We start from the raw sequence: 55,221 nt of genomic DNA, 5'->3' as shown, positions 1-55,221 counted from the left end.
TCGCGGTGCGGCGGCACGATCATCCGGCGCGCGATGGCGTTGGCCACCTCCGGGCCGTCCTCCGCGCGCACCAGGTGCAGCGCGGCGTCGATGCCCGCCGCGGTGCCCGCGGAGGTGATCACCGGATCCTCGTCGACGTACAGCACGTCCGGTTCGACGGCCGCGCGCGGGAAGCGGCGCCTCAGCTCGTCGGCGTGCCGCCAGTGCACCGCGCACCGCCGCCCGTCAAGGAGCCCGGCCGCGCCGAGCACGAAGACGCCGGTGCACACGCTCAGGACCCGGGCGCCGCGCTCGGTGGCGCGGCGCAGGGCGTCGAGCAGGGCGGGCGGGAAGTCCCGCGTCACGTAGGAGTTCCCGGCCGGGACGGTGATCAGGTCGGCCTCTTCGAGCCGGTCGAGGCCGTACGGCGTGGAGATGGTGAAGCCCGCGTGGGTGGAGAGCGTGGGGCCCTCGGCCGAGACGAGCGCGAAGTCGTACACCGGAAGCCCCTCGTCGCCGCGGTCGAGGCCGAACACCTCGCACACGACGCCGAGTTCGAAGGGATGCACGCCGTCGAGCGCGACGGCGGCCACATTGCGCAGCATGGACCCAGTGTGCCGCGCCCTTGGCAGGAAATCGAGGGGTCGCGTCAGTTCTGCCACTCACGCCGGAGGACGGCCGACGCGAGAGTGGACGTCATGAACACACACGACGCACTCAACACGCTGGCCGTCCTCGTAGTCTTCCTGCTCATGGCCCTGCCGTCACTGATCGGCCACGCCCACGACCGCCGGATCGACCGGCAGCTGCGGGACGCCGAGCACGGACCCGGGCCGCGGGATCAGAACTCGTCGTCGAAGGAGACCGAGCCCTCCACGGCGACCTGGTACGCCGACGGGCGCCGCTCGAAGAAGTTGGTCAGCTCCTGAACGCCCTGCAGCTCCATGAACGAGAAGGGGTTCTCGGAGCCGTACACCGGCGCGAAGCCGAGACGCTGAAGGCGCTGGTCGGCGACGCACTGGAGGTACTCGCGCATCGACTCGGTGTTCATGCCGGGCAGGCCGTCGCCGCACAGGTCGCGGGCGAACTGCAGCTCGGCCTCGACCGCTCCCTTGAGCATGTCCGTGACCTGCTCCTGGAGCGCCTCGTCGAACAGCTCCGGCTCCTCCTTGCGGACGGTGTCCACGACCTCGAAGGCGAAGGACATGTGCATCGTCTCGTCGCGGAACACCCAGTTGGTGCCGGTCGCCAGGCCGTGCAGCAGACCGCGGGACCGGAACCAGTAGACGTACGCGAAGGCCCCGTAGAAGAACAGGCCCTCGATGCAGGCCGCGAAGCAGATCAGGTTCAGCAGGAAGCGGCGGCGGTCCGCCTTGGACTCCAGGCGGTCCAGCTTCTCGACCGAGTCCATCCACTTGAAGCAGAACTCGGCCTTCTCCCGGATGGAGGGGATGTTCTCCACGGCCGCGAAGGCGGCGGCGCGGTCCTCCGGGTCGGGCAGGTAGGTGTCGAGCAGCGTCAGGTAGAACTGGACGTGCACGGCCTCCTCGAACAGCTGACGGCTCAGATAGAGCCGCGCCTCGGGGGAGTTGATGTGCTTGTACAGCGTAAGGACGAGGTTGTTCGCCACGATCGAGTCGCCGGTCGCGAAGAACGCGACCAGGCGGCCGATCAGGTGCTGCTCCTCGGCCGTCATCTTGGCGAGGTCGGCCACGTCCGAGTGGAGGTCGACCTCCTCCACGGTCCAGGTGTTCTTGATCGCGTCCCGGTAGCGCTCGTAGAAGTCCGGGTAGCGCATGGGGCGCAGCGTCAGCTCGAAGCCGGGGTCGAGCAGGTTCTTCTCACCGGCCGTCGTGACGGTGTGCTTGTCGGACTGGGACATTACTGGCAGGCCTCGCAGGACTCGGGGTTTTCCAGGGAGCAGGCGATCGCCTCGGGGTCGGTCACCTGCTGGGGTACGGGGGCGGCCGCGGCGGCGGTGCCACCGGCGGCGCGGGCGATGCGCGTCGCGGGGCGCGAGCGCAGGTAGTACGTGGTCTTGATGCCCTGCTGCCAGGCGTAGGCGTACATCGAGGAGAGTTTGCCGATGGTCGGCGTCTCCAGGAACAGGTTCAGGGACTGCGACTGGTCCAGGTACGGGGTGCGCGCGGCGGCCATGTCGATCAGGCCGCGCTGCGGGATCTCCCACGCCGTGCGGTACAGGTTCCGCACCTCCGCGGGCACCCAGCTGAAGCCCTGCACCGAGCCGTTGGACTCGCGAAGGGCCTCACGGGTCTGCGCGTCCCACACGCCGAGCTTCTTGAGGTCCTGCACCAGGTAGGAGTTGACCTGGAGGAACTCGCCGGACAGCGTCTCGCGCTTGAAGAGGTTGGAGACCTGCGGCTCGATGCACTCGTAGACGCCCGCGATGGAGGCGATGGTGGCGGTCGGGGCGATGGCGAGGAGCAGCGAGTTGCGCATGCCGACCTTGCCGATGCGCGTCCGCAGCGCCTCCCAGCGCTCGGGCCAGGCGCGCTCCGCCGCGGTGTGCTCGTAGTGGTCGGGATGCAGGACGCCGCGGGCGGTGCGGGTCTTCTCCCAGGCGGGCAGCGGGCCGTGGCGCTCGGCCAGGTCCGCGGACGCCTCGTACGCGGCGAGCATGATCCGCTCGGCGATCTTCGTGGAAAGCGCCTTCGCCTCGGGGGAGTCGAAGGGCAGCCGCAGCTGGAAGAAGACGTCCTGCAGACCCATGGCGCCCAGGCCCACGGGGCGCCACTTGGCGTTGGAGCGCCCGGCCTGCTCGGTCGGGTAGAAGTTGATGTCGACGACGCGGTCGAGGAACGTCACGGCGGTGCGGACGGTGGCGTCCAGGCGCTCCCAGTCGATGTCCCCCTCGGCCACGAAGGCGCCGAGGTTCACCGAGCCGAGGTTGCAGACGGCCGTCTCGCCGTCGTCGGTGACCTCGAGGATCTCCGTGCACAGGTTGGAGGAGTGCACGGTGTGGCCGGGCTCGGCGGTCTGGTTGGCGGTGCGGTTGGAGGTGTCCTTGAAGGTCATCCAGCCGTTGCCGGTCTGCGCGAGGGTGCGCATCATCCGGCCGTACAGATCACGGGCGGGCATGGTCTTCTGGGCGAGACCGGCCGCCTCCGCCTTCTGGTACGCCGCTTCGAACTCCTCGCCCCACAGGTCGACGAGCTCGGGCACGTCGGCGGGCGAGAACAGCGACCAGTCCTGGTCGGCGGCGACGCGGCGCATGAACTCGTCCGGGATCCAGTGCGCCAGGTTCAGGTTGTGGGTGCGCCGGGCGTCCTCGCCGGTGTTGTCCCGCAGCTCCAGGAACTCCTCGATGTCGGAGTGCCAGGTCTCCAGGTAGACCGCGGCGGCGCCCTTGCGGCGGCCGCCCTGGTTCACGGCGGCGACGGAGGCGTCCAGGGTCTTCAGGAACGGCACGATGCCGTTGGAGTGCCCGTTCGTGCCGCGGATCAGCGAACCGCGGGAGCGGATGCGGGAGTACGAGAGGCCGATGCCGCCGGCGTGCTTCGACAGGCGCGCCACCTGGTGGTACCGGTCGTAGATGGAGTCCAGCTCGTCCAGCGGCGAGTCGAGCAGGTAGCAGCTCGACATCTGCGGGTGGCGGGTGCCGGAGTTGAACAGCGTCGGCGACGACGGCAGGTAGTCCAGGCGGCTCATCAGGCCGTACAGCGCGGCGACCTCGTCCAGGGCGCGCGCCGAGTCGTCCTCGGCGAGGCCGACGGCCACGCGCAGCATGAAGTGCTGCGGGGTCTCGATGACCTTGCGGGTGATCGGGTGGCGCAGCAGATAGCGGCTGTGCAGGGTGCGCAGGCCGAAGTAGCCGAAGCGACGGTCGGCGCCGTCGGCGAGCGCGGCCTCCACGAGCGCGTCGAGACGGGCGCCGTGCAGGGTCGTGAACGCGGCGGTGCGGTCGGCGATCAGGCCCTCGCGGTGGCCGACCGCGACGGACTCGGAGAACGACGTGACGCCCTGCGACGCGGCCTCCTCGCGGATGCCGATGCTCAGGAGCCGGGCGCCGAGCCGGGAGTACGCGGGGTCCTCGGAGATGAGGCCGGCGGCCGCCTCGGTGGCGAGCTCCCGCAACTCGGCCTCGTCGGCCTTCGCCGAGCGGCCGCGCAGCGCGGCCGCGGCGACGCGTCCGGGGTCGGCGTCGGGGAGGTCGACGGTGAGGTCGGTCAGGGTGCGCAGCAGGGCGGTTCCGGGGCCGTCGGCGGACGGCGCGGACTGCTCGGTGGGCTGCTGACCGGCTTCGGCCTGCGCTGATGCGGGCTCGGCGGGCGCGATGGTCACGTGGTGCTCTCCCTCGCTCGGCTCTGGGCTCGCGGGGGAGGCGACGCGCGGGCGCACCCGGGCAGGGGCGGGCCGCGTCCGCCGGCCCACTCCGCGAGGCCCGGACGTCTTCGCACCCGGGCCGGATGGACCGGGCGCGCCGTCGGCAGGTCCTCGGACTCACGGGTACGCAAAAGCACACCAGTACACCGTTGCGGGACAGTTCCGGACTTGCACCGGATTCCCCTGCGGCGACAGCGAGGACGAGCATACATCTTGTGCTGGCTTTCGGTGGCACCCCTAGATGTTGTGTCGGAGGGTGACGCAGGCCTCACAAAAGAACGCCGCTGGAAGGTCAACTCATGGACGGGGAGTGGCATTCCACGGCCCGTCCGGGGCTCAGCCGCCCGTCCTCGGCGGGTCCTGCGGCGCCCCGTCCCCGTGCCGCGGCAGGTCGCCGCGCTCGACGGGCTGGGTGGGCTGGACGGGCTTGACGGGCTTGACGGGCTTGGTGGGATCGGTGGGTTCGACGGGCTTGCTGGGCTCGGTGGGCTCGCCCCGCGTGTCGCGCCCCGTGGACGCGGGCAGGATCGCGTCCAGCTCGCGGGCGTCGGCGCGGTGGACGTGCGCGGCGGCGGCGCGCAGCGTCGCGCGGTCCACGGCCGCGCGGTCGGCGGAGACCTGGACGCGCAGCCCGCGCTCGGTGAGGGCGTACTCGTGCCGGGAGCCGCTCACGCGGTACCAGCCCCTGCCGTCCTTCGCGCACGCGCTCGCGGCGGGCTGGACGGTGCGGCAGTTCCCGTCGCCGACGGTGCCCCGCTCGACGCGCAGGGCGATCTGGGCGGTGCCCTTCACATAGGTGACCTGGAAGCCGTCGTCGCCGAGGACGCCCGCGGACTGCTTCGCGGCCCGGTAGCCGGGGACCTTCGTCAGGTACACGTGCTCCACCCGGGTCTGCGCGGCGAGGGCGCGGGCGACGAGTTCGGAGCGCTTGGGGGGCGCGGCGGCCGGGGAGCGCCGCGGGGAAGCGGCGGCTTCGGAGCGCTGCGGGGAGGCGGACGCCCGGATGCCGTCCCCCTTCTTCTGTTGGGTCTTCTCCGTGGAGTTCTCTGCGGACTTCTCAGCGGACTTCTCTGCGGACTTCTCATCGGCTCCGCAGCCGGTGAGCGCGAGCGGTATGAGCAGCAGGGCCGGGAGCAGGAGGCGGCGGGGTCTCATGCGCTCATCCTCGCGCATGGGACCCCGCCGCCCGCTGTGCGGCTACGACCGCTCTGGCCGCACCGGCCGCCGCGTCCGCTTCGTCCGCGCCGTTCTCAGTGCCCCGCCCCCACCTTCGGCAGCTCCACGGCCACGCCCTTGTCACCGGCGTCCGCCGTGTAGTCCTCCGGCGAGGTCTCGTCGACGCCCTCGGGGGCCTTGAGCGCCTTCAGGACGAAGGTGAGGACCACCGTCACGACCACGTTCAGGACGAACGCCGTCAGGCCGATGTAGCCGATCTCGCCGATGCCGGGGATCTCCTTGGAGGACCCGCCGAAGTGCTTCTGCGTCGGCGAGGCGACGCCGTACGCGGCGACCGTCCCGTACACCATGCCGACCGCCCACCCGGCGAGCAGCGCCCAGCGGTGGAACCAGCGCGTGAACAGGCCGCCGACGAGGGCGGGCATGGTCTGCAGGATCCAGATGCCGCCGAGGAGCTGGAAGTTGATGGCGACCGTCTTGTCCATGGTGAGCACGAACGCGAGCGCGCCCACCTTCACCAGGAGCGACACCAGCTTGGAGACCTTGGTCTCCTGCGCGGGTGTCGCGTCGGGCCGGATGAAGTCCTTGTAGATGTTGCGGGTGAAGAGATTCGCGGCCGCGATGGACATGATGGCCGCCGGGACGAGCGCGCCGATGCCGATCGCCGCGAACGCGACGCCCGTGAACCAGTCCGGGAACATGTCCTCGAACAGCTGCGGGATCGCCAGCTGCCCGTTCTCGACCTTCACCCCGGCCGCGATCGCCATGAAGCCGAGCAGCGCGAGCAGGCCCAGCATCAGCGAGTACAGGGGCAGGATCGTGGTGTTGCGGCGGATCACGTCACGGCTGCGCGAGGACAGCGTCGCGGTGATCGAGTGCGGGTACATGAACAGGGCGAGCGCCGAGCCGAGGGCCAGGGTCGCGTACGTCCAGGTGCCGGCGTCGCCGGGCACGAGCGCGCCCACGGGCTTGCCCGTCGCCTCGTTCGTCGCCGAGAACTTCTCGTTCGCCGCCTGGAAGATCTCGTCGAAACCGCCCAGCTTGATGGGGATGTAGATGATGGCCACCGCGATCACGATGTAGATCAGGGTGTCCTTGACGAACGCGATCAGGGCGGGGGCCCGCAGTCCGGACGAGTACGTGTACGCGGCGAGCACGCCGAAGGCGATGAGCAGCGGCAGGTCCTTGATGAACCAGTTGGTGTCCTCGCCGCCGCCGACGCCCATCACGTCCAGGACGGCCTGGATGCCGACGAGTTGGAGCGCGATGTAGGGCATCGTGGCGAGGATGCCGGTGACGGCCACGGCGAGGGAGAGCCCCTTGGAGCCGAAGCGCCCCCGGACGAAGTCCGACGTCGTCACGTACCCGTGCTTGTGCGACACCGACCACAGGCGCGGCAGGAAGGTGAAGATCAGCGGGTAGACGAGGATGGTGTAGGGCACCGCGAAGAACCCGGCGGCCCCGGCGGCGTAGATCGCCGCGGGCACGGCCACGAAGGTGTAAGCGGTGTAGAGGTCGCCGCCGAGCAGGAACCAGGTCACCCAGGTGCCGAACGACCGGCCGCCGAGGCCCCATTCGTCGAGGCTCTGCTCGTTCTCGGCCCGGCGCCAGCGGGAGGCCAGGAAGCCCATGACCGTCACCGCGAGGAAGAAGAAGATGAAGACGGCGAGCGCGACGCCGTTCACGCCGTCGTTCATGCGCGCGCACCTTTCTGGGCCGAGGCGGCCTTGCGGGCGCGCTGGTCACGCTGCCACAGCTGGTAGGCGATCATCGTGAGCGCGGTGGAGATCAGCACCCACAGCATCTGGTACCAGTAGAAGAAGGGGATGCCGATGAACGCGGGGTCGACCTTCGCGTAGGAGCTGACCCAGAGCATCGATACGAACGGGGCCACGAGACAGAGGGCGATGACCACGCGGACCGGCGTGACCACCGGCCGCGTCGTCCCCTCGGGCGCAACCGGCACTTCAGGCGCATCAGGCATACCGCGGCTCCGTTCGCTCTCTTATCCCCTGCTTAACGTGCGGGAAATCTAAGCGACGGTCTCGATCATTGGAACCCCTGTCCGCATAACGGACGGGCCAAGAAACGTAACGAACAGGTGGAGAAAGGGGTTGCGCCGAGCAGGCTCAGCAGCAGCGGAAACCCTGTCGCGGGTCCGACTCCTGGCGGTCCGTCCGCATCCGCTCGAACGCCCTGCGGGAGGGCACGGCCGCCGCCGGATACTCCTTGCGCACGTGCGCCACATGCCGCTCGTACGCCGACTCGTCCGTCAACTCCCGTACGTACCACCGCACTCCGCGCCAGGCCCGGCGCAGCGCCCCGGTCATGGCGCGCCCGCCTTCGCGCGCTCGTGGGCGGCGAGTTCCGCCTTCTCCTCCGGCGTGGCGAACAGGCCCGCGGGCGCGACCGTCGTGGACTCCACGAACGGCGTCTCGCGCAGGCGCGAGGACAGCGGATCGCGGATGTGCCGCAGGCAGACGCGGCCCGCGTCCGCGATCACCACGACGACCAGGATGGCGAGGGCCGCCGAAAGGACGCCGTCCACGGTGGAGTTGGTGACGACGGTGTGCATGTCGTCCATCGACTTGGCGGGCGGCAGGACCCTTCCGTCGTCGATGGCGTCCTGGTAGACCGAGCGCTGCTTGAAGAAGCCCACGCGCGGGTCGCTGGAGAACACCTTCTGCCAGCTCGCGGTCAGCGTCACCGCCGCGTCCCAGGCGAGCGGAACGGCCGTGACCCAGGCCCACTTCAGGCGCCCCGACTTCACCAGGAGGGTGGTGCAGACGGCGAGGGCGACGGCGGCCAGGAGCTGGTTGGCGATGCCGAAGATCGGGAAGAGCTGGTTGATGCCGCCGAGCGGCTCGTGGACGCCGACCCACAGGAAGTAGCCCCACATGCCGGTCACCACGGCGCTGGTCACCACCAGGCCGGGCTTCCAGCTGACGTTCTTGAAGGGCTTGTAGACGTTGCCCAGCATGTCCTGGAGCATGAACCGGCCCACCCGCGTGCCCGCGTCCAGGGCGGTGAGGATGAACAGCGCCTCGAACATGATCGCGAAGTGATACCAGAACGCCCGCAGCGAGTCCCCGGTGACCTTGGAGAAGATCTCGGAGACGCCGACCGCGAGCGTGGGCGCGCCGCCCGTGCGCGAGAGCAGCGAGCTCTCCTCCACGTTCTTGGCGGCCTGCGCCAGGTCCTCGGGGGAGATGGAGTAGCCGAAGCCCGCGACCGCGCGCGAGGCCTCCTGGACGGTGTCGCCGACGACGCCCGCGGGCGCGTTCATCGCGAAGTACAGTCCGGGGTCGATGATGCTCGCCGCGACCAGGGCCATGATCGCCACGGATGACTCCATCAGCATGGAGCCGTAGCCGATCATCCGGATCTGCGTCTCCTTCTGGATCATCTTCGGCGTCGTACCGGAGGAGATCAGGGAGTGGAAGCCGGAGAGCGCCCCGCACGCGATGGTGATGAACACGAACGGGAACAGCGAGCCCGCGAAGACCGGCCCGTCGCCGCGCGAGGCGAAGTCGGTCACCGGGTCCATCTTGAGCGTCGGCAGGGAGACGATGACGCCGAGCGCGAGCAGCGCGATCGTGCCGATCTTCATGAACGTGGACAGGTAGTCGCGCGGGGCGAGCAGCATCCACACCGGCAGGATCGAGGCGATGAAGCCGTACGCCACCAGCCAGACGACGAGCGTGGAGGGCGCGAGCGTGAACGCCTCCGCCCAGGAGGACTCCGCGACCCAGCGCCCGGCGACGAGTGCGAGCAGCAGCAGCGCGATGCCGATCAGCGAGACCTCGCTGACCCGGCCGGGGCGCAGGACGCGCAGGTAGAAGCCCATGAGCAGGGCGATCGGGATCGTCATCGCGATGGAGAAGGTGCCCCAGGGCGACTCGGCGAGGGCGTTCACGATGACGAGCGCGAGCACGCCAAGGAGAATGATCATGATGGCGAAGGTGGCGAGCAGCGCGGCGGCCCCGCCGAAGGGCCCGATCTCGTCCCGCGCCATCTGCCCGAGCGACCTGCCGTCGCGGCGCGTGGAGAAGAACAGGACCACCATGTCCTGCACGGCGCCCGCGAAGATCACCCCCGCGATGATCCAGATCGTGCCCGGCAGATAGCCCATCTGGGCGGCGAGCACCGGTCCTACCAGGGGCCCGGCGCCCGCGATCGCCGCGAAGTGGTGGCCGAGCAGCACCCGCCGGTCGGTCGGGTGGTAGTCCACGCCGTTGTCGAGCCGCTCGGCGGGCGTGGCCCTGCGCTTGTCGACGCGCAGGACCTTGTGCGCGATGAACTTCGCGTAGAAGCGGTAGGCGATGGCGTACGAGCCGAGGGCGGCGGCCACCATCCAGGCGGCCGACACCTCCTCGTCCCGGGAGAGCGCGAGCACGGTCCAGCCCGCGGCGCCCACCAGCGCGACGAGCGTCCAGAGGGCGAGGGTCTTGGGGGTCGCTGTGCGCACGGGCCGTCCTCCCGTTCACGTTCTGCGGTGACGGGAGGACGGTAGGGCAGTTACGTGATCCGCGCTACGGTGCGAACGCCGGTATCCGCGCGGGGCGGGGGAGTTTCGCGGCGGCGCGGGGGCCCGGGCGGCGCTGGGGGTTCCCGGCGCGCCGTCAGTCCTGCGGCCGCTTCAGGCGCGCCACGAACTTGTAGCGGTCGCCCCGGTAGACCGAGCGCACCCACTCCACCGGCTGGCCCCCGCCGTCCAGGGAGTGCCGCGACAGCATCAGCATCGGCAGGCCCACGTCGGTGCCGAGCAGGCCCGCCTCGCGCGGGGTCGCGAGGGACGTCTCGATGGTCTCCTCGGCCTCGGCGAGGTGGACGTCGTAGACCTCGGCGAGCGCCGTGTACAGGGACGTGTACTTCACCAGGGAGCGTCGGAGCGCGGGGAAGCGCTTGGCCGACAGGTGCGTGGTCTCGATGGCCATCGGCTCGCCGCTGGCCAGGCGCAGGCGCTCGATGCGCAGCACGCGCCCCCCGGCGACGATGTCGAGCAGCCCGGCCAGGGTGTCGTCGGCGGTGATGTACCCGATGTCCAGGAGCTGGGACGTCGGCTCCAGGCCCTGGGCCTTCATGTCCTCGGTGTACGAGGTGAGTTGGAGCGCCTGGGACACCTTCGGCTTGGCCACGAAGGTGCCCTTGCCCTGGATCCGCTCCAGGCGGCCCTCGACGACCAGTTCCTGCAGGGCCTGGCGCACCGTCGTGCGCGAGGTGTCGAACTCGGCGGCCAGCGTGCGCTCGGGCGGGACCGGGGTGCCGGGCGGCAGGGTCTCGGTCATGTCGAGCAAGTGCCGCTTCAGGCGGTAGTACTTGGGCACGCGGGCGGGGCGGACGGACTTGCCGGGGCCGGTGCCGGCCACGGTACCGTCGGCTGTCGTGAGGGCGGGGGCGGTCGTACTCGCGGATGCCGTCGCCGGGGTGCCCACCCCGGCCTTGGTGCTGTCCGCCTCTGTGCCCATGCTCCGCCTTCCCGGCTCCTGTGCTGCTGTCACCGGCTCCTGTGCTGCTGCCGTCACCGGCTCCTCCGTCTGTCGCGGCTCACATCGTGGCACGGCCCGGTCCGAGGTAGCTGTGCTCGCTCAGGTGTCGGTCCGGTAACGGACGCGACTGCCCTTCTTATACACCCTTGACACCCCAAAAGGTCTAGGCCAAGCTCCCCCGTACTGGTCTACACCATTAAAGACCAGGTCCAGTCCCACGGGCAGTACTTTCGGTCCTCTTGGTCGCTGCGGGTGGGGGGTTGGCTGGCTGGCATCCAAAGGAGGATGACGTGAAGCGCAGGCTCATAGCGGCTATCGGTGTCGCGGGCATGTTGGTCTCGGTCGCGGCGTGTGGCAGCGACGACAAGGACGACAAGAAGTCCGGGGCGGACGGCTTCAAGGGCGAGACGCTGACGCTCTGGGCGATGGACGGCTCGACGCCGGACCAGTGGACCAAGGACGTCACGGCCGCCTTCGAGAAGAAGACCGGCGCGAAGCTGAAGCTCGAGGTCCAGGACTGGAACGGCATCCAGCAGAAGCTGACGGCCGCCCTCTCGGAGGAGAACCCGCCGGACGTCTTCGAGATCGGCAACACCCAGACGGCGGCCTACGCCAAGTCCGGCGGCCTCGCCGACCTGAGCGACCTCAAGGAGTCGATCGGCTCCGACTGGACCGAGTCGGTCAACAAGTCCACGATCGTCGACGGCAAGCAGTACGCCGCCCCGTGGTTCGTCCTGAACCGCGTCGTTCTCTACAACAAGAAGATCTGGGCCGACGCGGGCATCAAGAAGACGCCCAAGACCCGTGACGAGTTCTACGCCGATCTGAAGAAGATCGGCGAGAAGACCGACGCGGAGCCGATCTACATGCCGGGCCAGAACTGGTACCACTTCGTGGGCCTCGTCATCGGCGAGGGCGGCGAGCTGGTCAAGAAGGACGGCGACAAGTACGTCTCCAACCTCGACGACCCGAAGGTCGTCAAGGCCGTGGAGACGTACAAGAAGTTCCAGGCCCTGTCGAAGGCGCCGAAGAACAAGGACGAGGCCACCCCGCAGCAGGCCGAGGTCTTCGCCAAGGGCAAGACCGGCGCGTTCATCGGCATGAGCTGGGAGGCCGCCACGGCCATCAAGGCGAGCAAGGGTGGCAAGATCGAGAAGGACATCGGCTACTTCACGATCCCGGGCGCCACGGCCGACAAGCCCGAGGGCGTCTTCCTCGGCGGCTCCAACCTCGCCGTCGCGGCCACCAGCAAGAAGCAGGAGCTCGCCAAGGAGTTCCTGAAGATCGCGATGTCCGACAAGTTCGAGGGCCAGCTCGCCAAGGAAGGCGGCGTGATCCCGAACAAGAAGGCCCTGGAGTCCAACCTCAAGGGCAACGTGGCCGCCGAGGCCATGGCCCCGGCCACCGCCGGCGGCGGCATCACCCCGCTGATCCCGGAGTGGGGCGCCGTCGAGAACGAGCCCAACCCGATCAAGAGCTATCTGACCGCGGTCATGAACGGCGATTCGCCCGCCGACGCCGCCAAGAAGGTCGAGGGCGAGTTCAACAAGCGCCTGTCGCAGAAGCAGTAAGGAAGCGCCCCGCCGGGGGCGGTGACAACAGGGTCGTGCCCGCGACCCCCGCCTCGCCGTCCCCGGCGCATTCCTGTGTGACGTGCCGATGAGAGAGATGGCGAGCATGACCGTACAGACCGAACGGCCGCCCTCCGGCCCGCCGGAGGTAGTGAAGTCGGGCGGCGGGCGCACCGGGGCCCCGCGCACGCCCCGCGTCAGGATCGGGGCCCTGGGGCCCTATCTGCTGCTGCTTCCCGCGCTCGTGGCCACCCTGGTGTTCCTGGGCTGGCCGCTGGTGAACAACGGGATCCTGTCGTTCCAGAACCTCAACATGAGACAGGTCATCCTGCATCTCACCGAGTGGAACGGCGGCGACAACTACAAGGAGGTCCTCCAGAGCGAGGACTTCTGGCGCGTCACCGGGCGGTCGATCGCCTTCACCGCGATCAACGTCGTCCTCATCATGGTGCTCGGCACCCTGATCGGCCTGCTGCTCGCCAAGCTCGGCACCAAGATGCGGCGGCTGCTGCTCTTCGGCCTCGTCCTCGCCTGGGCCATGCCCGTCGTCGCGGGCACCACCGTCTACCAGTGGCTGTTCGCCCAGCGCTACGGCGTCGTCAACTGGGTGCTCGCCAAGATCGGCTTCAGCTCGATGGCCGACTACGACTGGTTCGGCGGCCAGTACTCCACCTTCTTCGTGATCATCACGCTGATCGTGTGGATGTCGATCCCCTTCGTGGCGATCAACCTGTACGCCGCCACCACGACCATCCCCAAGGAGCTCTACGAGGCGGCCTCGCTCGACGGCGCCGGCGCCTTGAAGCAGTTCACCTCGGTGACCCTGCCGTTCCTGCGGCCCTTCCTCTACGCCACGACCTTCCTCGAGGTCATCTGGGTCTTCAAGGCCCTCGTCCAGGTCTACGCCATCAACCAGGGCGGCCCCGACCGGCTCACGGAGATCCTGCCCGTGTACGCCTACATCGAGGGCTCGGGCAACCAGCACTACGGCATGGGCTCCGCCATCGCCATGCTGACCATCATCATCATGCTCTTCCTGACCGCGTACCACCTGCGCATCGTGCTCAAGCAAGAGGAGGACGCGTGAAGCGCTCCTGGTTCGGCCGCACCTGGCCCAACGTCGTGGCCGTCGTCCTCTTCATCGGCCTGGTCTTCCCCGTCTACTGGATGTTCGCCACGGCCTTCAAGCCCACCGGCGACATCATCAGCGAGAACCCCGTCTGGATACCCCTCGACGGCACCTTCGAGCACTTCAAGACGGCCGTCGACGCCGACCACTTCTGGCAGATGGTCCGGAACTCGGTGACCGTCACCGTCCTCGCGGTCGTCTTCTCCCTCATCATCGCCCTGCTGTCGGCCTTCGCGCTCGCCCGCATGCGGTTCAAGGGCCGCCGGGGCTTCATCATCGGCTTCATGCTGGCCCAGATGGCGCCCTGGGAAGTCATGGTCATCTCGATCTACATGATCGTGCGCGACGCCGAGATGCTGAACAGCCTGGTGCCGCTGACGCTCTTCTACATGGTGATGATCCTGCCCTTCACGATCCTCACGCTGCGCGGCTTCGTCGCCGCCGTGCCCAAGGAGCTGGAGGAGTCGGCGATGGTCGACGGCTGCACCCGCATGCAGGCCTTCCGCCGCGTCATCCTGCCGCTGCTCGCCCCCGGCCTGATGTCCACCTCGCTCTTCGGCTTCATCACCGCCTGGAACGAGTTCCCCATCGCCCTCCTGGTCAACAAGGACCCGGAGTCCAAGACGCTGCCGACGTGGCTGTCGAGCTTCCAGACCGTCTACGGCGACGACTGGGGCGCCACCATGGCCGCGTCCACGATCTTCGCCATCCCGATCCTGCTCCTCTTCGTCTTCCTCCAGCGGCGCGCCGTCGCCGGTCTCACCGACGGTGCCGTGAAGGGATAACGCACACCCATGAGCACTACCGCATCCGCGCCGGACGCCCTGACGCGTGACGCCCTCACCGTCCTGCAGCCCGGCTTCGACGGGACCACCGCCCCCGACTGGCTGCTGCGCCGCGTGGGCGAGGGCCTCGCCGCCGTCGGTCTGTTCGGCCGCAACGTCCAGACGCCCGAGCAGGTGGCCGCGCTCACCGCCCAACTGCGGGCCGAGCGCGAGGACGTCATCGTCGCCATCGACGAGGAGAGCGGCGACGTCACCCGCCTCGAGGTGCGCACCGGGTCGTCCTTCCCGGGCAACCACGCCCTCGGCGCGGTCGACGACACCGGCCTCACCCGGGGCGTCGCCGCCGAGCTGGGCCGCCGCCTCGCCGACTGCGGGGTCACCTTCAACTGGGCGCCGTCCGCCGACGTCAACTCCGACCCCGACAACCCGGTCATCGGCGTCCGCTCCTTCGGCGCCGACCCGGACCTGGTGGCCCGGCACACCGCCGCCTACATCGAGGGCATGCAGTCCGCCGGGGTCGCCGCCTGCGCCAAGCACTTCCCCGGCCACGGCGACACCGCCGTCGACTCGCACCACGCCGTGCCGCACATCGGCGTCGACCGCGATGTCCTCGGCGCCCGTGAGCTCATCCCGTTCCGGGCCGCGATCGCCGCCGGTACGCGCGCCGTGATGAGCGCCCACATCAGCGTCCCGGCCCTCGACCCGGACCACCCGGCGACCCTGTCCCGGCGCATCCTCACCGACCTGCTCCGCGGCGAGCTCGGCTTCGACGGCCTGATCGTCACCGACGGCATCGAGATGCAGGCCATCTCCTCGACGTACGGCATCGAGCGCGGCACCGTCCTCGCCATCGCCGCGGGCTGCGACGCGATCTGTGTGGGCGGCGGCCTCAACGACGACCTCACCGTGCGGCGCCTTCGCGACGCCCTGGTCGCGGCGGTCCGCGCGGGCGAGCTGCCCGAGGAGCGGCTCGCCGACGCGGCCGCCCGCGTGCGGGCCCTGGCGCGCTGGTCCTCGACGACCGGCGCCGCCGCGCGCGCGGGTGGCGCGGCGGACACCGACATCGGCCTGCGCGCGGCCCGCCGGGCCCTGACGGTCACCCACGGCGAGACCTTCACGGGCCCCCTCACGGACGCCCCTTACGTCGCCGCCTTCACCCCGGTGGCCAACATCGCCGTCGGCGACGAGACCCCGTGGGGCGTCGCCGCCGAACTCACCCGCCGCCTGCCCGGCACCGAGACGGCCTCCTTCACCGGCGAGGGGGCGGGCGAGCGGGCCCTCGCCGCCGCGGGCGGGCGCCGCGTCGTCGCCGTGGTCCGCGACCTGCACCGCCACCCCTGGATGGCGGCGGCCGTGGACCACCTCATCGCCGCCCGCCCCGACACGGCCGTCGTCGAGATGGGCGTCCCGCAGGCGAAGCCGACGGGCGCGCCGCACATCGCCACCCACGGCGCCGCCCGCGTCTGCGGCGTCGCCGCGGCGGAGGCCCTCACCGGAGCCTGACGGGTCCGCGGACACGACGAAGGGGCGCCCCAGATCCCTGGGGCGCCCCTTCGCGTACCGCCGACGCGGCCCTGCGGCTTACAGGCCCTGCCAGGACGGCTTGTTCGCGTACGTGTGCCGGAAGTAGTCCGCCAGCTTCAGCTTGGACGCGGCGGCCTCGTCCACCACGACCGTCGCGTGCGGGTGCAGCTGCAGCGCCGAGGCGGGGACGATCGACGCCACCGGGCCCTCGACCGTGGCCGCCACCGCGTCCGCCTTGCCCTCGCCGGTCGCGAGCAGCACCAGGTGCCGGGCCTCCAGGATCGTCCCGATGCCCTGGGTGATCACGTGGTGCGGCACCTGGTCGATGTCACCGTCGAAGAACCGCGCGTTGTCCACCCGGGTCTGCTCGGTGAGGGTCTTGATGCGCGTCCGCGAGGCCAGCGACGAGCACGGCTCGTTGAACCCGATGTGCCCGTCCGTGCCGATGCCCAGGAGCTGGAGGTCCACGCCGCCCGCCGCGGCCAGCGCCCGGTCGTACGCCTCACAGGCGCCCTGCACGTCCTCGGCGCTGCCGTCAGGCCCCATGAAGGAGTCCTCGCTCAGCCCGAGCGGCTCGACGACCTCGCGCAGCACCACCGAGCGATACGACTCCGGGTGGCCCACCGGCAGCCCGACGTACTCGTCGAGCTGGCAGATCCGCGCCCGCGACACCTCCACGTCACCGGCGCGGACCTTGGCGGCCAGCGCCTCGTAGATGGGCAGCGGGGTCGAACCGGTGGCGACACCGAGCAGGGCGTCGGCCTTGCGGCGCACCAGGGCGGCCATGGCCTCCGCGATGAGCTCGCCGCCTGCCTTGGCGTCCGGGACGATGACAACTTCCACGCTGGGCCTGCCGATCTGGAGAAGGAGATGAAGAGGGCTGGGGAAGGGCTGGGGGTGAGCCGGAGGCGGTGACCTCCAACGCGGTGTGGTATAGACCAATCTAGCAGAGCTGGCCCACCCTGACGCAGCCCTCTCGCCCTCCATGCTCCCGACTCCATCGCTGTCCCGCCCGCCGGGAACTCACCTCCTGGCCCCGTCCCCGAAACGGGCCCCGCACCCAAGCCGCCCCCACCCGGCCGTCCCACCCAAGCCCCGCTCGAGTCGCCCCACCGGAGCGCCCCCCTGGGCGCCCGGGGTCGTCATAGCCGTTTGTTGTAGAACGGGCGCTCTAGTCCGGGAGCCAGCACAGTGGTAACCATGACCGTGACCTCGTCCTCCCCGTTCAGCGAACAGCCCGGTCGCATCATGTCCCGGGAGATGGCCGAGCAGCCCGATGTGCTGCGGCGCCTCCTCGACGCCGGTGCGCCCCAGATCCGCCGGACCGCCGAACAGGTCGCCGCGGCCCGCCCCCGCTTCGTGCTGCTCACCGCGCGCGGCACCTCCGACCACGCCGCCCTCTACGCCAAGTACCTCCTCGAAGTCCGCCTCGGCCTGCCCTGCGGGCTGACCTCCATGTCCACGACGACGGCCTACGGCGCCAAGCCCGACCTGCGGGACGTCCTGGTCATCACGGTGAGCCAGTCCGGCGGCTCACCGGACCTCGTGGCCTCCACCCAGGCCGCCCGCGAGGCCGGCGCCCTGACCGTCGCGGTCACCAACAACCCGGATTCGCCCCTCGCCGCCGTCTCCGAGCACCACATCGACATCCTCGCGGGGCCCGAGAAGGCGCTCCCCGCCACGAAGACGTACACCGCCTCCCTCCTCGCCCTCTACCTCTTCGTCGAGGGCCTGCGCGGGGGCGACGCCGCCGAGGCGCGGCCGCTGCCCGAGCTGGCCGCCGGGCTCCTCGCCCGCCAGGAGGAGATCCGGACGCTCGCCGCCCGCTACCGCTTCGCCGAGCGCATGGTGATCACCTCCCGTGGCTACGGCTACCCCACCGCCAAGGAAGCCGCCCTGAAGCTGATGGAGACCAGCTACATCCCCGCCCTCGCCTACTCCGGCGCCGACCTGCTGCACGGCCCCCTCGCCATGGTCGACAACATTTCGCCGGTCATCGCCGTGGTGACGGACGGCAGGGGAGGGGAGGCGCTCCAGCCCGTGCTCGACCGGCTGCGCGGCCGGGGCGCCGACCTCGTCGTCATCGGACCCAAGGCGCAGGTCGAGCAGGCCTCCGCCGGTTTCGTCCTGCCGACGGAGGAGGTGACGGAGGAGCTCCAGCCGATCCTGGAGATCATCCCCCTTCAGCTCCTCGCCTATGAGGTCACCATCGCCCGGGGCCAGGACCCGGACGCGCCGAGGGCTCTGGCCAAGGTGACGGAGACGCGGTGACGCGTGGCGGTGGTGGCCCCAGCGCGGTGCCCTCAAGCGCGGCGCCCCCTAAGTGCGCCAGCCCCCAGCGCGGCACCCGCCCCAGCGCGGCAGCCCCGCCCCCTGGGGGGCTCGACCCTCCGGCGGTCGCGGCCCCTCAAGCCAGCGAACCCCCCGTCGCGTCGATCCACTGCCCCGTCACCCAGCGGCCGTCCGCCGAGGCGAGGAACGCGACCACGTCGGCTATGTCCTCCACCGTGCCGACCTTGCCGAGGGCCGACATCGCCGCCGCGCCCGCCCACGCCTCCTTGTTCTCCTCGCCGCGCAGCCAGGCGGCGTTGACGTCCGTGTCCACGATGCCCGGGGCGACCGCGTTGACCGTGATGCCGCGAGGGCCGAGGACCTTGGACAGATTGCGGGTGAAGACGTCCAGGGCGCCCTTCGTCATCGCGTACGTCAGAAGGTCGGGCAGGACCGCCGCGTGGGAGACCCCCGACGAGATGTTGATGACGCGGCCGCCGTCCCGCAGCCGCTCCGTGCCGAGCTGCGTGATGAAGTACGGCGCCTTGGCGTTCACGGCGAAGAGCCGGTCGAACTCCGCCTCGTCCGTGTCGGCGAACGGGCGCGACGTGCCGATCCCCGCGTTGTTCACCAGGATGTCGAGGCCGTCCGCGTGTGCGTCGAACGCCGTCCACAGCGCCTGCGCGTCCCCTGGCTTCCCGAGCTCCGCGCCGATCGCGAACGCCGAGCCGCCCGCCTGCTCGATCGCCGCCACCGTCTCCTTCGCGGCCGCCTCATTGCTGCCGTAGTGCACCGCGACCCGGGCGCCGTCCCTGCCGAGCCGTTCGGCGATGCCGCGCCCGATGCCCCTGCTGCCGCCCGTGACCAGCGCGGTCCTGCCCGCGAGCCGTCCCCCGGCCCCGGCTCCGGCCTCAGCAGCCCCCGTCGCGTCGGTCGCGTCCGTCGTGTCCACGGCATGTCCGTTCTGCGCACCCATGATCAGGCGCCCCCCATCTCTAGTGGTCGCTACAGAAAGACCGTACCCCGTCCGGCTCCCTCTTTTCTAGTGCCCGCTATAGAATTTTCGACATGGCGACGAAACAGCGAGGCAGACCCCGCTCCTTCGACCGCGAGACGGCGCTGGAAAAGGCGCTGCGCACGTTCTGGGAGCAGGGGTACGAGACGACGTCGGTGTCCGACCTCACGCGCGAACTGGGCATCGGCGCCCCGAGCCTGTACGCGGCCTTCGGCGACAAGCAGACGCTCTTCGGCGAGGTCCTGCAGCGCTACGCGGTCTCGTACGGAGCCTTCGGCGGCCGCGCCCTCGACGAGGAGCCGACGGCCCGCGCCGGGGTCGAGCGCATGCTGCGCGAGGCCGCCGTGCAGTACACGGACCCCTCGCACCCGCACGGCTGCCTCGTCATCCACGCGGCGGTCAACTGCGCGACGCCGGAGGTGGAGCAGTCCCTGCGCGACCGGCGCAACGCGAACATCGCCGGGCTCGAGCGCCGCATCCAGACGGACATCGACACCGGCGGCCTCCCGGCGGACACGGACGCCGGAGTGCTGGCGCGCTATGTGGGCGCCGTGCTGCAGGGCCTCTCCCAGCAGTCGCGGGACGGCGCCACCCGCGAGGAGCTGGAGGCGGTCGCCGCGATGTCGATGCGCGCCTGGCCCGAGGCCTGAGCCGACCGCGCGCCCCGCCGCGCGCGCCCCTTCCTGAGGCCCGGTCACAAACATGCCGCCAACGGATGGACAGGGGAGAATGGTCTAGTCCACAATGCGGGAGTAGAGCCCCGCTCTCCCCGCACAGGAGGGCGGACCGAGGAACCGGCGCTCTCTGCCCTGACCGCGTCGGCTTCTCCCGAATCGGCGGCCGCGTCCGCACAGTCCGGCCGCCGTGCACCAAAAGGGCTGCGGTGTTGGGGACGGGTTGAGGGTCCCGCCCTGGCGCCGCGGCCCGTCGGTGCCATCGGCGCCCCACGCGCGGGGGAGCGGCCCCTCGGGCCCGGCCCGGACCGCCAGGTACGCTCGCACACGTGCCCTCCATGAACGACCTCGTACGCCAGCACACGGCCCTCGGCGACTCCGACCTCGAGTGGCTGCACCTGCTGGTCTCGGAGTGGCAGCTGCTCTCCGACCTGTCCTTCGCCGACCTCGTGCTGTGGGTGCCCACGCGCGACGGCACCCGCTATGTCTCCGTGGCGCAGATGCGGCCCAACACCGGCCCCACCTCCTACCAGGACGACATGGTCGGCCACCTCGTCCCGCGCGGCCGCAGGCCCCTCCTGGACGCAGCGCTCGACGAGGGCCGCATCGTGCGCGAGGGCGACCCGGAGTGGCGCGAGGAGGTGCCGGTGCGCGTCGAGTCCATTCCCGTACGCAGGGAAGGGCGCGTCCTGGGAGTCATCGCCCGCAACACCAACCTCCTCACGGTGCGCACGCCCTCGCGCCTGGAGCTCACCTACCTCCAGTCGGCGTCCGACCTGGCGCAGATGATCGCCGCGGGCTCCTTCCCGTTCCCCGACCAGCAGGTCGACATGGACGCGTCCCCGCGCGTGGGGGACGGCCTGATCCGTCTCGACGCCGACGGCATCGTCCAGTACGCGTCGCCGAACGGCCTTTCCGCGTACCACCGCCTCGGTCTCGCCGCCGACCTCGTGGGCCACCACCTCGGCAAGGCGACCGCCGAACTCGCCCCGTCCCGGGGGCCGGTGGACGAGGCGCTGATCAAGCTCGCGAGCGGCTGGGCGCCGCGCGAGTTCGAGATCGAGGGCGGCGACGGGGTCATCCAGCTGCGCGCCATCCCGCTCAAGCCCAAGGGCCCGCGCATCGGTTCGCTCGTGCTCCTGCGCGACGTCACGGAACTGCGCCGCCGCGAGCGCGAGTTGATCACCAAGGACGCCACCATCCGGGAGATCCACCACCGGGTGAAGAACAACCTCCAGACGGTCGCCGCCCTGCTGCGCCTCCAGGCGCGCCGCATCGACTCGGTGTCGGGCCGCGAGGCGCTCGAAGAGGCCGTGCGCCGCGTCGGCTCCATCGCCATCGTCCACGAGACGCTCTCGCAGAACCTGGACGAGCGCGTGGAGTTCGACGACATCGCCGACCGGGTCCTCGCGATGGTCGCGGAGATCTCGCCGGGCAAGGTGACGGGCCGGCGCACGGGCCGCTTCGGCATTCTGGACGCCGAGGTCGCGACCCCGCTGTCGATGGTCCTCACGGAGATCCTGCAGAACGCCCTGGAGCACGGTTTCCGCGAGGGCGACACCGGCGTCGTCGAGGTGTCCGCCGTGCGGGGCGGCACCTCCAAGGAGGCCCGGCTGCTCATCACCGTCCAGGACGACGGCGTCGGTCTGCCCGAAGGGTTCGACCCGCACCGCGCGGGCAACCTGGGCCTGCAGATCGTGCGCACCCTCGTCGAGGGCGAGCTGGGCGGCACGTTCGACATGGTCCCGGCCCCGGAGCGGGGCACACGCGTCGTCCTCGACATCCCGGTGCGCGCCGACAAGTAGACAAGTCGCCGCGAGTGACGGTCAGGGGCGGTACGGGCCGACGCCCCCGCACCGCCGAGCCGCTACCGAGTCACTGCCACCGAGTCGCTCACGCAACGAAGTGCGACCCTTCACAGAGCGTGTACCCGGCGGGTCGTGGACACAGCAAGAAGCCCCGGACCGTGTCGGTCCGGGGCTTCTTGCTCACGTTGCGATGCGCACCGGGGGTACTGCGCGGCTGCGGCTCGGGGGCGGGGGTTGCGTACGCGCTGTACGCGCCGCCGGGCTCAGGCTCGTAAGGGGTATGGGCGTCAGGCGCTGGCCTGGCGCGCCCGGTTGCGGGCGGCGCGGCGCTTCATCGCGCGGCGCTCGTCCTCGCTGAGGCCACCCCAGACGCCGGAGTCCTGGCCGGACTCGAGCGCCCACTGCAGGCACTGCTCAATGACAGGGCAGCGACGGCAGACGGCCTTGGCTTCCTCGATCTGCAGCAGCGCAGGACCGGTGTTGCCGATGGGGAAGAACAGCTCGGGGTCTTCCTCGCGGCAAACGGCGTTGTGACGCCAGTCCATGGCTGCTACCTCTCCTTGGTCTTACATGAAGATTGCTTGTGAATGTGAACGCTTTCACGAATCCCTCCGCGCGGGAAGGGCCGACTCCCAGTTGCCTGGTGTGGACCTTGTGGTGAGAGGAGGGGTTCTGGCGATCTGTAGAGGCCGGTGTTGCGGGCCGTCCCGATCGCCATGTAGAGATTCGCAAACCTCGGCGGCGGATACAACCCCTTCTGGAAAGTTTTTTTTGATTCCTCGGTGTCGACTGAGTCACAGCCGTACTTCCATGGGGTGGATCCTGGCCTAAACGTTCGAGTGAAAGGACTTTAGGCCCTTCCACTCACACAATCACACGCAGTGCACGGCGTACGCCTGTGAACGTCACGCTCGTCCGCAGCCCCAGGTGGTCACCGTCCATCTGGAGGGGGAGGGGCACCTTCGAATGCAAGGTGAAGTCCGTCAGGTCGTGCAGCGCCACCGCGTTCTTTCCGTGGGGGCCCCGTTCGGGGGTCGAGCGCAGCAGCTGCGTGCCGTACCGGGCCACCGAAGCCGTCGAAAGGCGCTTGAGTCCAAGGACGTCGAGGCCGGTCTCGAAGGACGCCTTCGGAGACGCGTACAAGGGACGATTGCCCAGGTAGGACCAGGGGGAGGTGTTGCAGACTATCGACATCACCAGATCGGTGACCGGCTCCTCGCCCGCCCTCTCCAGGGTGATCGAACCGTGCCTGCGGTCGCTCTCGCCGAGGAACTGGCGTACCACCTGGCGCACGTAAAGGGCGTGCGTCGACTTCTTGCCACGTTCCCGGTGCTGCTCGACCCTGCCGACCACGCCCGCGTCGAATCCCAGCCCGGCGGCGAAGGTGAACCAGCGCGCCGGGACCGCCTCGTCCTCCGTGCCCGGCGTCCCCGAGACCCGGCCGAGGCTCACTGTCCGTTCACTGCCCTCACGCAGCGCGTCCAGGATGGCGCCGGTGGCCTCCACGGCGTCGTTCGGCAGCCCCAGGGCGCGCGCGAACACGTTGGTGGACCCCCCGGGGACGACGGCGAGGCGGGGCAGGTCCTCCGGAGAGGGGCCGTCGTGGAGCAGGCCGTTGACGACCTCGTTGACGGTGCCGTCGCCGCCGAGGGCCACGACCAGCTCGATGTCCGAGCTCTCCGCGGCCTGGCGGCCGAGGTCGCGGGCATGGCCGCGGTACTCCGTGGTGACGGCCTCGAGCTTCATCTCGCTCGCCAAGGCGTGGATCAGTACGTCACGCGTGCGCGCACTGGTGGTAGTAGCCGCCGGATTGACCACGAGGAGTGCACGCATGCGCAGCAGACTACCTAGGGGTAGCTAGCTGGCCCAGACCGAGGTCTCGCCCAGACGTCACGGACCGTGATCGCGCGTGCGGCTCCGGTGCCCGCGGCCGTCCCGGGGCCGGACCGGCGGCCCCCGTCGTGACGGGGCTCCCGCCGCCCGCCGCTACCCTCGAAGCGTGAGCACTGAGCCGAAGACCACCCCTGAAGCCCCGGACACCGGAGCGCGTCCCGGGCGCCTGACGGCCGCCGCGGCGCTCGCCGCGCTGGAGGGCCTCGCCCTCGTCGTCGGCGGTGCGTACATGCTCGTGATGGGTCTCGCGGGCGATCCCGACAACCCCCGCCAGGCCACGACCGGCGGCGTCACGCTGATCGTCCTCGCGCTGCTGCCGCTGCTCGCCGCGCGCGGGCTGCTGCGGCTGCGCCGCTGGGCGCGCGGGCCCGCGATCATCACGCAGATCATGGCGCTGCCGGTGGCCTGGCAGATGCTGCAGGCGGACAGCGCGATGATCCCGGGCGGCATCGCGCTCGCCGCCGTCGCGGTCGCCACGCTCGTCCTGCTCGTCAACCCCGCCTCGACCGAGGCCCTCGGCATCGGGGGCCCCGGCAACGTACAAGAAGGCGGCAAGTAGCACCTGGGTCGGCCACGCGGCATGTGAGCCGGCTCTGCGCGCGCCCGCGCGCGGGGACGTCGCTTTCCTCCGCTTCCTGTGCGGGCGCCCGCGGGGCGGTCACTCCTCGACCAGGAGCTTCTCCCGCAGCTGTGCCAGGGTGCGCGCGAGCAGCCGGGAGACGTGCATCTGCGAGATGCCGACCTCCTGGGCGATCTGCGACTGCGTCATGTTGCCGAAGAACCGCAGCAGCAGGATGCGCTTCTCGCGCGGCGGCAGGTCCTCCAGGAGCGGCTTGAGGGACTCGCGGTACTCGACGCCCTCCAGGGCCTCGTCCTCCGCGCCCAGGGTGTCCGCGACGGCGGGCGACTCGTCGTCGGTGTCCGGGACGTCCAGGGACAGCGTGGAGTACGCGTTGGCCGACTCCAGGCCCTCCAGGACCTCCTCCTCGGAGATCGCCAGCTTCTCGGCGAGCTCGTGCACCGTGGGGGAGCGGCCGTGCAGCTGGGAGAGCTCCGCGGTCGCCGTCGTCAGGGCCAGGCGCAGTTCCTGGAGGCGCCGCGGGACGCGCACCGCCCAGCCCTTGTCGCGGAAGTGGCGCTTGATCTCGCCGACGACCGTCGGTGTCGCGTACGTCGAGAACTCCACGCCGCGGTCCGGGTCGAAGCGGTCCACGGACTTGATCAGCCCGATCGTGGCGACCTGCGTGAGGTCGTCGAGGGGCTCACCGCGGTTGCGGAAGCGGCGGGCCAGGTGCTCCACGAGCGGCAGGTGCATGCGGACCAGCTGGTTGCGCAGCTCCGCGTACTCGGGGCTGCCGTCCTGCAGCGCGCGCAGCTCCACGAACTTCGCCCGCGCGCCGCTGCGGTCCTGTGGATCGTGCCGGCTGTGCTGCTCGTGCTCGCTCATCGTCCCGCCCGTCACCAGCCGCCGCCCTTCTGGGGCCCTGCCCCCAGTGCTGGACGCCCGGGGGGACCCCCTGCGTGCGGCGCCTACTCGGTCCTTTGGCCCACCGCCCAGGCCGGACAGCTCGTCGAACTCGTCCGCGGCGGTCGGCTCTGCCTCTTTCGGCATCGCGGCCTGCTCGGCCGCCGTCAGCGGACCCGACTGCTCCGGGTCCTGCGGGTGCGGCCTGGCCTGCTGCTCGGGGATGCCACCGGGGGCAGGCCCGGGCTCCACCGGACCGCGCCCCGTGGCCGGGCGCGTGCCGCCCCTGCCGCGGGCCGGCAGGCCGTGCGTGCCGTGCTTGCCAGGTGTGCCGCGCTCTTCGTCCCGCACCGGCCCGTCCCCGTTCCTCACGCTGGCCCGGGTCCCGCGCCGCGCTTCTTGTAGAGGCTGATCGAAACGGTTTTGTCGTCGCCCACTGAGGAGTCGACCATGCCCGCGAGGGCCGAAAGGACGGTCCAGGCGAAGGTGTCCCGCTCCGGAGCCCGGCCGTCGGTGGTGGGCGCCGAGACGGTGACCTCCAGCGAGTCGTCCACCAGCCGGAAGACGCAGCTGAGCACCGAACCGGGCACGGCTTGCTGGAGCAGGATCGCGCACGCCTCGTCCACCGCGATGCGGAGGTCCTCGATCTCGTCCAGGGTGAAGTCCAAGCGCGCCGCGAGGCCGGCCGTGGCCGTACGCAGCACCGACAGGTAGGCACCCGCAGCCGGAAGGCGGACCTCAACGAAGTCCTGATTCCCGGGCTCGCCTGCGATCTGGGACACCCTCACCTCCAAGGTGGTACAAGCACTTTCGGGGCTCCGGGGCCGCGCTCTGCCGGCCCGGACTGCGTCACTCGGGTAACGCACCTCGTCTTTCAGCGGTGACGCTACCGCGCTGCTCAGTTCCGTGTCCCGGGGACCCCGCCCCGTTGCTGTCACTCATAGTAAGCCTACGGGTACGGACAGTGGCTAGGGGTTTCGCGGGCCCAATTGCAAAGAACGAGCGTCGGGTTGACGTACCCAGGCCTCAGACGATCGAACCGTCGACAAAGCACCAACGCCAGTTCTCGCCCGGCTCGAAGGTCCGCATCACGGCGTGCCCGCTCTCCTTGAAGTGGGCCGTCGCGTGCTGGAAGGGGGAGGAGTCGCAGCACCCGACATGGCCGCACTCCAGGCACAGACGCAGTTGCACGGGGTGACTGCCGACGGCGAGGCACTCCAGGCACGTATCGCTCAGCGGCGCGGGCTCCGGGTGGGGCAGCGCGCTGACGTGCGGACACTCGTTCATGATGGCCAGGTTACGACGGGCGAGCGGACGGCGGAGGGCCTTGCCATGGACGTACTGCCACTGGTGGCACTGATCGCGGCGAGCGCCGCCGTGGCCGGTGCCGCGCGCCGCACCCCGGTGCCCGCGCCGCTGCTCCTGGTGGGCGTCGGACTGATCGCCTCGTACCTGCCCGGGGTGCCCGACTACCACCTCGACCCGCACATCGTGCTGCCGCTGCTGCTGCCGCCCCTGCTGCACACGGCCGCCCTGGAGAGCTCGTATCTCGACCTGCGGGCCAATGTGCGGCCCGTGGCGCTGCTGTCCGTCGGTTACGTTCTGTTCGCGACGGTCGTCGTCGGCTGGCTCGCCTACCTGCTGATCCCCGATCTTCCGCTGACCGCCGCGCTCGTCCTCGGGGCGGTGATCGCGCCCCCGGACGCCGTCGCCGCCACCGCCATCGCGCGCCGCGTGGGGCTGCCCTCGCGCCTGACCACGATCCTCCAGGGCGAGTCCCTCGTGAACGACGCGACCGCGATCACCGCCTACAAGGTCGCGCTCGCCGCGGCCGTCGGCGCGGGCGCGAGCTGGGCGGGCGGCATCCAGGAGTTCCTGGTGGCCGCGCTCGGCGGGGTCGGCGTCGGGCTCGTCCTGATGGTGCCGATCCACTGGCTGCGCACCCATCTGAAGGAGGCCCTCCTCCAGAACACGCTGTCGCTGCTCATCCCCTTCGTCGCGTACGCCGCCGCGGAGCAGGTCCACGCCTCCGGAGTGCTCGCCGTGGTCGTCGTCGCCCTCTACCTAGGGCACCGCTCCTGGCAGGTCGACTTCGAGACGCGCCTCCAGGAGGCCGCGGTGTGGCGCGTGGTCGGCTTCGTCCTGGAGTCCGCCGTCTTCGCGCTCATCGGGCTCCAGCTGCCCGTCGTCCTCGGGGACCTGGGCGAGTACAGCGTCGCCCAGGCCGTCTGGTACGCCCTGGGCGTGTTCGTCATCGTCGTGGTGGTGCGGTTCGTGTGGTCGTATCCGGCGACCTATCTGCCGCGTCTGCTGTCGAAGCGCATCAGGAAGCGCGAGAGCGACACCGACTGGCGGCGGCCGCTGGTCGTCAGCTGGGCCGGGATGCGGGGCGTCGTGTCGCTGGCGATCGCGTTCTCGATCCCGCTCGTCATGGACGACGGCGAGCCCTTCCCGGCCCGCAACCTGGTGCTCTTCCTGACCTTCACGACCGTCATCGGCACGCTGGTGGTGCAGGGGCTCTCGCTGCCGTGGCTGATCCGGGTCCTCCGCCTGCCCGGGCCCGACGCGCGCCAGCAGACGCTCGCCGAGGCGCAGGCGCAGAACGCCGCCTCACAGGCCGCCGAGGACCGGCTGGAGGAGCTGATGGAGGACGAGCGCAACCAGCTGCCAGGGCCCCTTCAGGACCGTCTGCGCACCGTTCTGGAGCGGCGCCGCAACTCCGTCTGGGAGCGGCTCGGCCAGCCCAACCCCGTGACCGGCGAATCCGCGGACGACACCTACCGCAGGCTCACGCGCGAGGCGATCGCCGCCGAGCGGGAGGTGTTCGTGCGGTTGCGAGACGAGCGGCGCATCGACGACGAACTGCTGCGGACGCTGCTGCGGAAGCTCGACCTGGAGGAGGCCGCCGCATACAGGGAGGTCGAGCAGTGAGACCGTCCCCTGCGGCGAGCGGGACAGCGCCCTAGAAGAGTGCCGCGGGCCCTAGGAGGGCGGTGTGCCGGTGACGACGGCCGTGACCGTGGTCCCGGGGGCGAAGGCGCCCTCTTCGGAGAGCGCGGTCAGCGCGAACAGGAGCTTGGCGACGTAGACGCGCTCTACAGGGAGGCCGTGCCGGTCCTCGAAGTCGTCCGCGAAGGTGGTGAGTTCCCCGGTGGTGCGGGCGTAGCCGCCGCAGTGGAAGCGCTCGTCCAGGCTCCAGTTGGGCGTGGGCGAGCCGAGCGCGGACTCCTGGAGGCGGCGTATGTCCTCGCCGAGGAAGCCGCCCTTGAGGACGGGGATGCCGAGCGCGCGCTGCTCCGGCCCGAGGCCCGCCGCCAGGCCCGCGAGCGTGCCGCCGGTGCCGCAGGCCACGGCCGCCACGTCGGTGCGGCCGCGCAGCTCCTCGCCCAGGGCCGCGCAGCCGCGCACGGCGAGGGCGTTGCTGCCGCCCTCGGGTATGACGTACGCCTCCTGCGTGCCGGTGTCGCGCTGGAGCGCGGCCAGGACGGCGGGGTCGTGCTTGCGGCGGTACGTCGGCCTGTCCACGAAGTGCAGCCGCATGCCGTCGGCGGCGCACCGGGACAGCGACGGGTTGAGCGGCCGCTCCGCGAGCTCGTCACCGCGGACGACGCCGACCGTGGCGAAGCCGAGGAGACGGCCCGCGGCGGCCGTGGCCCGCAGATGGTTGGAGTAGGCGCCGCCGAACGTCAGCAGGGTGTCGTGGCCCGCCGACCGCGCCCGCTCCAGGTTGAGGACGAGCTTGCGGTACTTGTTGCCCGGCAGCGCCGGGTGGATCCGGTCGTCGCGCTTGAGGAGGAGACGGACGCCGTGCGCGTCGAAGCGCGGGTCCGCGACCGGCTCGAGGGGGGTGGGGAGCCGGGGGACGAGGGCGGGCGGGGCGGCGTGCACCTCGCTATTGTCCCTCCGGAGGGCGCTGGGGCCCCGCTCAGGGCCTGCTGGGCCCGCTGTGGGCCCGCTGTGGGCTCACTGGGAGCCTCCGGGTCTCCGGGGGTCTCTCCGGCGCAGACGGGAGCGGGCCGTGGTGGCCCGCCGCCGCGTCCGCCGCTGCTTCAGCCGTTACTTCAGCCGCTCGTGGATGCGGTCACGCATCCCGTCCATCGTGAAGCCCTTGGGGTCGATCTTGCCGGGCCGCCACTCCAGGTGGCCGATGACCGAGCGGGCCGTCCACTCGTGGTGGCGGCAGATCGCCGCCGAGACGCGCTCGATGGCGTCCAGCTGGGCCTCGGTCCAGGGGTCCTCGCCGTCGCCGAGGTTCTCGCACTCGAAGCCGTAGAAGTGGCGGTTGCCGTCGGTGTTGGCCTCGTTGTCCGGCGGCAGGGCCTTCTCGGCGATGACGGCGCGCAGGACGTCGTCGTCGCCGAGGCCCGCGTGGTTGGCGCGGCCATAGCCGACGAGGTGGACACGGCCGTCCTTGGTGATGACGCCGTGGCACAGCGGGCCCGGCAGGCCCTCGAAGCCCTCGCGGCAGATCCGTACGGTCTTCTCGGCGCCCGACGTCACCGTGTGGTGGATCATCACGCCGTGCACCGGGCCCCACGGGCCCTTGTGGTTGCGGTTGTGGGTGGGCCAGTCGCCGACTTCGACGACCGTGACGCCTTCGTCCCGCAGTGCGTCGAGGAATCTGTTCGCGGACATGGGAATAGCCATGGCCGCCTCCTTCGAGAACGCGACGGCCGCCGGTCGCGGGCCGCCTCGTACGCTGGTTGATACCGGAACATCTGGACCCGAACCATGTGTTCGGAAACTGTTCGGGTCCCGTGCGAGTCGTTCCGGTCAGCTGGTGAGGCGGCCCTCGACGCGGTCGGTGCTCAGGCGTCGTCGCGGCCGGTGGTTCAGGCGCGCAGGAAGCCGTCCCCGTGCGTGGCGATGTGGGCCTCCAGGGCCGACAGCGCCTGCTGGGTGGCGTCGGGGGTGCCGCTGCCGCGGCGCTCCGCGTAGTACGCCGCGCCGAGCTGCTTCAGCAAGTCGTTGCCCGCGCGCTGCGCCTGGACCTCGTCCAGCTTCTGCTTGCCCTGGTTGAGCCCCTGCTGCACCTGTTCTCTCGCGCGGTCCAGGAAGCCTGCCATGTCGATCTCCTGACGATTGGTGCCGATGGTGCGCACGCTGCGTTCGTGCCTGTTCAACGCGTGCGCGGATCTTGTGGTTCCCCTCCTGTGTTCCCCCACGTCGGGGGCCGCACCGCCTACGCGGTGAGCTTGCGCATGAGGCGGACTCCTTCGGACGGCGACATGTGCGGCAGGTAGGCCTTGCCGATCGCGCGCGTGATGCTGGGCAGCGCCGCCGGATCGGGGTAGCACATGTACAGCGGGTGGTACTCGGGCTGGAACTTGGCCTTGAAGTGAAGCAGGGAGCGGAAGCCGTATACGGGTTCCAGGGCCTGGCCCGCGTAGTCCAGGAGGCGCTGCAGCGCGGCGGGCGGCTCCGCGGTGTCCGCGCGGGCCAGCGGGGCGCCCGACAGGCTCAGGAAACGCGCGCCCTCCTCCTTGAAGCCGAGCGCGGCGGACGCGATCAGGAACTCCATGGTGCCCCGGAATCCCCCCGACCGCCTCCGCATGAAGTCAAGGGTCCAGCCTACGGGTTGGCCGAAAACGTATGCCCCGTTTGCCGCCTTGCCGATCTCCGCCGGGGCCTTCCCGGCCGCCCCGTACACCGGCATCCAACTCGTGACGCCATGCACCGTGCGGTCCTCGCCGACCGCCAGGAGGCAGCGCACGTGCGGATCGTCGAGCTCGGCGAGGCCGCCGAGCGTGAAGCCCATCTCGGGCAGCCCCTTGTCGGCGACCCACTCCTCGGAGATCGAGCGGATCTGGTCCGTCAGGTCGAGCGGCGCCTCCGGGAAGACGTGCCACTGGGCGGTGATGCCCTCCTTCCCCGCCTTGTTCAGCGCCGTCCGCACGTCCTGCCACTTCTTGCCCGTGAACGCCAGGTCCGGCAGTGGCACCACGGTGTCCTCGGCGACCTGCACCGCGCTCCAGCCGACCGCGTCCGTGCGGGCCTTGGTCGCGGCGGTGACGCTGTAGAAGCAGGGCGTCCAGCCGCGTTCGTCGCAGTAGGCGGCGAACCCGTCGACCGCGTCCCCGCGCGCGGACGGTTCGCCGAACGGGTCGCCTGTTGTGAGCGCGACCGTGGAACGCACCCGGTAAGCGACCGCCGCCCGGCCGTCGGCGGCGAACCAGTAGTGGTTGCCGTCCCACGTCGTCAGGTACGACAGCGTGCCGCCGCCGTGCGCGGTCAGCAGGGCACGCGCGCGTGCCGCCGCGTCCGCGTCGGTGCGCAGGGAGGGCCGCCGGAACGCCACGAAGAGCGCGACCACGGCGACCAGCCAGAAGACGGTGCCGCAGTACTCGTACAAGGACAGGGCCGTGCCGCCGACCGGCACGGGGGAGCGGCCCCTGAAGAACAGCGGTTCGTAGCTCGGCGGCAGGAACTGCGCGGGCAGTGCCGCGACGAGACGGCCGAACGTCGCGTCCGGGGCGAACTGGTCGCGCACCGCGTAGCCGATGCCTACGTAGGTGACGCAAGCGAGCAGCAGCGTCCCGCCGACCACCCCGGAGAGCCACGCCACGGTCGCGCGCCCCAGCCGCTGGTCGAAGAGCCCGCGGCCGAGGAACACCAGCACCAGTACCAGCAGCGGCAGAAGCATCTGCCCGACGACGGCCTGGATCAGCGCCGCCTTCTGGTCGGCGGCGTCACCGCCTTCGAGGACGTACTGGCCGGGACGGGCGTTGATGTCGCCCAGGAGGTACGCCAGGAGACCGAGCCACACCAGGTGCGCGCCCACCGTGATCCGCCAGGCGGGCCGAAGGCCGCGCCGCAGCCCTTCGGAGAGGACGAGCAGGAGCGCCGGGATGGCGACGCCCATGAGCATGGCCGGTGAGCCGTAGAAGTGGTCCTGAGCGCGGATGCGGTCGCAGGCGGTGCCGGGCTCGGCGCAGGCCTCGGCGATCTCCTGGGGGCCGGGCCCTCCGGAGACGTACAGGTCGAGCACGTCGAAGGGCCCGAGCGCGTCCCTGTAGAGGGTGGCGATCAGCGGGCCGAGCGCGGAGGCCGCCACGACCAGGGCCACCAGGACGCGGCCCTCGGCGTGCGAGGCGTGCGGCACGCGCAGCCGGTGGCTGTGCCGGTGCGCGAGGGCGAGGCCGACGACCGTTCCCGCGAGCCGCAGCACGTCCTGGAGGTGCCCTACGTACAGGGCGAGCGTCAGCGGCAGCACGATCAGCGCGAGCTGGAGTCTGCGCCGCCACCGGGCACCGAGGCGGAAACTCAGGTGGGCGCCCACCGCACAGGCCGCGATGCCCGGTGTGACGGCGAGGTCGGCGGAGAGCGCGGTCAGCCAGTCCTCGCCCGCCAGCTCGCCGAGCTTGACGACGCCGGTGCCGAGCAGCGAGCCGAGCACCTGGCCGAGGACGAGGACGACCGCCGTGCGCGCGGAGCCGATCCGGACCTCGGCGGGCGGCCCGAGCAGCAGCAACAGCAGCGTGGAACCCACATAGGCGCCGATGCCGGAGCACCACAGGGCCGAGGTGAGCGGGGTCCACCAGCGGCCGTCGGCGAGAGCGGGCACGCCCACGCCGACGTCGGCGAGCAGCGCGTCGTCGGGGCCGCCGCCGAGGCTGCCGGTGAACAGGCCGACCGCCCACAGCGCGACGACGAGGAACACCGTCACCGGCGCGTGGCTCAGCGGCCCCAGGGCCAGGGCCACGGCGCGCAGCCGGCGCAGCGGCCCGCGCTCACCCGGTGGTACGAGCGGCGGCCGCGGCGCCGGTGCACCGGCGGCCGCGCCGGGCGGAGCCTCGGGGGTGCCCATCCACCGAGCGCATCAGGCGCCCGCCGCGGCCACATCCGGGGCCGGGCCGAACGGGTGGCGGCCCAGGCGCGTCGGCCTTGGACGAACGTACGAATAAACGTCCCTGGTAAGCGACACCCTGCCCCGCCCTCCCCTCATCCATTCCCGCTCGTTTGTGTAATGGCGGCCGCACTCACGGTGCTGGAAGGCTGACGACGCAGTTCGGCGATTGATCGGGAGGGCGTTGTCCATGTCGGTAGGCGAAGAGATCCGTACGGGCGAAGACAGGCCGCAGCAGAGTCTCGGTACCTCGGCCGCGCGGAATCTGGCCACGACCACGAAGTCCGCGCCGCAGATGCAGGAGATCAGCTCGCGCTGGCTGCTGCGGATGCTGCCCTGGGTCCAGGTGCAGGGTGGTACGTACCGCGTGAACCGCAGGACGAGCTACTCGGTCGGCGACGGCCGGGTCACGTTCATCAAGACCGGGGACCGCGTCGATGTGATTCCGGCCGAGCTCGGCGAGCTGCCGGTGCTGCGGGACTTCGAGGACCAGGACGTGCTCGCCGAGCTGGCCCAGCGGTGCCAGCAGCGGGAGTTCGAGGCGGGCGCGGTCCTGGCGTCCTTCGGCAGCCAGGCCGACGAGGTGTTCCTGCTCGCCCACGGCCGCGCCGAGCAGATCGGCACGGGCCCCTATGGCGACGATACGGTCCTCGGCACCCTCGCCGACGGCGCGTACTTCGGCGAACAGGCACTGGTCGACTCGGAGACCATCTGGGAGTACACGGTCCGCGCGGTGACCGCCTGCACGGTCCTCACGCTCCCGCGCCAGGACCTGGAGCAGGTGGCGGAGCGCTCCGACTCCCTGCGCGCGCACCTCCAAGAGCTGCGGTCCGTCCCCTCGCAGCGCACCAACAGCTATGGCGAAGCGGCCATCGACCTCTCCGCGGGCCACGTCGGCGAAGCCGTCCTGCCGGGGACGTACGTGGACTACGAGGCGCGGCCCCGCGAGTACGAACTGAGCGTCGCCCAGACGGTGCTGCGCATCCACACGCGCGTGGCCGACCTCTACAACCAGCCGATGAACCAGACCGAGCAGCAGTTGCGGCTCACGGTGGAAGCGCTGAAGGAGCGCCAGGAGCACGAGCTCATCAACAACCGAGAGTTCGGCCTGCTCAACAACTGCGAGTACGACCAGCGCATCCAGCCGCACGACGGCGTGCCCAGTCCGGACGACCTGGACGAACTGCTGGCCCGCAGGCGCGGCTCCAAGCTGTTCCTCGCCCACCCGCGCGCGATCGCCGCGTTCGGCCGCGAGTGCAATAAGCGCGGGCTCGTCCCGGAGACCATCGACATGGCCGGTCACCGCATCCCCACCTGGCGCGGCGTGCCGATCTTCCCGTGCAACAAGATCCCGGTGACCGACGCCCGTACCTCCTCGATCATCTGCATGCGTACGGGCGAGGAGGAGCAAGGCGTCATCGGGCTGCACCAGGCGGGCCTGCCGGACGAGATCGAGCCGAGCCTGTCCGTGCGCTTCATGGGCATCAGCGAGCAGGCGATCATCTCGTACCTGGTGTCGACGTACTACTCCGCGGCCGTCCTGGTGCCGGACGCGCTCGGCATCCTGGAGAACGTCGAGATCGGCCGCTGGAGGTGACAGGCCGCCCGCGCGCGTGGCGGGCGCGCCTCCGGTGCCGCCGCCCGTGTCCCGCGGGGCGGCGGGCGCACTCCCCGTGCGGGCGCCCAGGGGCCACGGTCCGGTCACCGTCCGCCGCCATGCCGGAGTGAGTCCATGACGGACACCACGGAGATGACGGAACGCCCACCGGCCATGCTGGGCCACGGCCCCGCGGAGGGGCACGAGGCGGCGGAGCTCCTGGCGTCGGCGCGTGGCCGTGTCGACCCGGAGCTGCGCCGGGCGGTCGATTCGCTGCCGGGCTCGATGCGCCGCGTCGCGCTCTACCACTTCGGGTGGGAGCGCGCGGACGGCATGCCCGCCGTGGGGAGTGCGGGCAAGGCCATCTGGCCCGCGCTCGTCCTGGCGGCGGTGCGGGCGCTCGGCGGCGATCCCCGCACCGCGGTGCGGGCGGCGACGGCCGTGGAGCTGATCCACAACTTCACGCTGCTCCACGACGACGTCATGGACCGCGACACCACCCGCAGACACCGGCCCACCGCGTGGACGGTGTTCGGTGACGCCGACGTGATCCTCGCGGGGGAGGCGCTCCAGGCGCTGGCCCAGCGGCTGCTCGCCGAGGACCCCCACCCGGGGGCTCCCGCGGCGGCGGCCCGCCTGGCCGCCTGTGTCGGGGAGCTGCGCGACGGGCAGTACGCCGATCTCGCCGGCCAGGTGCGCCCGCCCGGTGAGGTCTCCCTCGACGAGTGCCTCGCCCTGGCGGAGGCCAAGACCGGGGCGCTCCTCGGGTGCGCCTGCGCGATCGGCGCGCTGTACGCGGGCGCGGACGCGGAGGCGGCGGAGGCGCTGGACGGCTTCGGGCGGCAGGCCGGGCTCGCCTTCCAGCTCATCGACGACGTGATCGGGATCTGGGGGGACCCCGCACGGACGGGCAGGTCCGCGCACGGGGACCTCGCGGACCGTAAGAAGTCGCTGCCCGTGGTCGCCGCGCTCGCCTCCGGCACGACGGACGGCATGACGCTGTCCGCGCTGTACGGGCGGGATCTGGCGGACGGCGACCTGGACCGGATGGCTCTGGCGGTCGAGTGCGCCGGAGGCCGGGACTGGGCCCAGGCGCAGGCCGCCGAACGGATGTCCCTGGCCCTTGGGGAACTCGCCCGCGCGGTGCCCGATCCGGAGCGGGCGGGAGGTCTGCTGGCGCTGGCGGAGTTCGTCACGCGCCGGACCCATTGACGACCGGTCTCGCTGGGGGGACTGGTGGGCGGGAGCCGCCCGAGCCGTGGCCGCACGGCTGGGTGGCTTCCGCCCGCCAGGCATCCGGGGCACTGTCTCCGGACGGCGCACCACCGCCCCGGCACCGCCCAGGGGAGGCCCGTTTCAGCCGTCGCCACACCCGAAACGATCACCTAGGCTGCAACCGGCAGCGCGGGGGGAGGAGTTGACGGCGAAGGGTGGGGCCGTGGGCCTGGCGATCAGGAGAGCGACCGAGAGCGACCGGACGGACGTCGTCCGCCTCATGGACGAGACGTTCCGCCGCGATCCGGTCAGCAGTTGGGTGTTCCCGGAGGAGGAGCGGCGACGGCGCAGGCACGGTGCCCTGATGGAGGCCTTCCTCGACCTGGCGTTCGCCGAGGGCTATGTGGACATCGCCGAGGACGGCTCGGCCGTGGCGCTGTGGTGGTCGGTCCCGGCGGGCCATGAGGCGAACGAAGACGCCGAGGTCGCCGCGGCCGCCGCAGACGCCGCGGACGGGCCCGCGCGGCTGCGGGAGGCCGTCGATCCCGATAACGAACGCGTCGAGGTGATCGGCCAGTTGACCTCGGACATCCATCCGACCGACCGGGCGCACCAGTACCTCCACATGATCGCGGTGCGCCCCGACCGCCAGGGCCGGGGGATCGGCACGGCGCTCGTCACCTCGGTCCTGGAGCGGTGCGACCGCGAGGGGCGGCACGCCTATCTGGAGGCGAGCAGCGCGCGCAGCCGCGAGCTGTATCTGCGCCTCGGCTTCACCGACCTGGGCCAGGCGCTCGACCTGCCGGACGGGCCGACGATGTGGCCCATGTGGCGCGAGCCGAACCCTTCCTGACCGGACACGCCACCAAAGCTCTGACCGGGTGTCTCACCAAAGAGTGCGCCCTCGGGCCCGCTACCCTCTTGTAACCACTGTGGGTGAAGCACTATAAATGGAGTACTTCACTGGCCGATGGGCGGGAAGAACCATGAAAAAGGGGTCCAGTTTGCGCAAGCTCACCTACTTCGTCGCCGTGTCGATCGACGGGTTCATCGGGGACCCGACCGGCGACGCCAACGCCTATATGCGGTTCGTGGACGACGAGTTCCTCCAGTTCCTCAAGACGGAGTACCCGGAGACGATCTCCGTCGGCGGGCGCCGGATCCTCGGCTTCGACGGAGTGCCGAACCAACGGTTCGACACCGTCATCCAGGGCCGCAACAGCTACCAGCTCGCCCTCGACGAGGGCATTCCGAGCCCGTACGCACACCTGCGGGAGTACGTGGCCTCGCACAGCCTGAGCGAGGCCCCCGACCCGAACGTCCAGATCGTCGCCGACGACGTCGTCGGCAAGGTCCGCGAGCTCAAGGCCGAGGACAGCGAGTTGGACATCTGGCTGTGCGGAGGCGCGCGGCTCGCGGGACAGCTGCGCGACGAGATCGACGAACTCGTCCTCAAGACCTATCCGGTGCTGCTCGGCTCCGGCATGCCGATGTTCGCGGGAGTGGAGTCCGTCGTCAGCGAATTCGCGCTGACCTCGTCTCGGGTCTTCGGCAACGGCGTCGTCGTGCGGAACTATGCGAGGAACTCTGCGGGGGACTCCGCGGGGAACTCCGCAAACGGGTGACCGCCGGGCTGTGCGGCCCTCATAAATCGCCATATCCTGGGTGTATGGGCAGCGATGGACGCCGGTCCGTCTCCCGTCCGCAGAGCGAACCGATGTGTCCGAGCTGCGGACGGCCAGTCGGTACGGCCATCAAACGGCGCAAGATCCTCGGGGCGTACGTTCCCGTGTGGGGCCCGGCCCCGTGTCGTAACCCGGCGTGCGAGGCGTGCGCCACCGAAGAACCGGAGGGCAGGGGCCGACGCGGCCCCAAGGGCAAGCATCGGCGCTCCCGCCCGGGCGAGAGCCGACCCGCGACCCCCGCACCCGCCGAGGCCGACACCAAGTCGAACACGGAAGTGGAACCCGACCCTGGCGCCTGAGCCGACGGCCTGGGCGGCCGGCTAGGGGCTGGGGGCGCGGCGGGCGCTCGTCTGAGCGTCACTCCGGTCGGCGTGCCCGGTGCCGGGCCACCGCGTCATTGTTCGCGCACCGCACCGAGCAGTAGGCGCGCCGCCCCGCGCGCGAGGTGTCGACGAAGGCGCGCCCGCAGGACGTCCGGGCGCAGCGTCCCAGGCGGCTGCCGTCGGCGTGGCAGACGACGTACGCGAGTCCGGCCGCAGTCAGCGCCCGCACATGGGCGGCCGGGTCGGCGCCGGGCGCGCTGTAGTGGAAGTGCGGGGTCCCGTCGTGCAGGGCGATGTACGGGCGGCTGGACGACTCCTCCAGCAGACGGTTCACGGCGGCGCAGCGCACCGCGAGGTCCTGCGGGCCGAAGCAGTCGGCGAGGCGCGCGGCCCAGGCGCGGACATCGTGGCGCTGGGGTGCGGTGAGGTGGTGCGAGACGATGCCGCGCGCCGCGAGCAGGGCGGAGAGGTCGCCCTGCGGGACGCCGTCCGCCAGGGGTTCGCTGTCAGGCGTGCCCCCCTCCTGAGCACCCTCCGCGAAGGCGTTCACCAGGTCCGCCGCCAGTAGCGCGGCCTCGCCCCCGTAATGGTTGAAATGCATAAGGGCATGACATCACGCTGAGGCCATGGGGAACACTCGCGCCGCGCGCGGCGCCCTCGGCCTGGTGCTCGCGCAGGTCGTCAGCCTGCAGGTGGGCGCGGCCGTCGCCAAGGCCGCGTACGCGCACGTCAGCCCGACCGCCCTGGCCGGGATGCGCCTCGGGTTCGCCGCGCTCGTCCTGTGGTGCGTGGTGCGGCCGAGGCTTCGGAGACTCACCGCCGAGGGGTGGCGGGCCGCCGTCGGGCTCGGCCTGGTGCTTGCCGCCATGAACACCGCGTACTTCCAGGCCATCGGCCAGCTGTCGCTGGGGGTGGCCGCCACGATCGAGCTGCTCGGGCCGCTCGTACTGGCCCTCGCGCTGTCGCGCGGCGCGGCGCAGCTGTGCGCCGGACTCCTCGCCCTCGCCGGAGTGCTGCTGCTCGCCGCGCCGGGCGGGGCGCTGCGGGGCGCGGGCCTCGTGCTGGGGGCGCTCGCGGCGGTCAGCAGGGCCGCGTACGTGGTGCTGAACCGGCGGGTGGGGAGGCTCTTCCCGGACTGGTCCGGGCTCACCGTGGCGCTGGCCGTCGGCGCGCTGCTCCTGGTGCCGGTCGCGGCGGTGACCGACGGCGCCGCTGTCGCCGGGCACCCGGCGGTCCTGGGCACCGGGCTCCTGGTCGCGCTGCTCTCGTCCCTGATCCCGTACTCGCTCGACCTGCTCGCCCTGCGCCGCGTGGACGTCCGCGCCTTCGGCGTGCTGCTGGCGCTTGGGCCCGCCGTGGGGGCCGCCGTCGGGTTCCTCGTGCTCGGGGAGCGGCTGAGCGCACGGCAGGTGGCGGCGGTGGGGCTCGTGGTGGTGGCGTGCGCGTGGGCGGTGAGGGCCGGGTCGGGGAGCGGGGCCGCCGGAAGCGGCGGCGGGGAGAGCCGGGGGCTACGGGGAGGGCGAGGCGGTGCGCCCGACGCGGTGGCCCCGGGCAGGGACGCGTGACCTCGGCTCCGGGCGGGCCGCCCCCGAGCACCCGCACCCGGCCTGACCCCCGGCCCTCGCGGCCCCCGCGGGCATGATGGGCGCATGACCCGACTCGAAGACCCCGCACGGTGACCGGCGCCCAGCTGCCCCTCATAGGCCCTGGTGACCCCACAGCTCCCACAGCTCCCACAGCCCCCACGGAGACCGTAGCCCGCACCGCACCCAGGCCCTCCGCAGCCGCCATGGCACCCGGTCCCTCCGAAGTCCCTACGACACCGGGGCCTTCCGAAGCCGCCCTCACACCGGGGCCCTCCAAAGCCCCCACCACCCCCCGGCCGTTCGACGCCGTCCTCACCGACCTCGACGGAGTCATCCGCTTCTACGACATGTCCCGCCTCGCGGACCTGGAGCGTGCCGCCGGGCTGCCCGACGGGGCCACCGCCGAGATCGCCTTCGCGCCCGAGACCGACCTGCCGTTGATGCTCGGGCGGATCGGCAAGGACGAGTGGGTGGCGGCGATCGCCGCCGGACTCGTCGAGCGCAGGGGAATCGACCCCGCGCGCGGCCGCGAACTCGGGCTCGTGCTCGCCGAGTCCGCGTTCTGGGCGGACCAGACGGTCGTCGACCTGCTGCGCCGCGCCCGCGCCCACGTACCCGTGTCGATCGTCACCAACGCCACGCCCTGGCTGGACGACGACCTGGAACTGCTCGGCCTGACCGGCCTCGTGGACGACGTGGTCGGCAGCGCCGCGCTCGGCGTGGCCAAGCCCGACCGCCGCATCTACGAACTGGCCGCCGAACGCCTGGGAACAGCCGTCACCCGCTGCCTGTTCGTGGACGACCGCGAGGAGAACGTGGCCGCCGCGGCCGCCCTCGGGATGACGGGAGTGCTCTACCGGGAGCCGGACGACCTGCGCGCGGCCCTCGCGCCCCTGCTCGGCTGACGGGCGCGAGGGGGCGCGCGACGGGGCGCCGTGGCCCGCGCCCGCCCCACCCGGTGTCCCGCTCGGTTTCCCACCCGGTGTCCCGCTCGGTGTCCCACCCCGTGTCCCACCCGGGCCGCGTCCGGGCCGTCACCAAGTCAGGCCGCCGGGCTGCTTCGTGAGGGTGTCCAGGCGGTCGCAGGGGTTCGTGATGCCGATCCAGCCGCAGCCGTTGATCTGGCTGGCCCGCGGGTGGACGAGGTCCAGGATCTCCTGCGGGACGCCGCCCTCGTCCGCGGCTCGGTCCATCCCCCATGTCATCCCCCATGTCATCCGTCTGTCCTCCATGTCACAGTGGGATCGATATCGCGTACACATCGCTTCGTGATCTTCTGGTCTGCGCCGCAGCGCGGCCGGTGAGGCGCCGCCGTCTCGGTGCCTCACCGCTATGACGGACCGCGACGAAGGAATGTGACAGATGGACGGAAGACACCTTCTGGCGGAGCGTTTCGAGGAGCACCGGCCCCGGCTGAAGTCGGTCGCGTACCGGATGCTGGGCTCCCTGAGCGAGGCCGAGGACGCCGTCCAGGAGACCTGGCTCAAGCTCAGCCGCTCCGACAGCGACAGCGTGCGCAACCTGGGCGGCTGGCTGACGACCGTCGTGGGCCGCGTCTGCCTGGACCTGCTGCGCTCCCGCCAGCAGCGCGGCGAGCAGTCCCTCGACGTCCCCGAGACCTACGTACCGGACCCGCAGATCAGCCCGCTGTCCGGCTTCAGGGAGGCGGCCGACCCGGAGGAGGAGGCGCTGCTCACCGACTCGGTGGGCCTCGCGCTGCTCGTCGTCCTGGACACGCTCAGCCCCGCCGAGCGGCTCGCGTTCGTGCTGCACGACATGTTCGCTGTGCCGTTCGAGGACATCGCGCCGATCGTGGAGCGGGCCCCGGCCGCGACCCGGCAGCTGGCGAGCCGGGCCCGCCGCCGGGTGCGCGACGCCGCGCCCGCGCCGGACCCGGACCGCGCCAAGCAGCGCGAGGTCGTCGAGGCGTTCCTCGCCGCCGCGCGCGGCGGCGAGTTCGACGCCCTGCTCGAACTCCTCGACCCGGACGTGGTGCTGCGGGCCGACGGCGGCGAGGCCGCGGGCCTTTCCCGGCTCGTGCGCGGGGCCACGGCCGTGGTCCAGGGCGCGCGGTCCTTCTCGACGCTGGCGGCCTCGACGCACCTGGTGCTGGTCAACGGCCGGGTCGGACAGATCTCGGTGGTGGAGGGAAAGCCGTTCTCCGTCGGCGAGTTCACCGTGCGCGACGGCCGGATCGTCGAGATCAACATCCTGGCCGACGGCGACCGCCTCGCCGCCCTCCTGGACGCCTCGGCGATCACGGCCATCACGGAGGCGGCCACCACGCACGCGGACTGAGCGGGCGCGTCAGCCGACCCGGGTCCGCCGCGTGACCCGCTGCACGTACTCCTTCCGGTCGAGCGGATTGTGGTCCGTGCGCGGGCGCGTCGGCGGGGTCCCGGGCACCGGCTCGTAGTGGTCGAAGGCGGACTCCCACTCGCCCTCGCCGCGCGTGAGCCCGGGCAGCAGCTGTTCCAGCTCGTGCACGCGCGCGGCCGGGATCACGCCTTCCAGTACGTACGACGATCCGTGCGCCGTCGGCGCGTACGGCACCGCGCGCAGCCGCCCGAGCACGGGCAGCAGCGAGCCGAACACATCGGCGGGCACGGCGAGGCGGAAGCGGTGCATCGGCTCGTGCACCGCCGTGCCCGCCGCCCGCAGCGCGTCCATCAGGACGAGCGGGGTCAGCTGCCGGAAGTCACCCGCCGTGCTCGACATGCTCTTGTCGAAGACCGCGTGCGCGTGGCTCTGGCGCGGCCAGTACCCGGAGTGCGTCATCGTGACGACGCAGTCCGGGATCCGCCAGCCGTACACCCCTTGCCGCAGCGTCTCCTCGACGGTCTCCTCGACCGCCTTGAAGAACGCGTACGGCATCGCGCCCAGCTCGACCCCGAGCCGGAAGGCCACGCCGGAGCCCGGCGGCGCGGGCTCCACGCGCAGCCCCACCGTGGCCAGGAACGGATTGGGGTCGGTGTCGATGACCTCCAGGTGCGCGCCGGTGCCGACGACGCGCTCCACGCACAGCGTCGTGGTCTCGCGGAACGCGACGCCGACGCCGAACTCGTCGGCCAGCGTCGCCTCGATGACCTCCTTCTGCACCTCGCCGTACAGGGACACGGAGATCTCCTGCCGCTGCGGGTCCTGCCGCAGGCCGATCAGCGGGTCCTGCTCGGCGAGCTGTGTGAGCGCGGCGTGCAGCGCGCCCCTGTCACCGGGGCGGCGCGGCTCGACGACGGTCTCCAGGGTGGGCGGCGCGAAGTGCCGCCGCGCCGCGTGCTTCTCCGGTACGTCGCCGGGGTCGCCGATGACGTCCCCGATCCGTACGTCACCGAGCCCCCAAAGGCGGGCGATCTGCCCGGCGGCGACGGCGTCGCCGCGGACGGCCCCGCCCCGCTCGAAGACGCTGACCGCGGTGACCTTGCCGTCACCCCCGCGGCCCCCGAACGGCACCCGGTCGCGTACGCGCACCGTCCCGGAGAACATCCGCGCGTACGCCACCTTCTCGCCCGCGGGGCCGCGCTCGACCTTGAACACGGTGCCCGCGAGGGGCCCGTCCGGCGTGCCGGAGGCCGGGGGCAGCAGTTCCTTGACCGCGTCGGTCAGCGCGTCGAGGCCGGTGCCGGTGATGGCAGAGCCGAAGAACACCGGGTGGACCTCGGCCCGCCGGGTCTGCTCCGCGAGGGCCGCGCGCAGCCGGGGGCGGGCGAGGGCGGCGCGGTCGTCGCCGACGTACGCCGCGAGCAGCGCGTCGTCCCGCTCCGCGAGCAGCTCGGTGAGGCGGTCGGCGAAGGAGGTGTCGTCCGGCGCGTACGGGACGGCACGTGCCTGTCGGGTGCCGGGGTCCTCGACCGTGCCCATGGCGACGACGGCCGGAGTCAACTTCCGTACGATTTCGGCCAGTACGCGCTCGGTGTCGGCGCCCCGCCGGTCGACCTTGTTGACGAAGACGAGCGTGGGGATGGCGAGCCGCCGCAGCGTCCGCATCAGGACACGCGTCTGCGGCTGGACGCCCTCGACGGCCGACACCACGAGCACGGCGCCGTCGAGCACGCTCAGGACCCGCTCCACCTCGGCGATGAAGTCGGGGTGACCGGGGGTGTCGATGAGGTTGACCGTGACGTCGTCGAGAGCGAACGACACCACGGCGGACTTGATGGTGATCCCGCGCCGCCGCTCCAGGGCGAGCGAGTCGGTCTGGGTGGATCCGTCGTCGACGCTGCCGAGTTCGTCGATGACACCGGCGGCGAGCAGGAGCCGCTCGGTCAGGCTGGTCTTACCGGCGTCTACGTGCGCCAGGATTCCCAAGTTCAGCGTGTGCGATGGCACTAGGCGTCATGTCCTCGTATCGGGGGGCGATTCCTTCCTGGTGGGACATGGACGTCTGGCGCATCTGGGGTCTCCTGGTCCGGTGCGGGGCGGCGGTGCTGACGGAGTCAGTGCAGCAGGCGCCGGCGGCCGGGGGCAACCGAATTGTGGGGCGGCGGGCTCGTGGGGAACTGGAGCGCGGGGTACCGGAGCGCGGGGTACCGGCGACCGGACAGGGAACGCGGAAGGGGCCCGGCCGATGTGCCCGGCCGGGCCCCCTCCACGTGCGTAAGGCCGGAGATCAGGCCTTGGTCTCCCAGAAGATCCGGTCGATCTCGGCGATGAGTTCCAGCGCCTTCTCGCCCGTCTTCGGGTCCGTCGAGCCCTTGGCGGCCGACAGGGCCTTCAGGGTGTCGTTCACCAGCGTGTGCAGCTGCGGGTACTTCTCGAAGTGCGGCGGCTTGAAGTAGTCGCTCCACAGCACCGAGACGTGGTGCTTGGCGAGTTCGGCGCGCTGCTCCTTGATGACCGTGGCACGGGCCTGGAAGTGCGGGTCGTCGTTCGCGGCCATCTTCTCCTGTACGGCCTTGACCGACTCCGCCTCGATGCGGGCCTGGGCAGGGTCGTACACACCGCAAGGCAGGTCACAGTGGGCGCTGGCCTTGACCTTGGGGGCAAACAGGCGGGAGAGCATTGAGCTGTCCTTCCTCGTGATCGTCTTCTCAGGTGGGACATTACTCCGTGAGAGACCTGATTTCGCGAGTGCCCCCATGGGCTTAGGACAAAAGTCCGGGGTCACACTGGGACTGGTGGAGGATTGGACCGGGAGGTTGTCTGATGCCGGACACGACGGCAGACGGGCGGGAGACACGCGTGCCGTTCCAGGTGATCGAGGTCGACGGGCCGTCGATGGTGCCCACGCTGAATCCGGGGGACTGGATGCTGGTGCAGCACGGCGCGCGGGTGCGGCCCGGTGACGTGGTGATTCTGCGGCATCCGCTGCAGCAGGACCTGTTGGTGGTCAAGCGCGCGGTCGAGCGGCGGGACGGCGGCTGGTGGGTCCTCGGCGACAATCCGTACAACACGGGCGGCGACAGCAACGTCTACGGGGTGGTTCCGGAGGATCTCGTGCTCGCCCGGGTGCGGGTCCGCTTCCGGCCGCTCGGCGCGTTCCGCAGGGACCGGGAGGCGATGGGCAGGCGTCAGCTGTCCCCGGCCGCGCTGGTCTCCTGGACCTTGTCGGCGGTGCGGCCCGTGCTCGCCGAGCGCTCGCTCTCCAGGCGCTTGCGCGCGCGGTAGGCCGCCACGTTCGCGCGGGTCGCGCAGCGGTCGGAGCAGTAGCGGCGGGAGCGGTTGGTCGAGGTGTCGAGGTAGGCGTTGCGGCACGGTGCCGCCTCACACAGGCCGAGCCGGTCCACGCCGAACTCGGTGAGGTGGAAGGCGAGGCCCATGGAGGCGATCGCCGCGTAGCCCGCCGTCGCGTTGGAGGGGTGGTCGGCCAGGTGCATGTGCCACAGCGGGCGGCCGTCGTCGTCGCGGTAGTCGTGCCCTGAGATCTGCGGGCTCACCGGGAACTCCAGGAGCAGCGAGTTCAGCAGGTCGACGGCGAGGGTCTCGTCGCCGCCGTCGGCCGCCTCGAAGACCGCCCTGAGCCGCCCGCGCACCGAGCGGAAGCGCGTCACGTCCGAGTCGGTGGCGCGCCGGGCCGCCTGCTGATTGACCCCGAAGAGCTCGCGCACCGCGTCGACGGACGTCAGTGAGTCCCTGTTGCGAGCCGGCTCCTCGGTGTTGACCAGACGCACGGCATAGTCCGAGTAATAGGCCAGTTCCACTTGTAGTCCTTACGAGGGCGGGCTATCTTCGTCTACGGCTGAGGTAACAGTCGTTTTTCCATAGTGGGTGTTACCTGTCGAGGGTATTCGAGGGTAGTACGGGACGGAGGGCTTCCGGTGACGGGACCGACGGAATCGCTGCACACGCCGAACATGCCGAACGAGCTGGGCACAGCGGGCGGGACGGGCTTCGGGACCGACTGGCGTGCCTGGCAGGAGAGCTGGGACCGGCAGCAGGAGTGGTACATGCCGGACCGCGAGGAGCGGTTCCGCGTCATGCTCGACATGGTCGAGGCCCTGGCGGGACCCGAGCCGCGCGTCCTGGACCTCGCGTGCGGTACGGGAAGTATTACGGACCGCCTCCTCAAAAGGTTCCCGAAGGCCGTCAGCGTCGGCGTCGACCTCGACCCGGCCCTGCTCGCCATCGCCGAGGGCACCTTCGCGGACGACGAGAGGGCCACGTTCGTCACCGCGGACCTGAAGGACCCGGGGTGGACCGAACTGCTGCCGCACGACTCCTACGACGCCGTCCTGACGGCGACCGCCCTGCACTGGCTGTTCAGTGAGCCGCTGGCCGCGCTCTACCACCAGCTCGGCGGCCTCGTCCGTGACGGCGGCGTCTTCCTGAACGCCGACCACATGCCGGACCCCGCGACCCCGCGCATCAACGCCGCCGACCGCGAGCAGCGCCACGCCCGGCAGGCCGGCGCCAAGGCCGCGGGCGTCCTTGACTGGGCGGACTGGTGGGCGCTCGCCGCCAAGGACCCGGTGCTCGCCGAGCCCACGGCCAAGCGGTTCGCGATCTACGGAGAGCACGCCGACGGCGACACCCCGCCCGCCGAGTGGCACGCCCGCACCCTCCGGGAGGCGGGTTTCGCCGAGGCCCGCGCCGTGTGGGCATCGCCGTCGGACGCGATGGTCCTCGCGGTGAAGTAGGGCGTTCACGCGGCTACGTAGATTCACGCGCCTACGTAGAGGGGCGGTACGGATCGACGATCCGTACCGCCCCTCTACGTAGAGTGCCCTCACAGAGTCTTCGCTGCCGGGTCTGCGCTACCGGGCCTCTACAGGACCTTCGACAGGAACGACTTCGTCCGCTCGTGCTGCGGATCGGTCAGGACGTCGCGGGGGTTGCCCGACTCGACGACCACGCCGCCGTCCATGAAGACGAGGCTGTCGCCGACCTCGCGCGCGAAGCCCATCTCGTGCGTGACGACGACCATCGTCATGCCGGACTCGGCGAGGTCGCGCATGACGTCGAGGACGTCACCGACCAGCTCCGGGTCGAGCGCGGACGTCGGCTCGTCGAACAGCATCAGCTTCGGGTCCATCGCGAGCGCGCGGGCGATGGCCACGCGCTGCTGCTGGCCGCCGGACAGCTGCGAGGGGTAGTTCTTCGCCTTGTCGGCGAGCCCGACCCGCTCCAGGAGCTGTCCCGCGCGCTCCCGCGCCGCCGCCTTGGACTGGCCCTTGACCTGGACCGGCGCCTCCATGACGTTCTCCAGCGCCGTCATGTGCGGGAACAGGTTGAAGCGCTGGAAGACCATGCCGATGTCCCGGCGCTTCAGGGCGACCTCGCTGTCCTTCAGCTCGTACAGCTTGTCGCCCTTCTGGCGATAGCCGACCAGCTCTCCGTCGACGTAAAGGCGCCCGGCGTTGATCTTCTCCAGGTGGTTGATGCAGCGCAGGAACGTCGACTTGCCGGAGCCGGACGGGCCGATGAGGCAGAACACCTCGCCGGACTTGACCTCAAGGTCGATGCCCTTGAGGACTTCTACGTGGCCGAACGACTTGTGGACGTTCTCGGCCTTCACCATGGCGGTCATCGGACGCCTCCACTGCGGTTGCCGAGCGACAGCATGTTGGCCTTGATCTTCATCCAAGGCGTGTCAGGGAGCGCGCGCGAGGAGCCGCGCGCGTAGTAGCGCTCCAGGTAGAACTGGCCGACGCTGAGGATCGAGGTCATGATCAGGTACCAGGTGGCGGCGAGGAGCAGGGTCTCCACCGTGGCGCCCGACGAGGTGCCGATGTCCTGGGCGTACCTGAGGAGCTCGTAGTACTGCACGGCCGCGACCAGCGACGTCGTCTTCAGCATGTTGATGACTTCGTTGCCCGTCGGCGGCACGATCACGCGCATCGCCTGCGGGATGATGATGCGGCGCAGCGTCTTGTTGTGGCTCATGCCGAGCGCCTGCGAGGCCTCCGTCTGGCCCTCGTCGACCGAGAGCAGACCGGCGCGGCAGATCTCCGCCATGTACGCGGCCTCGTTCAGGCCGAGGCCGAGCAGCGCCGTCAGGAACGGGGTCATGAAGTCCGACCACTCGTCCTGGTAGATCGGGCCCAGGTTGATGTACTCGAACACGAAGCCCAGGTTGAACCAGACGAAGAGCTGGACCAGGACCGGCGTGCCGCGGAAGAACCAGATGTAGAACCACGCGATCGACGAGGTCACCGGGTTCTTCGAGAGACGCATCACCGACAGGACCACGCCGCCCACGACGCCGATGAGCATCGAGAGGACCGTGAGGATCAGGGTCTCGCGGACACCCTTGAGGATGCGCTCGTCGAAGAAATTGTCGGGGATGGCGTTCCAGTTGATGTCGCCCTGGGAGAAGGCGTAGACGATCGCGCCCAGCACGCCGATGGCGAGGACGGCCGCCACATAGCGGCCGTAGTGCCGCACGGGGATGGCTCTGATGGCTTCAGGAGCGGCGCGTGGCGGCTCGTCCTGGGGGCCGGGCGAACCCGACTTGGTGATGTCCGTTGTCACGGGTCTTGCCTTTCAGCGACGAGGGGTGCGACGGGATGCGGTCACGCGACGGTCACTTGCCGCCGTTGACCTTGGCTTCCTTGACCGCGCCGTCCTCGACGCCCCACTTCTTGATGATCTGCTCGTACTGGCCGTTCGCGATGATCGCGTTCAGCGCGGCCTTGATGGCGTCGCGCAGCTTGGGGTTGTCCTTGGAGATCGCGATGCCGTACGGGGCGGCCTCGACCTGCTCGCCCACCAGCTCGAAGTCCTTGCCGCCGCCGGACGTCTTCACCGCGTACGCCGCGACCGGGAAGTCCGAGGAGCCCGCGTCCGCGCCACCGGAGCGCAGTCGCGTCTGGGCCTGCTGGTCGTTGTCGAAGGACTCGATGGCGATCTTCTTGCCGCCCTTGCACTTCTTCGACTCGGCCTTGGCCATGTCGTGCGAGACCGTGCCGCGCTGCACCACGATCTTCTTGCCGCACAGGTCCGACCAGCTCTCGATGCCCTGGGTCTCGCCCTTCTTGGTGTAGATCGAGACACCGGCGGTGAAGTAGTCGACGAAGTCGACGCCCTTGCCGACCTTCTTGCCGGTCTCCTCGTCGATGCCCTCCTGACGGTTCTTGGTGTCCGTCATGGCCGACATCGCGAGGTGGTAGCGCTTGGAGCGCAGACCGCCGAGGAGGGTGTCGAAGGTGCCGTTGTCGAACTGGAACTCCACGCCGAGCTGCTTGCCCATGGCGTCGGCGATGTCCGGGTCGATGCCGACCGTCTTGCCGTCCTTGTCCTTGAACTCGACCGGCGGGTAGGCGATGTCCGAGCCGACCTTGATGACGCCCTTGTTGCGCACGTCCGCGGGGAGCATGTCGGACAGGGGAGCGCTGACGACCTTCTTGCCGCCGTCGTCCTTCTTGTTGTCCCGCTGGTCGCCGCAGCCGGTCAGGAGCAGCGTTCCGGCGACCGCGATCGCGCCGACAGCGACGATCCGGGACTTCGCGGACTTCGCAGCGGTCGTGCGACGAGTGGTGCCTGCGGTCATAGGGGTCCTCCGGCGGATGGGAGAGCAGCCAGGTGTCGTTTCAAGGGGTCGTGCACACACCTTCGGGTGTCGCGACCTCGTGTGATGGTGCATCTTGCCATTCGGACTGCCCGATTCTGGGGGCTGGAGATGTCAAAATCGGATAACGGGCGTTCGGCGAACCCCAACAGGCCGGTACCTCTGGGGCATTGGGGCCCGCGGGCGAAGGGGTGCCAACCACTGGATAACCACCCAATCTCGCTATGTGGACCCGCCGAACGGGCTTATGCCGTATAAGCGGACATATTCGCTGTGACCTTGAGCCTTTCTCACGCCCTTCCTGAGCCCGAAACCTGCCGTTCGTATGGGACTGCGACAGATATGGCTCGTCGGCGGCAGGAAGCATCCGGTAGAAAAGACGGTTACACCCCTCATCCGGGGCCAGGGCGCGTGTGCGGCGCGCCCGCGCGTCCGTTACGTGCCTCACGTACCGCTTCGCCGACAGGCGGAGGGCCAGGGCCGACAGGCCCGTGGTCGCGAGCCGGACGCGGTTCCCGCCCCACTTCTCCACCAGGAAGTGGTCCACCCTCAACCATGAATACTTAAGGGGTCAGACACAGTGGCAGCGGAGATCGTCAATCCTCGCAGCGACAGCGGTACGCATACCGGGAACGAAGGCGCCGACGAGCCCTTCGATCCGGCCTTCGCCCTGCATCGAGGCGGCAAGATGGCCGTCCAGGCAACCGTGCCGGTGCGCGACAAGGACGACCTGTCCCTCGCGTACACGCCCGGCGTGGCGAAGGTGTGCAGCGCCATCGCGGAGCAGCCGGAACTCGTCCATGACTACACCTGGAAGTCGAACGTCGTCGCCGTCGTCACCGACGGCACCGCCGTGCTCGGCCTCGGTGACATCGGGGCGGAGGCCTCCCTTCCGGTCATGGAGGGCAAGGCCATCCTCTTCAAGCAGTTCGGCGGCGTCGACGCGGTGCCGATCGCGCTCGGCACCACCGACACGGACGAGATCATCGACACCGTGGTGCGGCTCGCGCCCTCCTTCGGCGGGGTGAACCTGGAGGACATCTCCGCGCCGCGCTGCTTCGAGATCGAGCGGCGGCTCCAGGAGCGGCTCGACATCCCGGTCTTCCACGACGACCAGCACGGCACGGCGGTCGTCACTCTGGCCGCCCTGCGCAACGCGGCGCGGCTGACCGACCGGACCCTCGGCGACCTGCGCGCCGTGATCTCCGGCGCGGGCGCGGCGGGCGTGGCCATCGCGAAGTTCCTCCTGGAGGCCGGGCTCGGCGACGTGGCGGTCGCGGACCGCAAGGGCATCGTCAGCCGGGACCGGGACGACCTGACACCGGTCAAGCGGGAGCTCGCGGAGCTCACCAACGAGGCCGGGCTCAGCGGCTCCCTGGAGAGCGCCCTCGCCGGTGCGGACGTGTTCATCGGCGTTTCCGGCGGCACGGTCCCCGAGGCCGCCGTGGCCTCCATGGCCCCGAACTCCTTCGTGTTCGCCATGGCCAACCCGAACCCCGAGGTGCACCCGGACGTCGCCCACAAGTACGCCGCCGTGGTGGCGACGGGCCGCTCGGACTACCCGAACCAGATCAACAACGTCCTCGCCTTCCCGGGCATCTTCGCGGGCGCCCTCCAGGTGCGCGCCTCCCGGATCACCGAGGGCATGAAGATCGCCGCGGCCGACGCGCTGGCCGGGGTCGTCGGGGACGAGCTGTCCGCCGCGTACGTGATCCCGTCGCCGTTCGACGAGCGGGTGGCCCCGGCGGTGACCGCGGCGGTGGCCGCGGCGGCGCGGGCCGAGGGGGTCGCGCGGCGCTGAGCTGCGGGGCGCGCGGGGCGCGGGTGCGCGCGGGTTGCCGGTGCGCGCGGGCGTGGCGGTGCGGCTCTCCGCCGGGCGCCTGCGCGCCGATGTGCTGTTCGCCGGGTGCGGTGCGGTGGGAGATGTTCCGCCGCGCCGCACCCGGCGGTGCGTTGTGCCCTGGCTGGGGGAGGGGGGGTGGGCTTCACGGCGGGAGGGGGTGGTGGCGGCTGCTCGTGGTGGTGCCTGTCCCGTGGTGGTGTCTGCCTCGTGGTGGTGCCTGTCCAGTGGTGGTGCCTGTCCACGGTGGTGCCTGCCTCGTGGTGGTGCCTGCCCCGTGGTGGTGCCTGTCCACGGTGGTGCCTGCCTCGCGGTGGTGCCCGCCCAGCGGTCGTGCCTGTTCCGGCTCCTGGCGGGGCGGGAGGGCCTCGGCTCAGGGGGCGCGGACCCCGGGGGTGCGGACCCCGCGGGAGCGGCAGGTGGGCGGCGGCGCCCCGGCCCGGGGGGGCGCGAAACGCGGTACGGCTCACACCTGGACCCCGTTCCTAAGGCCTTGGGGCCCGGCTACGGTCAGCGCCATGTTCGCTGCCTACGCCGCCCGCATCGACCGCGACCGCCCGCTCGACGGCCTTGAGCTCGGAGAGCGCCCCGCCCCGGAGGCGCGCCCCGGCTGGTCGACCGTGAACGTCAGGGCCGCCTCCCTCAACCACCACGACCTGTGGTCCCTGCGCGGAGTCGGCCTCGACGACGACAAGCTGCCCATGATCCTGGGCTGTGACGCCGCGGGCGTCGACGAGGACGGCAACGAGGTCGTCCTGCACTCCGTCGTCGGCCAGTCCGGCCACGGCGTCGGGCCGCGCGAGCGGCGCACCATCCTCACCGAGAAGTACCAGGGCACCTTCGCCGAACAGGTCTCCGTGCCGACCTGGAACATCCTGCCCAAGCCCCGGGAACTCTCCTTCGCCGAGGCCGCCTGCCTGCCCACGGCCTGGCTCACCGCCTACCGCATGCTCTTCACCAACGCCGGGGTGCGCCCCGGCGACTCCGTCCTCGTCCAGGGCGCGGGCGGCGGCGTGGCGACGGCCGCGATCGTGCTCGGCAAGGCGGCGGGCCTGAAGGTCTTCGCCACCAGCCGCGACGAGGCCAAGCGCAAGCGCGCCCTTGAGCTCGGCGCGGTGGAGGCAGTGCCGTCCGGGGCGCGGCTGCCGCAGCGGGTCGACGCGGTCATCGAGACCGTCGGCGCCGCCACCTGGTCCCACTCGATCAAGTCGCTGCGGCCGGGCGGCACCCTGGTGATCTCGGGCGCCACGAGCGGCGACCGCCCCTCGCACGCCGAGCTGACCCGGATCTTCTTCCTGGAGCTGAAGGTCGTGGGTTCCACGATGGGCACCAAGGACGAGCTGGAGGACCTGCTCTCCTTCTGCGCCACCACCGGTGTGCGCCCCGTCATCGACGAGGTGCTGCCGCTGGACCGCGCCCGCGAGGGCTTCGCCCGCCTGGAGGCGGGTGAACAGTTCGGCAAGATCGTGCTGACGGTCTGACCCTTTCCGGGGCTGGCCTGCCCGGACTGCCTCGTCGGTGCTTGTCGGGCTTGTCGGGGTTGCCTCGCCGGGATTGCCTTCCTGGGGGGCTTCCCGGGGCGGGCTTCCCGCGCCGCTCCGCGAGGACTCCGTTCTCACGACTGCCCTGTGCGGCCTCCCGTGTCAATCATGGTTGACACGGGAGGGGCGTCAACCTACGTTGACATGCATGACCGAAGCAACGGATCTCGCCGAGCGCGCGGGCGACCGCGATCCACGGGTCGGGCTGCGAGCCGTCTCCGCGCTGCGGCGCCTGGTGGAACAGCTCGAGGCCGTGCAGGTGCGCAGCGCGCGCCAGCAGGGCTGGTCGTGGCAGGAGATCGCCGCCGAACTCGGAGTGAGCAGGCAGGCCGTGCACAAGAAATACGGGAGGCAGTGATGTTCGAGCGCTTCACCAGAAGTGCCCGGGACGTGGTGACCGGTGCGGTCGAGCACGCCGCGCGGGCCGGTGCCGACTCCATCGACGAGGGCCATCTCCTCCTGTCCCTTCTTGACCGCCGCGCCAGCCGCGCATCCTTCGCCCTGGCGGCGCTCGGCGCCGACCGCCGCCGCGGGGAGATCGCCCAGGCCCTGGCCGACGCCCGCCGCCGGGGCGGCCTCACCCAGGCCGATACCGAGGCGCTGGCCGGGCTCGGCATCGACGTCGAGCAGATCGTCGCCCGCGTCGAGCAGACCCATGGCGCGGGGGTCCTGGCGAGTGCCGAGGCCGGGCGGGGGCGCAAGGGCCTCGGGGCCCGGTTCGGCCACCGGGGCTTCACCCGGGATGCCAAGGGTGCCCTGGAGGCGGCTCTCCGGATCGCCACGGCTCGCCGTGAGCGCGTCATCGGCGATCAGCACATCCTGCTCGCCCTGACGAGCCGCCCCGGGATCGTGGCGGAGGTCCTGGCGGACCGGGGGGTGACACGGGAGGCGCTGGACCGAGTGCTGACCTAGCGCGTCGCGGGCCCTGAGTCGCGGGCCCTGACCGGCTCGCGCTAGTGCGTCCCCCAAGGGCCGTGCCGCGCGGGTTCCCCGGAGTGTGCCACGGGCCACCGGTTTCCCCGCGCTCGGCCGGGGCGGGCCGAGGCGCGGGGAGCACCGCACCGCTCCCGGGGCGGGGAGCGGCGGGAGCGCGTCGGTTACGCCTTCGGGGTGTGCAAGGCCGCCGTGATGTGGGCCGCCGCCTCCGAAAGGCGGCGGCGGGCCTCACGGAGCTGGTCCTCGGAGACCCCATGGTCACGGGCCGCGTCACGGACGTCGTCACGGAGGCGGTCCAGGAGCCGCTCCAGGTCGCGCGCGGGGTCATCGCCCACGGCGTCCTCGTGGGCCCAGTCCGGCAGATACTCCACCGGCACCTCGTCCCCCGTCTCCATGAAGACGGGGCCCGGCTCCGATGCCTTGCCGTGCGTCTTGTCGCGGTCTGCGCGGTCCGCGCGGTCCGTGTCGCGGGAGCCTCCGGACTTGGTGGAGCCCCCGGACTTCCTGGACGCTCCGGAGCCGCCGAAGCCGAAGTCGGCCACGAAGTCCTTCGCGAACTCCTTCCCGAAGTCCTTGCCGAGGTCCTTCCCGAACTCCCGCCCGAACTCGCCGACCTCCCTGGCCAGATCGGCGATGCCCTCACGCACCCCGGTCGGCCAGTCGCCGTGAGCGAGGTGGTCCTGCACCTGGTCCTGCACCCGCTTGGCCATGCGCTGCCACTCCTCCCGCGCTTCCTCGCGCGCCCGCTCCTGGGCGTCCCGCGCCTGGCGGCGGGCACGCTGTGCCTCCTCGCGGGCCCGGCGGCTCTCGTCCTTCGCGCGCCGCGCCTGCTCCTTCCACTCCTGCCGCGCCCGCCGGAACTCCTCCTTGGCCTGGCGCCAGCCGTCGCTGTCCGTCCAGGGGGCGCCGCCCTCGAAGACGTCCCCGGCGGCGGAGAACGCCCCGGACCTGCCCGCGCCGCGCACCTGCTGGGTGGCGGCCCGCAGCTCGCGGCGCAGCTCGCCCGCCGCGCCCTGGACGCCGTCGCGGATCTCGGCGGCCAGTTCGGCGACCGACTCGCGGATCTCCAGTTCCAGGTCGGCCAGCTCGCCGCTGCGGTTGGCCAGCTCGGCGCGGCCCGCGTCCGTGATGGCGTAGACCTTGCGGCCGCCCTCCGTGGTGTGGGTGACCAGGCCCTCCGCCTCCAACTTGGCGAGGCGTGGATACACGGTGCCCGCCGAAGGCGCGTACAGCCCCTGGAAGCGCTCTTCGAGGAGGCGGATCACCTCATAGCCGTGGCGCGGGGCCTCGTCCAGGAGCTTGAGCAGATACAGGCGCAGGCGGCCGTGAGCGAACACGGGGGGCATCTCAGAGCACCTTCTTGTCGGTCGGGGCGTCGGTGGCGTTATCCGCCTCCGGGTCGCTGATCGGGGCTGGGGGCGTGGCATCGGCCGGGGGCGTGGCGTCCGCCGGAGCGGCGTGCCGCTCGGGCTCGCCGGTCTCAGCGGATTCGCTGGTCCCGTCGGTCTCACCGGTCTCACCGGTCTCGTGCCGATCTTCCTCCACCGGCGGCCTGCGCAGGAGCGCGATGGAGCCGGATACGGTCT

General features: G+C 71.2%; 53 protein-coding genes and 1 riboswitch (2 of these 54 only partly in view). Of the genes, 23 read left to right on the top strand and 30 right to left on the bottom strand.

The window, feature by feature from the left end; translation table 11 throughout:
- On the bottom strand, positions 1 to 584 hold the 5' portion of the coding sequence (locus AC07A4_RS00795) for a GlxA family transcriptional regulator (protein ID WP_478591094.1). 388 nt of this gene lie to the left of the window's left edge; only the first 584 of its 972 coding nucleotides appear in the window; its start codon is at positions 582 to 584; the stop codon falls past the left edge of the window.
- 93 nt (positions 585 to 677) lie between these two features.
- Here AC07A4_RS00795 and AC07A4_RS00790 point away from each other — a divergent pair, with 93 nt between their 5' ends.
- Entirely contained in the window at positions 678 to 908 is a 231-nt protein-coding gene (locus AC07A4_RS00790; protein WP_478591091.1) for a hypothetical protein, read from the top strand.
- On the opposite strand, the gene AC07A4_RS00785 is transcribed toward AC07A4_RS00790, so the two are convergent.
- The 8 genes from AC07A4_RS00785 to AC07A4_RS00750 all read right to left on the bottom strand — a co-directional run bounded on the left by AC07A4_RS00785 (position 821) and on the right by AC07A4_RS00750 (position 10,967).
- Positions 821 to 1,861: a ribonucleotide-diphosphate reductase subunit beta gene (locus tag AC07A4_RS00785; RefSeq protein ID WP_478591089.1), complete on the bottom strand. Its 1,041-nt coding sequence runs from the start codon at positions 1,859 to 1,861 to the stop codon at positions 821 to 823. The two genes, AC07A4_RS00790 and AC07A4_RS00785, sit on opposite strands and share 88 nt — an antisense overlap.
- Positions 1,861 to 4,281 carry a ribonucleoside-diphosphate reductase subunit alpha gene (locus AC07A4_RS00780; RefSeq protein WP_478591087.1) on the bottom strand — a complete coding sequence of 807 codons (2,421 nt, stop codon included), beginning with the start codon at positions 4,279 to 4,281 and terminating at the stop codon, positions 1,861 to 1,863. The genes AC07A4_RS00785 and AC07A4_RS00780 overlap by 1 nt, the downstream gene beginning before the upstream one ends.
- Positions 4,282 to 4,408: 127 nt before the next feature.
- Positions 4,409 to 4,537: riboswitch (cobalamin riboswitch) on the bottom strand.
- 122 nt (positions 4,538 to 4,659) lie between these two features.
- Positions 4,660 to 5,478, bottom strand: coding sequence for a hypothetical protein (locus tag AC07A4_RS00775; protein ID WP_478591085.1), 819 nt, complete (start codon positions 5,476 to 5,478; stop codon positions 4,660 to 4,662).
- A 95-nt stretch (positions 5,479 to 5,573) separates the two neighbouring features.
- A complete protein-coding gene (mctP, locus tag AC07A4_RS00770; protein ID WP_478591082.1) occupies positions 5,574 to 7,196 on the bottom strand; it encodes a monocarboxylate uptake permease MctP in 1,623 nt (540 codons plus the stop codon).
- Positions 7,193 to 7,483 (bottom strand): DUF3311 domain-containing protein, encoded by a 291-nt coding sequence (locus AC07A4_RS00765; RefSeq protein ID WP_478591080.1) that lies wholly within the window; start codon positions 7,481 to 7,483, stop codon positions 7,193 to 7,195. Before AC07A4_RS00765 ends, mctP begins: the two co-directional genes overlap by 4 nt.
- A gap of 145 nt (positions 7,484 to 7,628) precedes the next feature.
- Positions 7,629 to 7,829: a CstA-like transporter-associated (seleno)protein gene (locus AC07A4_RS00760; protein WP_478591078.1), complete on the bottom strand. Its 201-nt coding sequence runs from the start codon at positions 7,827 to 7,829 to the stop codon at positions 7,629 to 7,631.
- Positions 7,826 to 9,967, bottom strand: coding sequence for a carbon starvation CstA family protein (locus AC07A4_RS00755; RefSeq protein ID WP_478591075.1), 2,142 nt, complete (start codon positions 9,965 to 9,967; stop codon positions 7,826 to 7,828). Before AC07A4_RS00755 ends, AC07A4_RS00760 begins: the two co-directional genes overlap by 4 nt.
- A gap of 154 nt (positions 9,968 to 10,121) precedes the next feature.
- Complete coding sequence (locus AC07A4_RS00750; RefSeq protein ID WP_478591072.1) at positions 10,122 to 10,967, bottom strand: GntR family transcriptional regulator; 846 nt, start codon at positions 10,965 to 10,967, stop codon at positions 10,122 to 10,124.
- A 311-nt stretch (positions 10,968 to 11,278) separates the two neighbouring features.
- On the opposite strand from AC07A4_RS00750, the gene AC07A4_RS00745 reads away from it, so the two are divergent.
- From AC07A4_RS00745 to AC07A4_RS00730, 4 genes are all read left to right on the top strand, one after another.
- Positions 11,279 to 12,559 (top strand): extracellular solute-binding protein, encoded by a 1,281-nt coding sequence (locus AC07A4_RS00745; protein ID WP_478591070.1) that lies wholly within the window; start codon positions 11,279 to 11,281, stop codon positions 12,557 to 12,559.
- A 106-nt stretch (positions 12,560 to 12,665) separates the two neighbouring features.
- Positions 12,666 to 13,646, top strand: a complete 981-nt coding sequence (locus tag AC07A4_RS00740) for a carbohydrate ABC transporter permease (protein ID WP_478591067.1) — start codon at positions 12,666 to 12,668, stop codon at positions 13,644 to 13,646.
- The gene (locus AC07A4_RS00735) at positions 13,643 to 14,473 is read left to right on the top strand and encodes a carbohydrate ABC transporter permease (protein ID WP_478591064.1); all 831 of its coding nucleotides are present in this window, start codon (positions 13,643 to 13,645) and stop codon (positions 14,471 to 14,473) included. Before AC07A4_RS00740 ends, AC07A4_RS00735 begins: the two co-directional genes overlap by 4 nt.
- A 9-nt stretch (positions 14,474 to 14,482) precedes the next feature.
- Complete coding sequence (locus AC07A4_RS00730; RefSeq protein WP_478591062.1) at positions 14,483 to 15,976, top strand: glycoside hydrolase family 3 protein; 1,494 nt, start codon at positions 14,483 to 14,485, stop codon at positions 15,974 to 15,976.
- A 78-nt stretch (positions 15,977 to 16,054) separates the two neighbouring features.
- On the opposite strand, the gene nagB is transcribed toward AC07A4_RS00730, so the two are convergent.
- A complete protein-coding gene (gene nagB / locus AC07A4_RS00725) occupies positions 16,055 to 16,840 on the bottom strand; it encodes a glucosamine-6-phosphate deaminase (protein ID WP_478591060.1) in 786 nt (261 codons plus the stop codon).
- Positions 16,841 to 17,197: 357 nt separating this feature from the next.
- Between nagB and AC07A4_RS00720 the strand changes: the two genes are divergently transcribed.
- Positions 17,198 to 18,268: an SIS domain-containing protein gene (locus AC07A4_RS00720; protein WP_478591057.1), complete on the top strand. Its 1,071-nt coding sequence runs from the start codon at positions 17,198 to 17,200 to the stop codon at positions 18,266 to 18,268.
- Between the two features lie 136 nt (positions 18,269 to 18,404).
- Here AC07A4_RS00720 and AC07A4_RS00715 read toward each other — a convergent pair whose 3' ends face one another.
- Positions 18,405 to 19,244 carry an SDR family oxidoreductase gene (locus AC07A4_RS00715; protein WP_478591054.1) on the bottom strand — a complete coding sequence of 280 codons (840 nt, stop codon included), beginning with the start codon at positions 19,242 to 19,244 and terminating at the stop codon, positions 18,405 to 18,407.
- 92 nt (positions 19,245 to 19,336) lie between these two features.
- Here AC07A4_RS00715 and AC07A4_RS00710 point away from each other — a divergent pair, with 92 nt between their 5' ends.
- Positions 19,337 to 19,933: a TetR/AcrR family transcriptional regulator gene (locus AC07A4_RS00710; protein ID WP_478591052.1), complete on the top strand. Its 597-nt coding sequence runs from the start codon at positions 19,337 to 19,339 to the stop codon at positions 19,931 to 19,933.
- 362 nt (positions 19,934 to 20,295) lie between these two features.
- Positions 20,296 to 21,762 carry a sensor histidine kinase gene (locus AC07A4_RS00705; RefSeq protein WP_478592814.1) on the top strand — a complete coding sequence of 489 codons (1,467 nt, stop codon included), beginning with the start codon at positions 20,296 to 20,298 and terminating at the stop codon, positions 21,760 to 21,762.
- Between the two features lie 290 nt (positions 21,763 to 22,052).
- Here AC07A4_RS00705 and AC07A4_RS00700 read toward each other — a convergent pair whose 3' ends face one another.
- Together AC07A4_RS00700 and AC07A4_RS00695 are read right to left on the bottom strand one after the other, a co-directional pair.
- A complete protein-coding gene (locus AC07A4_RS00700) occupies positions 22,053 to 22,310 on the bottom strand; it encodes a WhiB family transcriptional regulator (protein ID WP_003992873.1) in 258 nt (85 codons plus the stop codon).
- A 319-nt stretch (positions 22,311 to 22,629) separates the two neighbouring features.
- Positions 22,630 to 23,598: a diacylglycerol/lipid kinase family protein gene (locus AC07A4_RS00695; RefSeq protein ID WP_478591049.1), complete on the bottom strand. Its 969-nt coding sequence runs from the start codon at positions 23,596 to 23,598 to the stop codon at positions 22,630 to 22,632.
- A 166-nt stretch (positions 23,599 to 23,764) separates the two neighbouring features.
- Here AC07A4_RS00695 and AC07A4_RS00690 point away from each other — a divergent pair, with 166 nt between their 5' ends.
- Entirely contained in the window at positions 23,765 to 24,217 is a 453-nt protein-coding gene (locus tag AC07A4_RS00690) for a hypothetical protein (protein ID WP_478591047.1), read from the top strand.
- A gap of 99 nt (positions 24,218 to 24,316) precedes the next feature.
- On the opposite strand, the gene AC07A4_RS00685 is transcribed toward AC07A4_RS00690, so the two are convergent.
- The 3 genes from AC07A4_RS00685 to AC07A4_RS00675 form a co-directional block, all read right to left on the bottom strand.
- Positions 24,317 to 25,495 (bottom strand): RNA polymerase sigma factor SigF, encoded by a 1,179-nt coding sequence (locus tag AC07A4_RS00685; protein WP_478591045.1) that lies wholly within the window; start codon positions 25,493 to 25,495, stop codon positions 24,317 to 24,319.
- Positions 25,492 to 25,905 carry an ATP-binding protein gene (locus AC07A4_RS00680; RefSeq protein WP_030683379.1) on the bottom strand — a complete coding sequence of 138 codons (414 nt, stop codon included), beginning with the start codon at positions 25,903 to 25,905 and terminating at the stop codon, positions 25,492 to 25,494. Before AC07A4_RS00680 ends, AC07A4_RS00685 begins: the two co-directional genes overlap by 4 nt.
- Positions 25,906 to 26,149: 244 nt before the next feature.
- Entirely contained in the window at positions 26,150 to 26,410 is a 261-nt protein-coding gene (locus tag AC07A4_RS00675) for a UBP-type zinc finger domain-containing protein (protein WP_478591042.1), read from the bottom strand.
- 45 nt (positions 26,411 to 26,455) lie between these two features.
- Between AC07A4_RS00675 and AC07A4_RS00670 the strand changes: the two genes are divergently transcribed.
- Positions 26,456 to 28,054, top strand: a complete 1,599-nt coding sequence (locus AC07A4_RS00670) for a Na+/H+ antiporter (RefSeq protein ID WP_478591040.1) — start codon at positions 26,456 to 26,458, stop codon at positions 28,052 to 28,054.
- Between the two features lie 51 nt (positions 28,055 to 28,105).
- Here the strand turns inward: AC07A4_RS00670 and AC07A4_RS00665 are convergent, their stop codons facing one another.
- From AC07A4_RS00665 to AC07A4_RS00650, 4 genes are all read right to left on the bottom strand, one after another.
- Positions 28,106 to 29,011: a 1-aminocyclopropane-1-carboxylate deaminase/D-cysteine desulfhydrase gene (locus tag AC07A4_RS00665; RefSeq protein WP_478591037.1), complete on the bottom strand. Its 906-nt coding sequence runs from the start codon at positions 29,009 to 29,011 to the stop codon at positions 28,106 to 28,108.
- Between the two features lie 168 nt (positions 29,012 to 29,179).
- Positions 29,180 to 29,770: an N-acetylmuramoyl-L-alanine amidase gene (locus tag AC07A4_RS00660; protein WP_478591035.1), complete on the bottom strand. Its 591-nt coding sequence runs from the start codon at positions 29,768 to 29,770 to the stop codon at positions 29,180 to 29,182.
- Between the two features lie 185 nt (positions 29,771 to 29,955).
- A complete protein-coding gene (locus tag AC07A4_RS00655; RefSeq protein WP_467088520.1) occupies positions 29,956 to 30,189 on the bottom strand; it encodes a hypothetical protein in 234 nt (77 codons plus the stop codon).
- A 116-nt stretch (positions 30,190 to 30,305) separates the two neighbouring features.
- On the bottom strand, positions 30,306 to 32,930 hold the full coding sequence (locus tag AC07A4_RS00650) for a bifunctional lysylphosphatidylglycerol flippase/synthetase MprF (protein ID WP_478591033.1): 2,625 nt from the start codon (positions 32,928 to 32,930) through the stop codon (positions 30,306 to 30,308).
- Between the two features lie 229 nt (positions 32,931 to 33,159).
- Here AC07A4_RS00650 and AC07A4_RS00645 point away from each other — a divergent pair, with 229 nt between their 5' ends.
- The 4 genes from AC07A4_RS00645 to AC07A4_RS00630 all read left to right on the top strand — a co-directional run bounded on the left by AC07A4_RS00645 (position 33,160) and on the right by AC07A4_RS00630 (position 37,406).
- Complete coding sequence (locus AC07A4_RS00645; RefSeq protein WP_478591030.1) at positions 33,160 to 34,566, top strand: family 2B encapsulin nanocompartment shell protein; 1,407 nt, start codon at positions 33,160 to 33,162, stop codon at positions 34,564 to 34,566.
- Positions 34,567 to 34,701: 135 nt separating this feature from the next.
- The gene (locus tag AC07A4_RS00640; protein ID WP_478591028.1) at positions 34,702 to 35,778 is read left to right on the top strand and encodes a family 2 encapsulin nanocompartment cargo protein polyprenyl transferase; all 1,077 of its coding nucleotides are present in this window, start codon (positions 34,702 to 34,704) and stop codon (positions 35,776 to 35,778) included.
- Between the two features lie 226 nt (positions 35,779 to 36,004).
- Positions 36,005 to 36,634, top strand: a complete 630-nt coding sequence (locus tag AC07A4_RS00635) for a GNAT family N-acetyltransferase (RefSeq protein ID WP_478591026.1) — start codon at positions 36,005 to 36,007, stop codon at positions 36,632 to 36,634.
- Between the two features lie 151 nt (positions 36,635 to 36,785).
- Positions 36,786 to 37,406 carry a dihydrofolate reductase family protein gene (locus tag AC07A4_RS00630; protein WP_478591024.1) on the top strand — a complete coding sequence of 207 codons (621 nt, stop codon included), beginning with the start codon at positions 36,786 to 36,788 and terminating at the stop codon, positions 37,404 to 37,406.
- A gap of 417 nt (positions 37,407 to 37,823) precedes the next feature.
- On the opposite strand, the gene AC07A4_RS00625 is transcribed toward AC07A4_RS00630, so the two are convergent.
- Positions 37,824 to 38,390 (bottom strand): CGNR zinc finger domain-containing protein, encoded by a 567-nt coding sequence (locus tag AC07A4_RS00625; protein WP_478591021.1) that lies wholly within the window; start codon positions 38,388 to 38,390, stop codon positions 37,824 to 37,826.
- Between the two features lie 25 nt (positions 38,391 to 38,415).
- On the opposite strand from AC07A4_RS00625, the gene AC07A4_RS00620 reads away from it, so the two are divergent.
- On the top strand, positions 38,416 to 39,354 hold the full coding sequence (locus AC07A4_RS00620; protein WP_478591018.1) for an EamA family transporter: 939 nt from the start codon (positions 38,416 to 38,418) through the stop codon (positions 39,352 to 39,354).
- Positions 39,355 to 39,578: 224 nt separating this feature from the next.
- Entirely contained in the window at positions 39,579 to 40,280 is a 702-nt protein-coding gene (locus AC07A4_RS00615) for an HAD-IA family hydrolase (RefSeq protein ID WP_478591015.1), read from the top strand.
- A 129-nt stretch (positions 40,281 to 40,409) separates the two neighbouring features.
- Here the strand turns inward: AC07A4_RS00615 and AC07A4_RS00610 are convergent, their stop codons facing one another.
- Positions 40,410 to 40,568: a hypothetical protein gene (locus tag AC07A4_RS00610; RefSeq protein WP_478591013.1), complete on the bottom strand. Its 159-nt coding sequence runs from the start codon at positions 40,566 to 40,568 to the stop codon at positions 40,410 to 40,412.
- Positions 40,569 to 40,737: 169 nt separating this feature from the next.
- On the opposite strand from AC07A4_RS00610, the gene AC07A4_RS00605 reads away from it, so the two are divergent.
- On the top strand, positions 40,738 to 41,673 hold the full coding sequence (locus AC07A4_RS00605; protein WP_478591011.1) for a sigma-70 family RNA polymerase sigma factor: 936 nt from the start codon (positions 40,738 to 40,740) through the stop codon (positions 41,671 to 41,673).
- 9 nt (positions 41,674 to 41,682) lie between these two features.
- Here AC07A4_RS00605 and AC07A4_RS00600 read toward each other — a convergent pair whose 3' ends face one another.
- Positions 41,683 to 43,701: a GTP-binding protein gene (locus AC07A4_RS00600; protein ID WP_478591008.1), complete on the bottom strand. Its 2,019-nt coding sequence runs from the start codon at positions 43,699 to 43,701 to the stop codon at positions 41,683 to 41,685.
- 280 nt (positions 43,702 to 43,981) lie between these two features.
- Positions 43,982 to 44,374 (bottom strand): superoxide dismutase, Ni, encoded by a 393-nt coding sequence (sodN, locus tag AC07A4_RS00595; protein ID WP_478591005.1) that lies wholly within the window; start codon positions 44,372 to 44,374, stop codon positions 43,982 to 43,984.
- 143 nt (positions 44,375 to 44,517) lie between these two features.
- On the opposite strand from sodN, the gene sodX reads away from it, so the two are divergent.
- Entirely contained in the window at positions 44,518 to 44,979 is a 462-nt protein-coding gene (gene sodX / locus AC07A4_RS00590; RefSeq protein WP_478591003.1) for a nickel-type superoxide dismutase maturation protease, read from the top strand.
- Here the strand turns inward: sodX and AC07A4_RS00585 are convergent.
- Positions 44,883 to 45,512 carry a CGNR zinc finger domain-containing protein gene (locus AC07A4_RS00585; RefSeq protein ID WP_478591000.1) on the bottom strand — a complete coding sequence of 210 codons (630 nt, stop codon included), beginning with the start codon at positions 45,510 to 45,512 and terminating at the stop codon, positions 44,883 to 44,885. The two genes, sodX and AC07A4_RS00585, sit on opposite strands and share 97 nt — an antisense overlap.
- Positions 45,513 to 45,665: 153 nt before the next feature.
- Here AC07A4_RS00585 and AC07A4_RS00580 point away from each other — a divergent pair, with 153 nt between their 5' ends.
- A complete protein-coding gene (locus AC07A4_RS00580) occupies positions 45,666 to 46,448 on the top strand; it encodes a class I SAM-dependent methyltransferase (protein ID WP_478592811.1) in 783 nt (260 codons plus the stop codon).
- A gap of 128 nt (positions 46,449 to 46,576) precedes the next feature.
- Here the strand turns inward: AC07A4_RS00580 and AC07A4_RS00575 are convergent, their stop codons facing one another.
- Genes AC07A4_RS00575 through AC07A4_RS00565 form a run of 3 tightly spaced genes read right to left on the bottom strand, consistent with a single transcriptional unit; the run spans position 46,577 to position 49,300 of the window.
- Positions 46,577 to 47,338 carry an amino acid ABC transporter ATP-binding protein gene (locus AC07A4_RS00575; protein ID WP_478590998.1) on the bottom strand — a complete coding sequence of 254 codons (762 nt, stop codon included), beginning with the start codon at positions 47,336 to 47,338 and terminating at the stop codon, positions 46,577 to 46,579.
- Positions 47,335 to 48,282: an amino acid ABC transporter permease gene (locus AC07A4_RS00570; RefSeq protein ID WP_478590995.1), complete on the bottom strand. Its 948-nt coding sequence runs from the start codon at positions 48,280 to 48,282 to the stop codon at positions 47,335 to 47,337. The genes AC07A4_RS00575 and AC07A4_RS00570 overlap by 4 nt, the downstream gene beginning before the upstream one ends.
- Before the next feature lie 52 nt (positions 48,283 to 48,334).
- A complete protein-coding gene (locus AC07A4_RS00565; RefSeq protein ID WP_478590992.1) occupies positions 48,335 to 49,300 on the bottom strand; it encodes an ABC transporter substrate-binding protein in 966 nt (321 codons plus the stop codon).
- Positions 49,301 to 49,898: 598 nt separating this feature from the next.
- On the opposite strand from AC07A4_RS00565, the gene AC07A4_RS00560 reads away from it, so the two are divergent.
- The 4 genes from AC07A4_RS00560 to AC07A4_RS00545 all read left to right on the top strand — a co-directional run bounded on the left by AC07A4_RS00560 (position 49,899) and on the right by AC07A4_RS00545 (position 53,611).
- Positions 49,899 to 51,119 (top strand): NAD(P)-dependent malic enzyme, encoded by a 1,221-nt coding sequence (locus AC07A4_RS00560; protein WP_478590989.1) that lies wholly within the window; start codon positions 49,899 to 49,901, stop codon positions 51,117 to 51,119.
- A 557-nt stretch (positions 51,120 to 51,676) separates the two neighbouring features.
- Positions 51,677 to 52,639: a zinc-binding dehydrogenase gene (locus AC07A4_RS00555; RefSeq protein ID WP_478590987.1), complete on the top strand. Its 963-nt coding sequence runs from the start codon at positions 51,677 to 51,679 to the stop codon at positions 52,637 to 52,639.
- A gap of 208 nt (positions 52,640 to 52,847) precedes the next feature.
- On the top strand, positions 52,848 to 53,057 hold the full coding sequence (locus tag AC07A4_RS00550; protein ID WP_478590984.1) for a helix-turn-helix domain-containing protein: 210 nt from the start codon (positions 52,848 to 52,850) through the stop codon (positions 53,055 to 53,057).
- Complete coding sequence (locus tag AC07A4_RS00545; RefSeq protein WP_478590982.1) at positions 53,057 to 53,611, top strand: Clp protease N-terminal domain-containing protein; 555 nt, start codon at positions 53,057 to 53,059, stop codon at positions 53,609 to 53,611. Before AC07A4_RS00550 ends, AC07A4_RS00545 begins: the two co-directional genes overlap by 1 nt.
- Positions 53,612 to 53,796: 185 nt before the next feature.
- Here AC07A4_RS00545 and AC07A4_RS00540 read toward each other — a convergent pair whose 3' ends face one another.
- Both AC07A4_RS00540 and AC07A4_RS00535 read right to left on the bottom strand, forming a co-directional pair.
- Positions 53,797 to 54,981: a PadR family transcriptional regulator gene (locus AC07A4_RS00540; protein WP_478590980.1), complete on the bottom strand. Its 1,185-nt coding sequence runs from the start codon at positions 54,979 to 54,981 to the stop codon at positions 53,797 to 53,799.
- A 1-nt stretch (position 54,982) separates the two neighbouring features.
- Positions 54,983 to 55,221 carry the 3' portion of a DUF4097 family beta strand repeat-containing protein gene (locus AC07A4_RS00535; RefSeq protein ID WP_478590977.1) on the bottom strand. Its footprint extends 763 nt past the window's final position, so 239 of the gene's 1,002 nt are visible here — the last part of the coding sequence; its start codon lies beyond the right edge, outside the window; its stop codon occupies positions 54,983 to 54,985.

This window comes from Streptomyces sp. NPDC043996 (assembly GCF_056435225.1).
This window is presented reverse-complemented; position numbering and strand designations above follow the sequence as displayed.

Coding starts and splice junctions, on each gene's coding strand:
- AC07A4_RS00790 (WP_478591091.1), top strand. CDS start 678: ATGAACACACACGACGCACTCAACACGCTGGCCGTCCTCGTAGTCTTC.
- AC07A4_RS00785 (WP_478591089.1), bottom strand. CDS start 1,861: ATGTCCCAGTCCGACAAGCACACCGTCACGACGGCCGGTGAGAAGAAC.
- AC07A4_RS00775 (WP_478591085.1), bottom strand. CDS start 5,478: ATGAGACCCCGCCGCCTCCTGCTCCCGGCCCTGCTGCTCATACCGCTC.
- mctP (WP_478591082.1), bottom strand. CDS start 7,196: ATGAACGACGGCGTGAACGGCGTCGCGCTCGCCGTCTTCATCTTCTTC.
- AC07A4_RS00765 (WP_478591080.1), bottom strand. CDS start 7,483: ATGCCTGATGCGCCTGAAGTGCCGGTTGCGCCCGAGGGGACGACGCGG.
- AC07A4_RS00760 (WP_478591078.1), bottom strand. CDS start 7,829: ATGACCGGGGCGCTGCGCCGGGCCTGGCGCGGAGTGCGGTGGTACGTA.
- AC07A4_RS00750 (WP_478591072.1), bottom strand. CDS start 10,967: ATGGGCACAGAGGCGGACAGCACCAAGGCCGGGGTGGGCACCCCGGCG.
- AC07A4_RS00740 (WP_478591067.1), top strand. CDS start 12,666: ATGACCGTACAGACCGAACGGCCGCCCTCCGGCCCGCCGGAGGTAGTG.
- AC07A4_RS00730 (WP_478591062.1), top strand. CDS start 14,483: ATGAGCACTACCGCATCCGCGCCGGACGCCCTGACGCGTGACGCCCTC.
- AC07A4_RS00720 (WP_478591057.1), top strand. CDS start 17,198: ATGACCGTGACCTCGTCCTCCCCGTTCAGCGAACAGCCCGGTCGCATC.
- AC07A4_RS00715 (WP_478591054.1), bottom strand. CDS start 19,244: ATGGGTGCGCAGAACGGACATGCCGTGGACACGACGGACGCGACCGAC.
- AC07A4_RS00710 (WP_478591052.1), top strand. CDS start 19,337: ATGGCGACGAAACAGCGAGGCAGACCCCGCTCCTTCGACCGCGAGACG.
- AC07A4_RS00705 (WP_478592814.1), top strand. CDS start 20,296: ATGAACGACCTCGTACGCCAGCACACGGCCCTCGGCGACTCCGACCTC.
- AC07A4_RS00700 (WP_003992873.1), bottom strand. CDS start 22,310: ATGGACTGGCGTCACAACGCCGTTTGCCGCGAGGAAGACCCCGAGCTG.
- AC07A4_RS00695 (WP_478591049.1), bottom strand. CDS start 23,598: ATGCGTGCACTCCTCGTGGTCAATCCGGCGGCTACTACCACCAGTGCG.
- AC07A4_RS00675 (WP_478591042.1), bottom strand. CDS start 26,410: ATGAACGAGTGTCCGCACGTCAGCGCGCTGCCCCACCCGGAGCCCGCG.
- AC07A4_RS00670 (WP_478591040.1), top strand. CDS start 26,456: ATGGACGTACTGCCACTGGTGGCACTGATCGCGGCGAGCGCCGCCGTG.
- AC07A4_RS00660 (WP_478591035.1), bottom strand. CDS start 29,770: ATGGCTATTCCCATGTCCGCGAACAGATTCCTCGACGCACTGCGGGAC.
- AC07A4_RS00655 (WP_467088520.1), bottom strand. CDS start 30,189: ATGGCAGGCTTCCTGGACCGCGCGAGAGAACAGGTGCAGCAGGGGCTC.
- AC07A4_RS00650 (WP_478591033.1), bottom strand. CDS start 32,930: ATGGGCACCCCCGAGGCTCCGCCCGGCGCGGCCGCCGGTGCACCGGCG.
- AC07A4_RS00645 (WP_478591030.1), top strand. CDS start 33,160: ATGTCGGTAGGCGAAGAGATCCGTACGGGCGAAGACAGGCCGCAGCAG.
- AC07A4_RS00640 (WP_478591028.1), top strand. CDS start 34,702: ATGACGGACACCACGGAGATGACGGAACGCCCACCGGCCATGCTGGGC.
- AC07A4_RS00625 (WP_478591021.1), bottom strand. CDS start 38,390: ATGCATTTCAACCATTACGGGGGCGAGGCCGCGCTACTGGCGGCGGAC.
- AC07A4_RS00620 (WP_478591018.1), top strand. CDS start 38,416: ATGGGGAACACTCGCGCCGCGCGCGGCGCCCTCGGCCTGGTGCTCGCG.
- AC07A4_RS00615 (WP_478591015.1), top strand. CDS start 39,579: ATGGCACCCGGTCCCTCCGAAGTCCCTACGACACCGGGGCCTTCCGAA.
- AC07A4_RS00610 (WP_478591013.1), bottom strand. CDS start 40,568: ATGGACCGAGCCGCGGACGAGGGCGGCGTCCCGCAGGAGATCCTGGAC.
- AC07A4_RS00605 (WP_478591011.1), top strand. CDS start 40,738: ATGGACGGAAGACACCTTCTGGCGGAGCGTTTCGAGGAGCACCGGCCC.
- sodN (WP_478591005.1), bottom strand. CDS start 44,374: ATGCTCTCCCGCCTGTTTGCCCCCAAGGTCAAGGCCAGCGCCCACTGT.
- sodX (WP_478591003.1), top strand. CDS start 44,518: ATGCCGGACACGACGGCAGACGGGCGGGAGACACGCGTGCCGTTCCAG.
- AC07A4_RS00580 (WP_478592811.1), top strand. CDS start 45,666: ATGCCGAACGAGCTGGGCACAGCGGGCGGGACGGGCTTCGGGACCGAC.
- AC07A4_RS00575 (WP_478590998.1), bottom strand. CDS start 47,338: ATGACCGCCATGGTGAAGGCCGAGAACGTCCACAAGTCGTTCGGCCAC.
- AC07A4_RS00565 (WP_478590992.1), bottom strand. CDS start 49,300: ATGACCGCAGGCACCACTCGTCGCACGACCGCTGCGAAGTCCGCGAAG.
- AC07A4_RS00555 (WP_478590987.1), top strand. CDS start 51,677: ATGTTCGCTGCCTACGCCGCCCGCATCGACCGCGACCGCCCGCTCGAC.
- AC07A4_RS00550 (WP_478590984.1), top strand. CDS start 52,848: ATGACCGAAGCAACGGATCTCGCCGAGCGCGCGGGCGACCGCGATCCA.
- AC07A4_RS00545 (WP_478590982.1), top strand. CDS start 53,057: ATGTTCGAGCGCTTCACCAGAAGTGCCCGGGACGTGGTGACCGGTGCG.
- AC07A4_RS00540 (WP_478590980.1), bottom strand. CDS start 54,981: ATGCCCCCCGTGTTCGCTCACGGCCGCCTGCGCCTGTATCTGCTCAAG.